Genomic DNA, 54,219 nt, shown 5'->3' with positions numbered 1-54,219 from the left:
CACCGTCCACGTCGCGAGCATCGACCACTGGCTCAGACGACTTTCGTAACAGGTCCTAGGCGGCCGGTGCAGCAGCAAACAGCTGCACCGGCCGCCCCCGAGCCTGCCCCATCGCGACTTGGGCACAGCCGAGGTGCGCTCCCCGGCCCCGTCGCGATGCGCACCGTTATGCTCGAACGATCGAAGAGGGTTTCGATGGAACGGGGGTGTCAGCAATGAAGATTGAACGCGGCCGAGAGGTGTACGTCCTATTCGAGGGGGTATTCGCACTCGACGAGTCCGTGGACACGGGCACCTCCGGCTGGGTCACCGTTCGCACCCCCTCGGGGATACGCGTTGATCTGCCCGTCGAAGCAGTCGCCGAATGGGACGTGGAGGCCGCAGGCAGCCCCCGCACAGCCCAGGACCAGCACTGATCCGCTCGTACCACCTCACGAGTTCGCGTACGCCACTGCGTGCAGTGGCGGCGCTGAGACGCAACACGGAGGCGCGAGAGGCAAGCGCAGACGGCTGATGTTTCTTGCGGATGTCCTTACGCGGTGCCCTGGGCGGGTTCTTCCCGGGCGTCGGTGACCGTCTCACGGTCACTGTATGAGGGGTATCCGCCGGGCCAACTCATGCGGTAGTCGTCGGCGGCCGCGCGGGTGGTGAACTCCAGGACGGAGACTTTGTGCTCGGTGAGCGCATCGAGGACCTGTTGCGGGTGGGCGCGAAAGAACTCCCGGCGCGGGTTCACCTTGTTAAGCCGTTGTTCGGCAAATTCGCGGTGCAGCATCGCTTCGATCGAGACGGCGTCGTCGCTGAAAAAGAGCGCGTGGACGTCGAAGTTGAACGGGACGGATGCGTCGCTGAGTTCTCGGATCCGGTCCTCGGGCTCGAGACGCCGTGTCATACCGATCTTGACGACGCCCTCGCCGAAGGCGCCGATGTTGGAGATCACATAGACGTACCCAGCCCGGATGTTGGCGGCGCGGTAGTCAGCCTGAGCGATCTCGGCGTCGATGCGATCGAGCTCGCCCTGAAGCGCCTCGGCTCCGTCGATGTCACCGGACTCGCGCAGCCTCTGGATCGAGTTCAGATAGTGGGCGCGTTCCTTCTCCAGTCGTTCCTTTTCGCGCTTGATCTCCGCCTCGAGGGCTCGCTGTTCACGCAGCTCGGCCCGCCGCTCACGCTCCATCTCCCGCTCCGCGGCCTTGGCCTGCTCATGACGAGCAGCTAGTTCCAGTTCCTTTAGTCGTAGCCAGTGATAGCGGTCCGTGACCGACAGCTCGATCATCCGGCCCTGCTTGGCGATCTGCTCGCGCGCCGTCGACAGACGCTTCTGCGCCGAGGCGAGGTTGCCCGCCTTGACAGTCTTGACGGCATTCTCGGCCTCCGCGTTGTACGCGCGGAGCATGATCCTGCTCATCTGGTTCACGAATGTCTGACCCTTGGACAGCGAGTTGTTGAACGTGAAGTTCGAGGCCGCCGTGATCGCCGATCCCAGTTTGTTCGCCTGGCGAATTTCCGACCGGAGCGCCTCAAGCTCGGTTGCGAGAGTGGCCGACGACTCGGCCGGGTGCTCGAAGTCGAAGAGCCCAACCTCCTCAAGAACGAGACGGTCACGGTTGACGATGACCTGCCGGTCGAGCTCACTCACCTGCCTTTGCAGCTCAGCAACCCGATGGCGCAGTTCCTCCTCAGCTTGGCGCTGGGTCTCGATGCGCAGTTCGCGGGCAGCCATATCGAGCGCACCCACTTCGGCCAGCAGACGCTCGCAGCGAGCCACCTTCGCACCGAGCCGCTGGTTCTCCGCTTGAAGCTCGGTCGCGATCCGCTTGGCATTGAACGTCGTGATCTTCTCCGTGGAAACGTTCGGCGTGGGCGCAGCAACTCCGGCAGCTGACGCTGCCTGGCCGTCGGTCAGCTGTGCTTGGTCCGGCGAACTGGCGCCGAGCAGAGGTGCCGGCCCAGGCTGCTCGCGCGCATCCTCGGCTAAGACCGTGGGCGCCACGGAAAGCGGGTCGATGGACCGCGACCCACCCGTGCTCACGTGCTCGGTCCATTGGCTGCCGTCCCAGTACCGATGCTGGAAGCGACGCATCGGATCTGGGTGCCACCCGGGTGCAGGATTGTTGGTCATTCCTCCCCTTTCGACTGGTCAGGCTACCCGGGTGGGACCACGCCTCTGCGACGCGCGCGACTTCGAAGATACCGCGGAAGATTCCGCGCGCCGAGGTGCGGACATCGAACCCTGCCCTCCTGTCGTTCGGCGGGCGGCGAAGTGGGGCGGACCTTGACGAACTTCCTCCGGGCTGAGACCTGAGCCGTCCTGCACCACGACGCACGCGACTGAACTCGCGCTGCTGACGCGGTGGCATCAAAGCGACTACATGCCGAGAGCGGAGGGTGGTGTCCGAGGTATGGGCTTGACTGTTGGTCGTGTACCCGCCCCCAGGACCCGAGCTCAGTCAAGCGACCGTCGCGCAACTGGACGACCAGTTCTTCACAAGCGACCCGTTCGCGTACATCCGAGTGCGCATTCTGCGGCTACTCAGCGATGATCCTCCCATTACAGCCGGACCGCGTGCGAGGGAGTTCGCCCGGCTACTCGGTCCATCTTCGGCTATCTACGAGCAGTGCGATCCGCGGACGTCGACGCTCCAGATCGCTGTCGACGCATTTGCCCTGCGTCATCAGGTAGCCGAGTCCCTACTGCGCTTCCTCCATGTGGTGCTTCACCACCAAGCGGGACAGAGCCATTGGGTCAACCTCGTCGATACGCCGACAAAGATGCAGGACGTCCTGAGCGAAAACCGGGCTGCTCTCGATGATCAGGACGACGACGGGGTTGGGCTACTTCGCGAGGCGCTTGTGCCTTCCCGCTCTGCTGTCTCACCACCCGCCGCGGCTCCGCCCTTGACCATTGGGGCGCAGCCCACGAGGGCGTCGGAAGCGTCCGTAACATCCGACGAGGTCGCTCGAGCGTTCAGCGTCTTCGTCCGCTGGATCAACTACGCCATCCAACTGTCCACGCAGCGCGCCCCGGACCTCACCGCGGCTCACAACAAGTTCAAGCACGGGATGGGCCTTCGGCCTCAGGACGATGTCTTGTCGGTCCTCATGGTCACCCCTCCCAATCCGGATGGAACTGTGCCCCTGAGTGCGGTCAAGGGCGATCGGGCCCTCAGACTCTTCGACGGAGTGACCACGGAATTCCTCTCCCGAGCTTCTAGGAGGCATGGACTCGAGGCGACACAACTAGCCATGAGCCCCATACCAACCTTGGTGGAAGCAGCGGCTATTGCGCATACGTTGGCCCTGCTCTTCCACAACGCGGCCGTGAAGCACTTCGAGGACCATGCACCGCCGGACGGGCGGTCTGCCCCGGGACATCCAGGAGTCCTCGTCGATGGGCCCCTTCCCGAAAAGCTGCGCCCCCTGCGGCCTGTGGCCCTCCGATTTCCCCTGACGACACCGGTGCGGCCTGACGCGGGCCAGGACGCATGGATGTTCTGGTCAAACGGGGACATCCAAACCTTTGCGTTCGGAGAGCGCACCACGACGATAGTGGTCGACGACGCGCATAACGATGGCCCGAAGGGCGGCTAGACCCGACGAGCACCAAGCCTCTTCCGAGGACGCACAGACGTGTCCGTGTCTTGGGCGAAACGCGGCGATGAGACGCATCTCGATCCGTCAGGAACTGCCGAGGACCGGATCATCAAGGGGGTAGCCTCCCTGTCGTGTTCAGTGTCAGTGCGCCCACGCGAGAGGGCCCTGGGGCGGATACTTCTGGCCCACGATGACAGCGCTGATGGTGATTGCCCCGCTCTACTATTTTCGGGATGAAGATTCGACGCTGCACATCGCCTTGAGAGTGGCTTGGTTGGTTTTGCTAGTCCTCAGTCTTGTCCAAATCGGCCGCAACCTGTACGGAGACCTTCGCGGCCGACGTGGTGCTCAGCCTGACTAGGGCGTAGTGGCCCGGCTTAGGCTCCCGGACGGCCCGCGTCCTTCACGCTCATGCTGCGTTGTGGGCATCACCGACCGGGGCCTGACGCCGCCAGCACCATAGGCGTCAGGCTAAGCCCACAGGGTCGCGCTGGAAGAGCCATGTGAGCTCGGCCGAGTCGTCCTCCACCCAGTAGTCGACGACGGCGTAGCGGGCTTCGTCGCCCGGCACCTGGAAGGGCTCCTCCAGTGTGGCCCCGGTGTCAGACTCCGCGGTGAGGGTGTGCCGCCCTGACGAGAGACCCAGGGGGAGGCGGATCCAGTTGTGCTGCCCTTCGACGCGGAACTCACCGTCGACGACCGTGACGCCGTCCACGGCGAGCTTCAGGCGGACGGTCTCGTCCTCGAACGACTGGTTGCTCACATACAGCACCAGGTCTGCGTCGTCCGGAGCTACCAGGCGTACCTCGGAATCCGATGCCGTGACCTGCGGGTGTGGGGTCGGATCTTCGTCACCGCTGCAAGCAGTTAGAACGCATGCGGTGAGAGCGAGAGCAACTACGGAGGCAGAGCGCCTGGCCATGACTATCGGACGACCGCGGCACCACGGCCGTTCCTTGCCACGTCCATCGATACGCCGGGACACGCCGCTGATGTCAAGCGTGTTCAGGCGACGCTGAGACGCACGCCTTTCCCATGAGACATGGACTCGGCTCCTCAAGGGGTTGGGTGGCTGTCCCTTCCGCTGTCCGGGTCATGCGTCCCGATGGTGGTTGTGGCTTGCCGGCTTGTCGTGTCGACCTGCAGTCGGAAGATGTCAGGTCGGTTGTAATGGCCGGTTGGGTCCATGAACCGGCGTGAAGCCGCGACCTCGGCGAGGTCGAGCTCGGCCATGAGGGTCTCTTCTGCTTCGCGCACCGGCCCGGCGATCACCGCACCGCTGGGCCCGACGATGACGGTGTTCCCCGGTTCGATCCACGGGCCATTCTCCTCGACGAAGGTCGCAGGAACGAGCCGCTCACGGTCGGGGAAGTCTTCAGGGATGCGATCGACGTGCAGGACGGGGTTCACCCCGACGACGAACATCCGGTTCTCCCGCGCCAAGTGCTGCATCGTCGCGATCCAGCCATCGCCCTGGGCGAGCGTGGGCGCCAACCAGACGTCCACCCCTTGCGCGTAAAGGTGGAACCGGGCAAGCGGCATGTAGTTCTCCCAGCAGATCAAGCCACCGATGCGGCCCTGCGCAGTGTCCACCACACGTAACGTTGATCCGTCGCCCATGCCCCACACCGTGCGTTCCGAACCGGTCGGCACCAGCTTGCGGTGGCGGTCGACCAGCCGCCCCTCGGGAGAGAAGTACAACACCGTGTTGTAGATCGTTGACCCGGTCAGCTCGCGCTCCTGGACCCCCACGACCAACCACACGCCGTACTTCTCGGCGATCGCCGCCAACCGGTCGGCTGCCGGACTCGGGATGACCACTGCGTTGTCCGACAGCATGCCGAACCACTCGTCATCGCCATCCCAGATCGGCCTGGTGTCTATCCAGATCGGTGTTCCAGGAACGAACGCCTCGGGAAACACCACCAGCTGCGCACCCTCTTGGGCGGCCTCCGATGTCAACTCCTCGACCCGGTCGATCGTGGCGTCGCGGTTCATCAGGACATAGGTCGCTTGCACCGCGGCAATCTTCAGTCGGCCCATGGCGCCTCCCATCAGTGGCGAATACCCTGCCGCACCCAAGAGCGCATGTCACGACCCCCAACCTCTTGGGCTCTTCCTCAGGCACGCGGGTGGCGCGCTCGCCCTGTGGGGGGGAGTGTCAGACAAAGGGTGTTTCTGGTCCGACACGCCGACGGAGTCGGCGAGGAAGGCTGGTCACCGATGACCGAGACACTCAAGGGCGTGAGCTCGATGCCCAAGGAAGCGAAGAAGACCGTTGAGCCTGGTGAGCTGGAGCGGGTCGCGGTGCGGCAGCTGGTCAAGGCCGCTCGCGCCCGCGGGGAGGAGTTGACGGGCCCTGAGGGGCTGTTGAAGTCGATCACCAAGACGGTGCTCGAGGCGGCGCTGGAGGAGGAGATGACCGAGCACTTGGGTCACGCCAAGCATGGGTCCACGCTGCAGGGTGGCGGCAACGTCCGCAACGGCACCCGGCCCAAGACGGTCCTGACTGACGCCGCCGGGCAGGTCACGCTCGAGGTGCCGCGGGACCGGGCCGGCACGTTCACCCCGGTGATCGTCAAGAAGCGTCAGCGCCGGCTGAACGACGTTGACGCGGTGGCGATCTCGCTGTACGCCAAGGGGTTGACCACCGGTGAGATCAGCGCGCACTTCGCCGAGGTGTACGGCGCGAGCATCTCCAAGGACACGGTCTCGCGGATCACCGACACGGTCGTCGACGAGATGCAGGGCTGGTCCTCGCGGCCCTTGCAGGGCGTGTACGCGGCAATCTTCATCGACGCGATCTATGTCAAGGTCCGCGACGGCCAGGTCGGCAACCAGCCGTTCTACGCCGCGATCGGGGTCGACCTGGGTGGGCGCCGGGACGTGCTCGGGCTGTGGGCCGGCAAGGGCGGTGGCGAGTCAGCGAAGTTCTGGATGAACGTGCTCACCGACCTGAAGAATCGCGGCGTGGTGGACGTGTTCTTCGTCGTCTGCGACGGCCTCAAGGGGCTCCCGGACGCGGTGACCACCGTGTTCCCGCAGGCCATCGTGCAGGCCTGCGTGATCCACCTGATCCGGGCCACCCTGCGCTACGCCTCACGCCGGTACTGGGACCAGCTCGCCAGGGACCTGCGGGTCATCTACACCGCGCCCAGCGCCCAGGCGGCGTGGGCGGCGTTTGAGGAGCTCGAAGAGAAGTGGGGCAAGCCCTACCCGGCAATCCCCAAGCTGTGGCGCGCGGCCTGGGAAGAGTTCACCCCGTTCCTCGCGTACGACGTGGAGATCCGCCGGGTCCTGTTCTCCACGAACGCGATCGAGTCGCTCAACGCCAGGTACCGTAGGGCGGTCGGTGCTCGTGGGCACTTCCCCACCGAGCAGGCCGCGCTCAAGACGCTCTACCTGGTCACCCGAGGGCTGGACCCCAAAGGCACCGGGCAGGCACGATGGACGATGCGGTGGAAGCCCGCACTCAACGCGTTCGCCGTCACCTTCGCCGACCGCATGCCGGCCGCCGAGAACCTGTAACCCATGAACGCCAGAAACACCGTTACTCCGACAGTCCCCTGTGGGGACCCCCATCCCATCAGAAGCGAATCCGAGCACGATGGAGCGTCCACTTCCGCCGCACGGGTTCGCCTTGGCGGCTATGACGCACCGGTCGGATCCGATGCGGGCGTGAGTCGCTGGAACAGGTACGCGAAGGCGGTCTTCGTGTAGGCGATGCCGCGGCCGTGGGTGCGGATCTGCTCGACGTTCGCGTTCTCCGGGCGCTTTGGCTCGAGGTAGTGGTCGAGTCGATCCGTTGCCAGTGAATAGTGTCCGTCACGGTGGTGCACGGCCGCGACGAGCTGCAGCGTAGGGTCGAGGGCCGCCAGGCTTGCGTCGCCGTGGCTGGTGTTGGCCAGGAGCCATCCCTTCGGCCGCAGGTAGCGGCGGCAGTGCTCCCACACCGGTCCGGCGAACAGCGAGATGAGCAGGTCCACGCTGGCATCGGGGAGTTCGAGACGCTGGGTGTAGTCCGCACCGAGGAACCGCACCTGGCTCCCCGCGCCCGGGAGTGTGCGCCCAGCCCGTTCGGAACTCACCACCTCCCGGTCGGCGAAGAACCTGCGGGCGCGGGGGTCGGAGTCGACGTAGACCACAGACCGAAATGCGGTCGACGGGGACAGGTCAACGTAGCTGCCGGGGTACAACGCCCGCTCGATCGGCCACGCGTCGGTCAGCGCGGAGAACAGGCCCGAACGATCCCCGATCGACTCCCGGTATCGCGACCACGTCGCCACGTTAGTCACCCTCACATCTCAGCACGCGCGGCTCTCGCCCTGCCAGCGCGCGCCCGGCACGCGGCGTCGGGACGCTGGACTGGGTCCGGCCCGGCTTGTCTCGCCTGGTGCACGGCAGGCGAACCGCTGTCGCCGTAGAGGAACGCTGCGGTCTCGCACCTCGGCGCGCGAAGCTAGCCTGTTTCAGTGGCCGCATCGCTCAACCGAGTCGGCGCCCGCCTTCTCCGGACCCCTCGCCTGGCGCGAGCGCCGATCTGGCTCTACCGGCACCGGTTGGGCTGGCTGATGGGTCCGCGTGTTCTGATGCTGGAGCACCGTGGACGTTCATCGGGAGCGGCGCGCTTCGTCTGCCTCGAGGTCGTCGACCGGCCCAGTGCCGACATGATCGTCGTGGCGAGCGGGTTCGGCACCCGCGCTCAGTGGTACCGCAACCTGCAGGCGAACCCCACCTGCCGCGTCAGTGTCGGATGGGACAGCGGCGCACCTGCACTGGCTCGGCCGATGTCTGAAGACGAGTCAGCCGCCACGCTGATGCGGTACGAACAAGCCCACCCCCGGGCGTGGCGCACGCTGCGGGGCGTCATCGAAGAGGCGACATCCCGGCCCGTGATCGGTCTGCCGATGGTCGAACTGCGGCTGCGCCCGCATGAGGAGAGCAGTGCCACGCGGTCCGGCTGACCGCAGTGAGCGGAGCCGGACCAGCTCGACCACGAGAAGCCGGCGGCGCCCATCCAGCCCCATCTCGCGACGATAAGACGCAGGTTGCTTGGCATGCGAGCCGGGTCTCCACGCGGGGGGCCAACGTTGCGGGAGAGCGTGAGCCGGCGGCGTCCTATTGCGCGGATCGGGCCTCGGCGCGGCGCAGGGCGTCCGCTCCTTCGCCGGTGAGCTGTTGCAGCACGACGGTCCGGCCGGTGATGAGAAGCAGGATGGCGCCGATCTCGCCAACGACGTCGGGACCTTGGCCGCGGCTCCAGTCGGCGTCGGTGGCCGTGAGCTGGTAGCTGTTCAGGGGGAGCCGGCGGTTGACGGTGGCGAGCCAGGTGTTTCGGGTGTCCCACCGTCGGGTCGCGGCAAGGGCGCTGAGTGAGGGCCGCATGGGCAGGTCGACGCCGAGGGGGATGGCGATGTCTTGGCTGTGCACGAGGATGTCGGTCAGCGTCTCCAGCGGGGTGAGCCCTGGGTTGTGTCGACGTGAGCCGATGCCGTCCCGGATCCGCGTGACGATCTGCTCGGTGGACAGCTCCTGCGCCTGCAGGACGACGGCGTCGTGGATGAAGGTGTTCAGCGGCATGCTGCGCAGGATCCGGGGATGACGGATGATGAAGCCCAACGCGTCACGTACCCGTTGTTGCTGCCCGGTAAGGTGCGCGGCGACGTGTCGCACGGTCCAGCCGTCGCACAAGGAGGGATGGTCCCACTGGTCGGGGGTGAGGCCGTCGAGCAGCGCGGCGGTCCTGGCTCGTTGGTCGTCGATCCCGGCCCACAGGGCGTCCGTCTCTATGGCCGTCAAACGTGTCATTGTTCGTCCTTCAGGTGAAGACCGGAGGTCGCGTGCGGGTCCGCTTGAGTTCGTAGAACTGTGGAAAGCCAGCGAGCAGTCGGGCACCCTCGAACACATCGACCGCTTGGTCTCCACGCGGAATCTCGTTCAGCACCGGGCCGAAGAAGGCCACCCCGCCGATGGAGGTGATCGGCGTCCCGACCTCCCCACCCACCAAGGCCACCCCGGCGTCGTGGCTCAGGCGCATGGGGGTGTCGTAGTCCTGTAACTCCATGGCGTCCTCCAGGCCAGCGGGAAGCTGCAGCTGGGCCAGCACGGCGCGGATCACGTCGTGGTATTCCGCGGCGGTGGGTCGACGCCAGAGGTCGAACACCCGCTCCCCAAAGCGGTGTAGAAGTCCGCCAGCGTCTGCTGTCCGAATGTGACCGCCACGCCCGTTGCCACCTTGGCCGGCCCGCGGCTGCCCTCGACGCTGCGGCGGTAGTCCGCCGCGACGTCCGTGCGGTTCTGGTTGAGCAGGTACAGACTCATGACGTGGTGGCGCACCGTCAGGTGGCGTCGCGCACCCACTTCGTGCAGCCAGCGCGAGGCGGTCCAGGAGTAGGGGCACACCGGGTCGAACCAGAAGTCGACCACCTCCTGATGTGTCGCGTTCACCGTCCGCCTCCCACGTTAAACTGGTCCCACTGACGGACTAGTGTAGTTCGATCGTAGGACTTTGTGAAGGGATCCGATGGATCGCGAACTGCCGGCCAGTCTGCTGATGTTCATCGCGTCACGCTCGGCCGCCAACCGCATTTTCGAGGCGCTCCAGCAACGTGGCTTCGACGACGTGACGATCGCGCAGGCCCGTCTGATGATGGGCGTCGACCCCGAAGGCACCCGGCTCAGTGTGCTGGCCGCGCGTGCCCAGATCGCCAAGCAGACGGCGACAGCTCTGGTCGACAAGCTCGAGCGCGCCGGCTACGTCGAACGCGTCACCGACCCCACCGACGGCCGCGCACGCCTGGTGCGGATGACCTCACGCGCGAAGGAGGCGATCCCACACGCCCGCGCAGAGGAGGACCGCATCGAACAGGAGTGGCGCGCCCACCTCGGCCCAAAACGCATGCAGCAACTCCGCCAAGCCCTCACCGACCTACGAGCGATCACCGACCCTTACCAGTGACCACCTGCGGCTGACATGTCGAGAACAGCAACTGGTCCTCGAAGCCGGACGCCGTTCAACGGGGCTGCGCCGATGCGGCGTTGAGACGCAGATTGAACGCGTGGCAGGGTCCCGGGCGCTGCGCGGCCTCAGCTGGGACGGTAGACGTCAGTTCGGTGGTCGATCCGCAGGATGACCACTTCCCGATCTTTCGCGTTGATGCGGTACAACACCCGGTAGGTGCCGCGTCGAGCGGAGTGAATGCCAGCCAGGTCTCCACGCAGTGGTTTGCCTACCCGTTGCGGGTTCTCGACCAGGGCGCCGGTGAGGAACTCGATCACTGCGGCCGCGACCGACTCGGGAAGCCCCGACCGGAGTGCCCGGACCGCCGGCGGGGTAAGGACCAGCTCGTAGGTGGAGCTTTGCGTCATGAACGCAGGGCGCGGACCGCATCGGCCCCTCGAACCACGTCACCAGCGGCGTACGCAGCGTCGGCCTCACGGATGTCGGCCAGAGCCAGTGGGTCACTGAGGACGGCGAGGGTCTCCTCGAGCTCGGCCAGGTCCTCCGGGCTGATGATCACCGCGGCTGCGCGACCGTTACGGGTGACCGTCACCCTCTCGTGCTCGCGCTCGACACGGTCCACGACGTCGCTGAAGTGGTCTCGGACCTCACGAAGCGGCTCAATGCTCATGACCACAATTGTGGCGCTTTGCCTCCATTCGTGCAACTGGGTGCATCAGACGCCGGCGACGTAGGCGGTGAGGAAGTGCACTGCGTGGCGGTCCAGGTTGCCGCGGGCGCGGTCGTAGTGCTCGGTGGTTCTGGGGTCGGCGTGGCGGGCGAGGATCTGCGCGTCGCGAAGCGGCACCCCGGCATCCAGGGCGTTGGTGATCGCGGCGTGCCGCAGCGAGTGGGGGCTGATGTGCCGTGGGATGCCGGCTGCCTTCGCGATCCGGGTGACCATCCGGTAGGCGTCGCGCCGGTCGATCGGTTTGCCGGATGTTGGTCGCAGGACCAGCGGACCCTCGATGCGTTCGCCGCGGCAGGCCTCCAGGACGCGTAGCACCGGCACGGTGATCGGCATCGTCGCGGGCTTGTTTCCCTTGCCGACCAGCCGCAGGACGCGATGCCCCCGCAGCGACTCCGCGTAGTCCTCGATCCGAACCGCAGCGGCCTCGGATGCCCGCAGGGCGTTGATGCCGAGCAGGTATGCCAGGGCGCCGTGGTGGACGGTGATGGTCTGGGCAACCTGCAGGAAGCGGATCAGCTCGAGCCGGTCCAGGCCCTGGGTGCGGGACTCGTCGCGCTGCACCTTGGGCAGGCGGGCGTAGACGGCCGGGTCCGCCGGGATGAGCCCGTCGATGTGCGCGAACCGGAAGAAGCCACGCACCCCGTTCATCATCGACACCACGCTGGAGTCCATCAGGCCGCGCTCGCCCAGGCTGCGGATGTAGAGCTCGACGTGCGCGCGTTGGACCCCGACCAGCGGGTCCAAGCTGTTGCGTTCGCACCAGGCGAACCACTCCCGCAGCTGGAACTGATACAGGCGGTGAGTTCGGCCGGAGTAGCGAGCCAGGAACGAGACCGCCGCGACCTGGGCGGTGGACATGGTGGCCGGCTGGAACGGCAACAGCATGGTCGGAGTGGACATTGGGATCACCTCGCGCGGCGACCCATACAGAGGCCTCAACCACGCCCGCCGCCACCGCGGCCAGGCACTCGAACCATCCGACGGTAGACCCGGGCCCGCCGTGGTGGCAGCCCCCTGCAGGCGTTGAGACGGTCCGTGTTCTTGGGGGGGTGTGGAGGCGTCCGTCGACCCCTGTCGGGTGACCCGGCCCGGCTTCGTGCTGCCCGTTACGCGCACGGACGCCGGGGGGTTGGGCGAGCATGTGCTGCTCCCATCCCGGGGTCTCCATCGGCTTCTGGAGCCTGATTGACTGCAAGTGTGGCCAGTGTGCTGTTCTGCCCCGTTACCTTCAACCTCGCGGAGACCACCCGCATGATCGAGGTCGCCCGGGCACTTGACCCCGCCCATCGGGCGGTGTTCATGGGCTACGAGGACGACTTCGTGCACTTGATCAGCGAGGCCGGCTTCGAGTACCACCCGTGCTCACCCTCGTGGTCGGCGCAGGAGCGCCAGCGGGCGATCGACTTCGACCAGGGCAAGGCGATCCGCAGTCCCTTCACGCGCGAGCTGGTCGCCGCGCGCGTCGCGGTCGAGAGGCGGATGATCCGCCAGCACCGGGCTGCGGCGGTCGTGATCGGCAGCAACGTCACCTCGATGATCTCGGCTCGTGCCGAGGGTGTGCCGCTGTACTACCCCGTGCCGTTCGCGCTGACCGGCCCGCAGGTTCGCCAGGTGCGCCGATTCCGGTTCGTCGCTGGCCAGGGACCGATCGCCGGCACTGCTGACCGCATCGCGACCGCCGCGTTCCGGTGGGTCTACACCCGGGCCCCACTCGCGCCGCGCGCGCTGTCGGCGGTGGCTCACGCCAACGGTGTCGCACCGTTGCGGACGGTCGCCTCGCTGTTGGAGGCCGACGTCAACCTCGTCACGGTCATGCCGTGGGAGCTCGACGACTTCGCGCTGCCCGAGAACTACCAGCGCGTCGGGCCGATCTTCGCCCGCCTCGGCGGCGAGGTGCCCGCACTCGTGCGCACGCTGGCAGCCGCCCCGGAGCCGCTGATCTACCTGGGTCTGGGCTCGTCGGCCCGGCGTGAGCTGGCGCTGGCCGCCGCCACCCAGTTGGGCACTCTGCCGATCAATGTCCTCGCGCCCATCCGGCACTATCTAGAGCCCGGCGACGTGGTGCCTCCCAACATCCACGTGACCGACCTGCTGCCCGCGCACCTGCTTGGCGGACTGGTCGACGCGGCCGTGCTTCACGGTGGGCAGGGAACCGTGCAGACCGCCTGCGCGACGGGCATCCCGTTCGTCGGGATGGGCCTGCAACCTGAACAGACATGGAACGTGCGCGTTTGCCAGCGACAGGGCAACGCGATCGCATTCTCACCCCAGCACGTGTCGAAGCCGGCATTCCTGACCGCCGTGCGGCGGGTCCTCGACGACCCCGCCTACCGCAACGCGGCCACGAGAGTGCGCGATCAGTACGAGCGCGAAGACGGCGCGGCCGCCGCAGCTCGCATCATCGAGGCCGCGCTGCCGGGTCGCAACTAGAGCGTGTCTGCTAAAGATCTGAGGCCGGGCACGGCATCGTGGCCGTCATGCTTCGTGATGGCGTGATCAGTGACGAGTTGTGGGATGTCCTCGAGTCGGTGATGCCGCAGGACGCGGGTCGACGGGGGCGCCCGTGGAATGACCACCGCACGACGTTGGAGGGGATCATCTGGCGGTTCCGCACCGGGTCGCCATGGCGTGACCTGCCGGAGACGTTCGGGCCGCATCAGTCTGTGTGGCAGCGGCATCGGCTGTGGTCAACCGACGGCACGTACGTGCAGATGCTCGCGGCGGTGCGCGGCCAAGCCACGCTGGACAGCGAGGAGGTGGAGGCGATCCTGTCGATCGACTCCACGATCGTGCGGGCCCACCAGCACGCCGCCGGAGCACGCCGGGACTCCGTCGTCGGCGACCCTGCGGACGACACAGGGGGCAGGATCGAACTACACGAATTCTCGGGTGGTGCCCGGGGAGCCGCCTGACCACGCGCTGGGTCGCTCCCGCGGCGGGCTGAGCACCAAGATCCACGCCCTGGCGGACCGCACCTGCACGCCGGTGCTCGCGTTGGTGACCGGCGGCCAAGCCGGGGACAACCCGATGCTGGCCACCTTGGTGAAGGCTCTGGCTGAGGGCGGATACGACGAGGACTTCCGGCTCCTGGCGGACAAGGCGTACTCGCACCCGAGCACCCGAACGTTCCTGCGGGGCAGGAAGATCAAGCACACCATCCCCGAGAAGAGCGACCAGATCGCCCGCCGTAAAGCCAAGGGCTCCAAAGGCGGCCGACCACCCGGGTTCGACAGCGACATCTACAAGCAGCGCAATACCATCGAACGCTCATTCAGCCGGGCCAAGCAGTGGCGCGGACTGGCCACCCGCTACGACAAGTACGCCGTCACCTACCTCGGCGGCTTCATCCTCGGAATGGTGATCCTGACCCACCGAGCCAGCCATTAACAGACACGCTCTAACCAATGGTCTACCTGGACCTCCCCCCCACGACGCCCAACTCGCGGCTGAGACGCAACCGCCTTCGCCGGTCCGGGCGCCTTTGGCCAACTGACGCTCTCAGGTGAGACTCGCGCGCACGGCGTCCATGAAGGCAATGAATCGCTCGGGCTCTTCGTAGAGGTTGAGGTGCCCGGCGTCGTCGAGGACCTTCAGGTGTTTGGCCGGGCTCTGCAGGCTGCGAACCACTCCTGGATCTGCGCCAGGTCGGTGATCCGGTCCTGCTGGCCGGCAAAGAGGTAGACGGGCACCGGCAGGGCCACCACCTCACGCCTGAGGTCGACCTCCGCGCACAGGTGGGGCCACAGGAGATCCATCGAGCGATCCATCGCCTTCAGGTAGCGCAGCTTCGCGGACAGCGGGTACCCCCGGCTGGTGAAGACGCTGAGCGCCCACCGCGGCACGAACCGCGGGTCGGCGGCCACCCCACCCAGCGTGCCGACCCAGCGGCGCTGAGTCTTGACCCCGCTCGTCCCCGACGCGTACTGGCCCGCGACGGGCCGCCCGATCTGCTCCAAGGCTGTTTGCGCCTTGCGGTTCCCGGACCGGCGGGCCTCGTCCACCGCCCAGTCGTAGGAGCGCTCCTCCTGCAGTGCCCAGTTCGCGACCTGCGCGGCACCCACGTAGGCCGACACCTGCTCAGCGGCCCGCTCGGCGATGCGGACGCCGAGCACCGTTCCGAACGAGTGACCAACGAGCACCAAGGGCCGGTCGCCGTATTTAGTAGGGGGCGTCTTCCCGCGGGCGAACGTCCAGCGCCATACTCAATCGTGCAGAGCACGCCAGACCTTGAGGCCGTATCCCGCCTTGTGGCGGACTACCGCGGCGCTGGGCGTGTCATCGGCGCAATGCCCAGGAGCAGCACGGCTTCAGATGTCTTTCTCACGACGATCCGGCGATCGAGCGACGGATTCGCCGTGCGGCACCTCGTCATCGACCTCGACCGGCTCATCACGAGCCGGGAGGGGCTCTTCGATGGCGAACCGTCCGCCGACTCGCCGTACCGGTACACGGAGGAGGCGATGCTGGACCTCGAGGAAGCGGTCCAAGCGGCCGCCCGCCTGTCCGCACAGTCGTGGTCGACTCCCATTCCTGCACTGGCGGCGTGGAAGGCGTTGGGCGGACCCTTCGAGGAGCAGTTCGAGTGGTCCAAGCTGCGCCCCCATGTTGAGGGTTTTCCGAGGCGTCCAATATGGCGGCGTGCCGTGAGGTCGACATTCGGCTGGGCTTGGGCCGCCTTCGTTCTCGTTCTCACCGTTTTGGGCGTTGGGTATCAGGTTTCGGGCTATGACGAAGATGCCTCGCTGACAGACCAATTGTTCCTCGGCATGGTGGCCTTCGCCGCACTTGGTGCCTTCGTCCTCGCCATGTTGACGATTGGGTGGGGACTTCAGTGGTACCAACGACGCAGACCGCCTTCAGCGGGGAAGCCAGGGGGTCGTCACGCCGCCCGGTGACCTACCGGCTAAGCAGCCGATTCACTCGCCAGTCGGGGGCGGCGGATGGCCTCGCCGCGCACCTGTTCGACAGGCGGCGATGAGACTGCACCTCGATCCGTCCGGAACTGATGGTCGGACGTTCCACCGAGCGTCACTCCGCTTCTGGCGTCGGCGGGCGCCGGGTCGGTCCCGGAGGAGGTGAGCGGGTGTTGGTGGGGTTCAGGGTGAGGTGTGGTCGAGCAGCCAGGTGTAGATGTCGACGGGGGAGCCTTGCGCGTAGGTGATGTTCCAGGAGTCGTGGTCGCGGTGGGGGTAGACCGTCAGCCCGGCCTCTTCGTCCGCTACCCCGCACTGGTTCCGCAGACCGGTGATGGGGACGATGCTGCCCTGGGGGTCTATGACGTCGTCGAGCGCGCCGTGGAAGGCCCAGGTCGGCACGGAGGCCAGATCGCAGCCGACGGCCTCCCAGGCGGGGCGGCCCTCGCCGGCGATGGGAACGGCTGCGGCCACCTGCGCGTCGCCCTGAATCTCGAGGTACTCCCACGCGCCGAACCCGCCACAGCTGAGCCCGGTCAGGTACACCCTGGCCGGGTCGACGTCGTAGGCGCCCACGGCGTAGGTGATGAAGTCGCGCACCTCGTCGGGTGTGAAGCAGGGCGCTTCGGTGCTGAGGTGACCGCGGTCGTGCCACGTCGTCAGGAAGCAGGAGCCGCCGAAGGCGACGTCGTCGCAGTGCTCGTAGCCGGGTCCGCCACCGGTGTCGTCGTGCTGGGGAGCCAGGACGACGAAGGGGCGCTCGTCCGGCCACCCGTCATAGGCGATGTGGCGCGGGATGGCCTGTTCGGCCTGGACGGCGAGCGCGTCGGCGGACCCGTCGCCGCTCTCTCCGGAGCCGTGCAGGAAGACCAGCAGGGGGCTCGTGGCTTGACCGTACGACGGGGGGAGGTACTCGACGTAACCCAGCGGGGACCCGGTCGTGCCGGCCGGACGCAGGGTGTACCGCTGCGATGACGTGCTGTTGGTCAGCCCGATGAGGTCGGCGGCGTACCTGCAGGTATTCAGGCTGGAGTGGGGGCCGCGGACGTCCACGCCGAGGAAGTCGACGAAGTTCCCGTCCGTGTCCCACAGGATCTGGTAGCGGAGCACGCCCCGCTCGCGGGCGATGACCCGCCCCGTGGAGTCCTCGACGACGAACGGCTGGCCGGCCTGGATGACGGTGTACTCGTAGACGTTGTCCTCGACCAGGGTGGCGGTCACATCGGCCTCCAGCCAGGTGCCGCGGATGACGAACCTGGCACCGGTGCCGGGGTTGGTCCACACCTCCCGGAACGAGAAGCGCCCATGGAAGTACAAGACATCCGGTTCCTTCGGCGAACGCGGGCGGCTCACGACGGCGGAGGTGAACTCACCGGCGACCTCGATCGGGTAGCCGCACTCGAAGGACCGGTAGTCGTAGGGCTCGGACACCACCTCAGGGCGGGCGGCCGTCGCCGTAGCCGCGCTCGCCACCACCGTCGACAATCCGAGAACGACCGTCCCGACGACCGCACCCAACGTCCGCATCACTCGCATGTCGCCACCGGTCCTTCACCGCCGCCAGGCTGCGGCCGACTGCCGCTGCCCCTGCCCCATGTGCACGACTCGCATCGGCGGTGCCTTCCGCCAACTCGCGCGCCTTTCATACTTCGCCCGGGCTCACAGCACGTCCATGACCCGATCGAGCCATCTTCAAGCCCATCCGCGCGAAGACCGCCGTACGAGATGTGACAGAGCGCGCTGCAAGAAGGACGCAGTAATCGGCGGCCGCGGCCGGGCTCCCGGTATCGGTGCTCGTCGAGATAGCCTCAGGCTACGAGCAGGTGCGTTCACCGCCGTCCCGCTCTTCGGCAGGCGCGCATGGTCTTCGGCGTCCGCATTTGCCGCTGATGGGAAGGGTGTTCAGGCGGCGCAATGACGCAGCTTCCCGATGCGGCCTACCGTTTGGAGGTGATGTTCAGTCGAGACCTTCGCGACGTGGTCGCACGCGGCGACGTGACGGTCTCGATCAGGCTGTGGAGCCGAGCCCAGGTCAAGGTTGGTGGGCGCTACGCTGCCGCGGGCACGATCATCGAGGTCGACTCGCTCGAGGTGCTGCCCTTCTCGGCCGTGACCGAGGACGACGTGGTCGCAGCAGGGGAGACCGATCGTGAGGCACTGCGGGTTCGGGCGGCTCACTCCGGGCCGATCGACGACGACACTCTGGTGTACCGAGTCGAGTTCCACGTGGTGTGAAACGACCGCCGGCGCATTGACCCATGCGGCGATCCGGCGGGGACGTGAGCGTGACGGATGCCGGTGAAGGAGACGGACGACCGACGCCCTCGCGGGCGACGGCACGAGACGATGACCGGATGGACGACACGACAGGGCCGGTGGGCGCGGATGACGGTGACCTGGAACCTGCCGCACCCCAGGTGCAGGCCCGGATCCGGGACAGCTTCGACCGGCAGGGCCTGATGCGGCTGCTCGGCGCGAGACTGCAGCACGTCGGCCCCGGCCGGGTCCACATCGTCCTGCCCAGCCGGCCCGAGATCGGCCAGCAGCACGGGTACGTCCACGCCGGAGCAACAAGCGCCATCGCCGACAGCGCCGGAGGCTACGCCGCGCTGACCCTGTTCCCCGAGGGTTCGGAGGTGCTGACCGTTGAGTACAAGATCAACCTGCTCGCTCCCGCTGCCGGTGACCACCTCGAGGCGGTCGGCACGGTTCGCCGGTCCGGTCGCACCCTGACCGTCTGCCAGCTCGACGTCTACGGGGTCACTGTCGGCAGCAGGGCCCTGGTCGCCACCGGGCAGCAGACCCTCATCCGCATCGACGCCGAACCCGAACCGGACGCATCCGAGCTCCGATCCGCGTGACCCTTCGCGCAGCTGGATGACCGTTGTCGACTCGCTGAGACGCAGGCGCTGCGTTGGTGACGATGTGGTGGGTGTTCGATGATGGCGTCATGCCCGAACGACCGCGTGCTGATCCGCGTGATCAGGTCGACGTGGTTGCAGCGCTCGGCCGGCTGGGCACGCTCGGCGGATGGGACCGTGTGCGCGCCGGGGAAGCACTCGAGGGCTTGGACCGCGTCGACGCAGACCTGTTGCTCGCGGCTGGGATCCTGGGACGCGACGGCGCTGGCCGATACACCGTCATCGACGACGACTTGGTCGACGTTGACGGGGCCAGCGTCAGCCATGCGATCGTTGCCCAGCTACGCCGTGCACTGGAGCACACCGAGCGCAGGTCCGCCGGGTGGGATGGCGCGCACCCGGCAACGGTCCTGAGCCAGGGCCGCGCCAGCCGCCCCGTTGCGGACTACCTCGCGCGTGAGCTGCTGCCGCGGATGCCCGGTTCGCAGGCTGCGCTTCAGAGCGGGATGTCCCGGTTCCTGGACGTCGGGGTCGGGGTGGCCGCGATCGCTGCACGCCTATGCCAGATCTACCCCGGCCTGGGTTGTGTGGGTATCGATGTCCTCCCCGAAGTCCTGGGGCTGGCGGCCAATGAGCTTACGGCGTTGGGTCTGGCCGATCGGGTGGAGCTGCGGGTGCAGTCGGTCAGCGAACTCGAGGACGAAGAGGTCTTTGACCTGGCCTGGTTGCCGCAGCCGTTCATTCCTCGAGCGGCGCTTGAGGCAGGCGTCCCACTGGTCCACCGCGCGCTCCGCCCCAACCGATGGGTAGTGGTTCCCCTGGCCGTCGGCAGTGCGTCAGACCCTTTCGAGATGGCTGTCTTCGCGCACACGGCCCAGATGCTCGGGGGTGGACCGATTCGCGTTGCGGATGCTGAGGACCTGCTGGCCACCGCGGGGTTCGACCAGATCATCAGCACCTCGTGGCGCGGCCAGATGTTGGTTCTAGCTCGCCGCCCCTAACCGGGCAGGTCCCCTTGGTGTCACGCTCAGGAGTGGACCTCAGCGCTTCGGATCGAGGCCGAAGTCGCCTACCCATGGTCATTGAGGTGCTCCCGGGCGGCGGTAGGTCGCAGGTTCGAGGCAGGGGCGTTTGCGCGGACCACGGTCACGCCGGGCTGGCGCATACCGAAGGGCTCAGTCGGCATCGCAGCGGGCATGACCAAGGTCATCCAGAGGCTCGATCTTCGCGGACGCGCTATCCGATGCGGAACCGCTGCGGTCCCCACCCGCAGCGGGAGCTAGACACCACGAAGGTCGACGTCAGTCGGTCTGGTACTTAAACGAAATGCTCAACTTCGTTCTGAAGACGACATCGTCACCAGCCAGGTCAAGGTCTTGCTCGACCACTTCTGCGACACGCAGATCGCGAAGAGTCTCTTTCGCGGTGTTCACGGCCTGCACCGCGGCGTCCTCCCACGAAGAGGTGCTGGTCCCGACGATCTCAACGACCTTGTAGACGCTCATTGTGCCTCCCCATGGTTTGACTGGTCCGAGCCTTGCACCATCGTGGTCCGATGGCCAGACCTGAGTCCCATCGATCGTGGGAGAAGCGTTGGTCCGCTTGGGGGCGATGAGACGCAGTTCGGAGGTCGCCCCGGGCCGACGGCCCGCGGAAGCGGTTGGGCGGGACAGCCGAAGTCGGGTACCGCCAGTCTGCCTGGGCGACACCGGTCGGGCACCTCGGCAGCAGTGATCCCTTGGGGTGCTGCGCTCAGGTGTGCGAGGCGTGGAAGCCGGTCATGCGGATGAGTTTGGCCGGGACACCGGCGACGATCGCGTTGGCGGGGACGTCGCGCGTGACGACGGCACCGGCGCCCACGATCGCACCGTCACCGATGCTCACGCCTGGGACGACCGTGACTGCGGCGCCGAGCCACACCTTGCGACCGATCACGATGGGCGCCGGGATCATGTCGGCGCGCCGGTCGGGATCAACGCCATGGTTGAGAGTTGTCAGCGTGCTGCCGTGGCCGATGAGCGTGCCGTCCCCGATCGTGATGCCCCCGGTGTCCTGGAAGCGGCACCCGATGTTGATGAAGACGTCCTTGCCCAGGGTCAGGTTCTTGCCGAACTCGCTGTAGAACGGCGGGAAGACGGTGACCGACTCGTCCACTGCCCTTCCGGTGAGCTGGGACAGCAGGTCACGCACTTCCTTGGCTGTTCGGTATCCGGAGTTGAGTTCGGCGAGGATGCGCAGGGCGTCCTGCCCGGCGTCATGCATGAACCGGTGCTGGTCCGAGCCGCCTTCGATGACCGCTCCGCGGTTGACGTGGTCCAGGAAGTCCGACAGGTTCACCTTGCTCATGCTGCCACGGGGTTCACTGGCGTTGCCCGAGCGGATCCCTGGGCGCCTTGGGAGGATGTAAGGCAGGCCGACCCGATGTCGGGCCAGGGCAGGGCCGCGTCTACAGGTCTTTGACCGCCCGGATTGCTGCGACCGCGCGAGGGAACCCGATGTAGGGGAAGCAGTGGACCAAGGCGGCCACCACGGTGGTCTTGGAGTTTCCCGTTTGGATGCAGGCACGGCCGTGCGGGCCGAGCTGGGCGGCAGTGTCGCCGATGGTGGCCAGCGCGCACAGCACCAGCAGCTCGCGCTGGGCCAGGGTGAGTCCGCCCCGGGTGTAGAAGTCGCCGAAGCAGAACTCGGTGAGGAACCGGGGCAGTGCGGTGTTGAACGGTTCGGGCAGGTCGGCCAGGTTGTCCTTGATCTCGTTGCCGTACAGGGGCGCTTGGACGGCGAGGCCGCTGGCGTACCGCTCGGTGTCGGTGACGCTGCCCTGCTCCGGCAGGGGCAGCGGGATGCCTCTGGCCTGGAAGACCTGGTTGATCGTCGCGACCGCGTTCAGGGTGCGGGGGAATCCAATGAAGGGTGCGAGCTGGTAGACGGCTTCACGGATGGCGACGGGCTCGACGCCGACATTGAGCGCGGCTCCCGTGTGTGCTGTCAGCTGCGGCAGGGTCTGCAGGCATGCCAGGACCGTGACGGTGACGAGTTCACGGGTCTGGTCGGCCAGGACGCCGGTGTCGAAGACGTCTCCGAAGATGAACCCGCGCAGGATGCGCATCAGCTCCGGGTCGTTCTCGGGCCCACCCTTGTCACGTGGCCCGAACAGGCGCTCGTACGTCGCCTCGGCATGCGTCTGTCGTTCGGAGACAGCAGGGCCCTGGAGGTCGTCAGCCATGGGGGCACTGTTGCTTTCGCCCTCAGCGCCGTCAAGTGCGCAATGACCGCAGGGGCCACCGTGGAGCCCCTTGTGGCATGAGCACTCGAGGTGGCACCTCGCGCGACCGGTCCGTCTGAGGCAGGGAGCCCCGGGTGGCGGCTGAGACGCAGGTCGGCCTACACGGTGACGCGCAGAGATTGGGCACATGTTGAGAGCAGCTGCGAAGGACATCGAGACACGGGGAGCAATCCCGCTGGGCTCTCTGCTGCCACGGGTGCCGCTTGGTGGCGAGCAGCATGGCAAGGCACTTGGAGCGGGAGCTCGAGATGCTCACCCACGCGGCACTGGTTCCTGACGGGCCGGTGGAGCGAGCCGCGTGGGCGCAGTGCGAAGCACTGGTCCGCTGGCAGCTGGAGCCGCTACCGCGCCACGAACTGACCCGGCGAGGGAGGTCAGGGTGCAAGGTGGGATGGTGGTCGCACTACCCGAGGGCCTTGACGGTCCCGTCGAGGTTGCCCTTGCCCGGTCGGAGGAAGCGATCCCGCCGTCGTCCTCGCTGAAGGGCGGTGCGCTCTACGAGCTGAAGTGGGACGGGTATCGGGTCGCCGTCGTCCGCGATGGAGCAGGAGCAAGACTCTGGTCTCGCCAGGGCAAAGAGCTGACCAGCCGGTTCCCGGATCTGGTGGCGGCAGCCGTCGCCCAGGTCGAGCCCGGCACTGTTCTGGATGGGGAGGCAGTGATCTGGAACGGCAGCCGTCTGGACTTCGACCTCCTCCAGCGGCGGCTGGTCAACACACCGCGCAAGGTGGCGGTCCTCGCCGCACGGAACCCTGCATCACTGATCGTGTTTGACGTGCTCGCCCATCGAGCCAAGGACATCCGTCGGCGGGCGCTACGCGAGCGTCGACAGCTGCTCGAGGAGCTATCGGCGGGCTGGGACCCACCGCTGCAGCTCTCTCCAACCACCGACGACGAGGTCACAGCCCGCGACTGGATGACCCAATACCGGCCGGCTGGCATCGAGGGGCTTGTCATCAAGGCCGCTGACTCGGTGTACACCCCTGGCCGCCGCACGTGGATCAAGGTCAAGAGCCGCGAGAGCACCGACGTCCTCATCGGCGGTATCACCGGCAGCCTCGAGCGACCCGAGACCATCGTGGCGGGACTGGTTCGCGGCGGCGAGCTGCAGGTCGTCGGACGATCCACACCGCTGACGAGGGACCAAGCACAATCCCTTGCCACGGTGCTGACGCCGGCCGGCCCGAACCACCCTTGGCCGGACATCATCTCCTCCAGCCGCTTCGGTACCGGTCGGGACAAGGTGCCCCTTGTCAAGGTGGAGCCTTCAGTCGTGGCCGAGGTGCTAGCCGACGCGGCGCTTCAGGCTGGTGGGTACCGGCATCCCCTCCGGTTCGTGCGCGCCCGGCTCGACCTGGGGCCCGAGGACCTGAGCTAGCTGACGCACCCAGTGAGTGGGTGCGGATGGCACCGTGGCGGACCACGCTGGTCGGTTCGGCCTCCGGCCCGCCTTGTCTTCGGTGGCTGCCTGTCAGATCCGGCTGAGGGTGGCTTCGTCCTGCGAGCCGTGGAAGTACTTGTCGAGCACCGCCTGGTATGGCCCAGCGGCGGATTCGTCTGCGGCGTGGAGGAACAGGGTCATGGACGAACGCAGCTTTTGGGCATCCATGCCGCCCATCACGACGACTGGGTCCGAGCCGGGTAGGGATAGCAGCGCCGCCACGCACTCGTTGAGCCGGGGTCCGAGAACAGGATGCTGCAGGTACTCGCGGGCCTCCGTTACACCGGAGAGGGCGAAGAAGCGGGCGGTGTCGCTCCGCCCCAGTCCAGCAACCTGAGGGAACACGAACCACATCCAATGGCTGCGCTTGCGCCCTGACCTGAGCTCAGCCAGGGCGGCCTGGGAGGTGCCGTCACCGTCCTAGGCCTCGACGAATCGGTTCAACTCTGGCGTCATAGGCCCAACCTTCCGGAACTTGTCGGCTACAGCGGCGCTCCCGACGCAGTGAAACGCGCCCAGCGACGCCGCGTGAGGCGGAGGCTCCAATCTCCCACGCCGGTAGGAAGCTGTGGTTGACTTCGCGCCGAATGTCCTCGTGGAAGGAACGAACATGGCTCAGCGAACGGTCACAATTCTCTCCGACGATCTGGACGGGAAGGAGGGCAAAGACATCACCACGGTGACCTTCGGATTCGACGGCTCTACCTACGATATCGACCTTTCAAAGAAGAATCGCGTCGCTCTCGAGAAGGCGCTCTCGCCGTACATCGACGCTGCGCGAAAGGTGCCCTCGGCGCCCCGGCGGTCGGCCAAGAAGAGCACCCCGCGGGTGACTTCCGATGATCGTGCCTGGTTGCGCTCCAACGGCTTCCCAGACGTCAAGGATCGAGGCCGCCTGCCCAGCGCGGCCATCGAGGCGCTCCGGAATCGTTGACCCACGCCGTTTCACGAGAGCGTGGTACCTCCGCGAGGAGAGTACTGCCGGGATGGCCGACCGCCTGAGCTTCCGAAGCCAGACACGCCGTTAGGGCAAGCGCGGCGTAGAGACGCTCTTTCCACGGTGGTCTCCCCGCGTCCCCGGTCCCTGCGCAATACTCGCGGCGCCGCACGGGAGCAGCACTAGGCCAGGAGGGTCAGCCATGTCAGGGACAAGTGCAGCCACGCAATCGAATCCTTCGGAGGCCTCCCGCACGCCCCCTGATACGTGTCCTCCTCGGATCCGGTAATCGCCCCGTGCCTGGCCACCTCGCGGGGGTCTCAGACATCTGAGGCAACGAGGCAGGCAATGGTGAGGCGGTGGGGTTTGCTTATCGAGGCGTGGCCTACGTCATCGACGTCACCGAGCGAGGGGCGAAGAAGTTCGACAAGGCGATGGACTTCTACACCGCTCACGCGCAGCGTCAAGGTGGTCGCCGGTCCATCGGGCCGGCCAAGACCAAGGCCGACCGGGGACAGCTGCAGGCGGTGCATGAATGGGCCGGCTCCCAGGGGCACACGGTGAGTGACCGTGGGCGCATCGGCAAGGAGATCTAGGACGCATACGACGCCGCCGACTGAGGTGGCGGCTTGACGTCCTGCTCTGCAGGCCCGCGTTGCAGCAACTGATTGGACGGTTCGGGCCGGTCCGGACGCTGGACTGGTTCACCTCGGCGTCACGGTGATTGCTAGGACCGCGTTCGCTCCGAGGAGTCGGTGTGACACCGCGGGCATTGGCACCTCACCTCGCCATCGACCGATCTCTGGCTCGCTGTCGGGAATCGGTGCCCCCTTGGTGGCGTCGTAGTCGCGAATCGCTCCCGCGAGCTGCGAGTTCCATGTGGCCCATGCCTTTGGGCTGGTTGTGCCTTCCCCTGGCGCGATGTCGACGACGAGGGTGTCCTCGAAGTCGGCGGTCTGCTCGAGATGGTCGAAGAACCCGAAGATCCCGCCCTTCTCGCGCACGGAGAGCAGCCTGAGCCGCAGGGCCTGCCGCAAGGTGGGGAGCGGGTCCCCGTAGACGTCCACTGGTCGCTCCCGGCTGGACAGGAACGTGATCAGCAACGGTACGGGACTCTCGGCCGAGTCCCCAGGTGCCGGCCGCTCGATCTGGATCGGGCAATAGTGGGCGGTCGACTGCTCGTGCACGATCACGGACACCCCGCGCACGGACAGCTGGGTCTCCAATTGCCAGACGATGCCGTCATCGGGGGTGCCGGGCAGCTGCACATGGCACAGCTCGACCTCCACCTTGAAGTCGCCGGTCAGGAATCGGCGCAGGTTCTGGTAGCCCTCCTCAGAGTTCACGACACCGTAACGGCCGCTGTGGCTGCGGTGGACGAAGGCTCGGGGAGTGTCGGGGACGTAGGCGTTGTCGATCTGAACCAGGCCGTCGCTCTGCGGGCCCACGACTCTCGCAGACAGTCCGAGCGCGGCGTCGTAGTCCGCTGCGTTGGTCCCGACGAGGCAGAAGACGTGGTGGAGCGGGAACTCCTCATCCGTCATGGTGTGGGGCTCCCAGCCCTCCGGCGGTCCGCCGTCCCGCTTGTCACGCGGGGTGAGGTACTGCCACATCCGGTCCCGGCCGAAGATGGCCGCTCCTTCGATGTCGAGGGTGTCGCGCAGCGCCGCGAGTCCACGGAAGCCCTCCGTGAATTCGATGCCGTTGTGCGGGGTGGCGTAGGTGAACAGGCTCTCGATGTAGTCAGCGGCGCGGTTTGATCGACCGGTCAGTTCGGGGATGACTCGCTGGATCAACGAACGGCAGATCAGCCCACCCATGGAGTGCGCGACCAGATGCACCTTCTCCGCGCCGGTCTTCAGCCGGATCAGGTCAGTGAGGCGCAGCAGGTCGGCGGCGGCGTCCTCGATCTGGTACTTGCGGGGGTCCCTCCCGAATGTCGACGCTGAGTCGTCATAGAACCGGTGGATCCAGATGGTCTTCGGGTCAATCGTGCCCCGACCCCGGCTGTCGAGGTACGCCTCCTGGCCGCCGTGGACGAAGATCCGGTACGGCCCACCATCGTCGGTGCTGTCAATCAGCAGCCGCAGGAGGGGGCTTTCGAACTGGTAGAAGTGCGGCTCCCCGTCGCCCCCCACCCTCACATGCGTTGCGCCGATGTTGAACCCATAGAAGGGGTCGTCGACCGCTGAATTGATGCTCCCCGTCGATCCGGCATACCCGCGCACGTACACAATCGGAAAGTTCATCCTGGGCGTCCTTCCTTATGGGTAGATGCTGCCCATCAACCCAGCAGGAGACCCTCGTGTCAATCGCAGGAGCCTGCCGCTGACCTAGCATGCGTCCAGATCAGGGGAGGTGTCGTCGACACCTCGGCCGCTTGCCGTGCCGGGCGAGGTAGGCAGCCGCTCTGAACAAGCCTTAGCTTCCTGGCCGCGTAGTCGTGCCGCCCCGGCCGCCAGGGGCCGCCAATCGTGGCCCGCCTGCGGCGGAGGGACGCAGTGTACAACCGATATGGCGCCCCATCGCGATGGACATCGCTGACCCTTGTCGACCACTGATGCTGCGCCCTAACTGATAGGGAGGACCCGCCGAGGGTCGCTCCCAGATGGGATTCTCCGAACGGCGCGTTGACGTCAGCAATCGGCTGCCGGGCCTCAGATCAAAGGAGAATCCCATGCGCTCAATGCTTCACACCCAGCCAGTCGTCGTCTGCACATCCTCGTTGCCAGGCTGGGATCCGCGTCACTGGGCCGCGTGAGCTTGTTCGGTGAGCATTGCGTTGAACCTCTGACCGGCCCCCTCTCGGCGCCACCGGCCTTCCCTCTGTAAGCGGCTGAGTTCCACCTGTGTCGCAGCTTCCTCACTTGTCTGACCAAGTGCCTGGAAGACTAAGCACAGCAACCGAAATGACTCAGTCAAATAGTCTGCGTCTTCGGCCTCCTCCAAGAAGGCCAGCGAAGCCAGCAACGCTCTGGCAGCTTCACTGAACTGCTTGGTCTCCAGGTACACCTGCCCAAGCATCGTCAGACACCGCCCCTGATCAGCTGCGTTTCTCATTTCCAGTCCTGCGGCTTGGCCCTGCAGGAAGGGCCTGATGGCCTCTTGGGGCCGACCGATGGCCTGCGCCAGCACGCCGATATTGAACCAGGTTACTGCCCGCTCAGCCCACCCGGGTATGTCCTGTGCCAGGACTAGAGCGACTTGAAGGTACTTCGCCCCTTCAACGGCGTCGCCCGACTCAACTAATGCGGTGCCCTTCTGGGCTAATCGCACAGCACTGCGGACATATGGTGCGCTCTTGAACAGGTCTGCAAAGACGCCAGATGCGGATAGATCGGTCCCACGTAGATCCTCGATGTAGGCGACTCTCCTGAAAGGCGCAAGGAGCGGGTGGTCCCTTCTCATCCACTCTCGCGTCGGATCTGACGAGAGCGTGCCACCCGTGATGTCTGCAAGCGCTATCGCCAAGGACTCCGCCTCATCAAGCTTAGAGCGGTCCTTGTGAAGAACGATCACAGTGTTGTCGCACTTGCCGCATTGCTCGATTGCCTCGAGTTCGCTGCGTAGGCCGGGATTCAGGCCGAGACAATCGACCACGATCAGGTGTGCTAGCCGAATCACGGCTCGTATTTCATCGAGCCACGTTTCGTTGGGCAGGATAAGCCGTGGCAGAAGCGCGTCTTGACTCGATTGATCTGCATCGAGGCTTGACGGGCTGGCGGCCGTCAAAGCCGACAAACGGCCGTCAAGCGTCTGATGTAACGCAAGCTCGACCTCGCCGGGCTCACCCCACACGCTGAAGAGTGTCTTCCGCTCAGGGTCATCGGTCATATATTTGGGGTTGTCAACAAAATAGTCGTACGCCTCACCCTCGAAGCCGCGCAAGAGGAGTACGAAGGGCTCCCCACGCTCTCGTCGAGCTTGGATGATAACTAAGGCCAATGAGTGAGTGGACCATTCGCTGAACATCTTCCCGGCAGCATCGAGGTTCTTCTCAGCGAACGCTCGGAGTTCCGACGGCATCTCGTCGAGTTCGCTGCGCATCGCACGAACCTGCAGCGTCTGCTCGTAATGGGCTTCGCCGACATCGCTCGACGGCCGAGACTGATGCCGCTCCGCGGCCTCCGCAGTCTCTCGCTTTGACATGACGCCATGAAGTATCACAAGTTCTCGCTCCAGAAGCCTGCACTGGCTCGATTTCTGGTCAGCCTTCGCATGAATCATAAGTGCCGACACGAAATGGCGTTCTGCCTCCTCGTATCTGCCCAGAGCTACAAGAAGCCTTCCTAGGCCGCGCAATGTGCGGCCGAAGTAGTCGTGCTGCTCACCAACCGCGACCCTCATCGCTTCCAACGCTCGCCGGTATGTTTCCTGAGCGGCGGCTTGATCCCCGGCAAGTACTTGGATGCTTGCTAGGTTGTACAAGGCCTTGCCACGCTCCACGTCTTCCTGGGGGAGGTGGGCGACTGCCAGTTGCTCCGTCTCCTCAGCCGCGGCCAGTGCTTTCTCGATAGAGCCCTTGGCCTGGAGCCTGGCGACCTCACGATTACGCCGTGCTATCGAGGAATGTTCATTCAGATGAAAGAGCCGCATTCCATTCCGATCCAAGTTGTCGAATTGGCATCCAGACATGCTTTTGTTAGCTTGCGGCGCGCGTTGTCAATACGATCGCGATGAAGCCGAAGATGTACGCTACCGCAAACAGGAAAGGAACCCACTGCTCGACGTGCGTTAACGGCCAATACCTTGAGGGGTCCTTTCCGCTTCCGAGAGCAGACCACTCTGCAGTCCACCATGGTGATGCGGGAAGACGCCTCTCCAGGGCACCCACCACAGCCCATTTGCCGGCATTTAACTGCCTGTACGAGCGTATTATCCAGAACCATACGAGGCATTGAAGTACCAGTACGAGCAAGGGCATAAGTCCAAGCCAGGGCGATGCTCTGGGCGGGTCTTTCCAAAATACTCCGATGGCGACAAATATCGCAGTGTTCAATGTAAGGAAGAATGTGTTCGCGAGTGAACGTCGGGCACTCACCCGATCAGCCATTTCGACATACAGCTTGTACTGGTCGACGACGACCGCCAAGTTCGAGTGAGTCGACTCGGCATCTCCGTTCCACAAAGTGTCGGCGAGATCCGCAGCATCTGGGGCAGTAGTCTCGATGAAGTAGCGTTTCATACATGAATAATAGGCGGGCGGGCCTCTCGGCGCACCGTGTGGGAGATCGCCCGTCGATGTCAGTTGCACCGAGCCTGGAGCCCGGCCGCAGGACCTGCGTCGTATCGACTCCTTTCTGTTGTCAACCCGGCGGTGTCCATGGCGGTAGCCGATGCCGGAGCACGGAGGCTCCTTGGAGTGTGCCCGTTGACAGCCGGCTGCCTTGTCGTTCTTCCCCCACCATGCTGGTCGGCCATGTTCTGGGTGCTGAGGGAAGGTCCCGAGGTGGGCCGTCGTCGTCGGTGCGAGTGGATGACTTCATCGCCAGGAAGCGGGGACTTTTCCATGGCCACGGACAGTGCATCTTCCGGGCGTCTATCTGCCTGCCCGATGCCGGACAGGGTCAGCCCAGGCCGCCCGCCGGTGTATGCACCCGTGCCAGTCTTTGAGCCGGAATGATCTACGATGCTGACAATCCGTCGCATTGGCGTCACGACTTGCCAGCGTCGCCGAACGGCGATGGGCGAGCCCAGTGCACACTCATCGGCACGAGAGCGAACTCGTCTCCCACCCGGCCCTCCTCGTGGGCCCTTGGAGCGTCGGGCTAAGTGGGCGTAGTGACGCAGCCCCGCCGTGGCCAGGAAGCGCAGATCCGGTGGACGCAGCGCAGCGCACATCGAGAGCGTCACGCAACCCGAGCACTCACCGTCCGCCCGGACGCACCAGCTCATCGGGAACCCCGATCGTCTCCTCCTCGTCGATGTCCCTCGCCGCACCCGCGAACTGCGCCGCGTACAGGGCGGCGAACGCACCCCCGGCGGCGAGGAGGTCGGCGTGCGAGCCGCGCTCGACGATCCGCCCCTCCTCCATGACGAGGATGAGGTCGGCGTCCCGGATCGTCGAGAGCCGGTGCGCGATGACGAAGCTCGTGCGGTCCGAGCGCAGGGCCGACATCGCGTGCTGCACGAGCAGCTCGGTGCGGGTGTCGACCGACGACGTCGCCTCGTCGAGGATGAGCAGCGAGGGGGCCGCGAGGAAGGCCCGGGCGATCGTGATGAGCTGCCGCTCACCCGCACTGATGTTGTCGGCCTCCGCGTTGAGCACGGTGTCGTAGCCGTCGGGCAACGCGTGGACGAACCGGTCGACGTACGTCGCACGCGCCGCAGCGAGCACCTCGTCGTCGCTCGCACCCGGCCGCCCGTAGGCGATGTTCTCGCGGATCGTGCCGGCGAACAGCCAGGTGTCCTGCAGCACCATGCCGACCCGCGACCGCAGGTCGTGCCGGGTGAGCCCGGTGATGTCGACGCCGTCGAGGGTGATCCTGCCCCCGTCGAGCTCGTAGAAGCGCAGCACGAGGTTGACGAGCGTCGTCTTGCCCGCGCCCGTCGGCCCGACGATGGCCACCGTCTGGCCGGGCTTGACGACGAGGTCGAGGTGCTCGATGAGCGGGGTGTCGGCACGGTACGAGAACGAGACGTCCTCGAACGCCACCCGGCCGCGGGGGTCGGCGATCCGACCCGGTGAGGCGGTGTCGGGCTCCTGCTCCTCGGCATCCAGCACGGCGAACACCCGTTCCGCCGAGGCGACGCCGCTCTGCATGAGGTTCGCCATCGACGCCACCTGGGTCAGCGGCTGGGTGAACTGCCGGGAGTACTGGATGAAGGCCTGGACGTCGCCGAGGCTCATCGCCCCGGACGCCACCCGCAGCCCGCCCACGACGGCGATCGCGACGTAGTTGAGGTTCCCGATGAACATCATCGTCGGCATGATGATGCCGCTGATGAACTGTGCCCGGAAGCTCGCGTGGTGCAGGGCGTCGTTGCGTACGGCAAAGTCGCGGTCGGCCTCGGCCTGCCGCCCGAACACCTTGACGAGCTCGTGCCCGGTGAAGGTCTCCTCGACGACGGAGTTGACCTCACCCGTGCTCTTCCACTGCTGCACGAAGTGCCCCTGGCTGCGCTTGCCGATCATCCCCGTCACGACCATCGTCACCGGGATGGTCACGAGGGCGATGAGGGCGAGCAGCGGCGAGATCCACACCATCATGGCGACCATCGCGACGACGGTGAGCAGCGAGGTGAGGAGCTGGCTCAGCGTCTGCTGCAGGCTCTGGGCGACGTTGTCGATGTCGTTGGTCACCCGGCTGAGCAGCTCGCCGCGCGGCTGGCCGTCGACGTAGGGCAGCGGGAGCCGGTTGAGCTTGTCCTCCACGTCGCGGCGCAGCCGGAAGATCGTGCGGTTGACGGCCCCGGTGAGCAGCCGGCCCTGGAGCCACTGCAGCAGCGCCGCGACGAGGTAGATCGCGAGCGCGACGAGCAGGATCCGACCGAGCGCCTCGAAGTCGATCCCCTGGCCGGGCACGACGTGCTCCATCGCCGCGAGCATGTCGGCGACCTGCTCGTCCCCGCGTGCCCGCAGCGCGTCGGCGGCCTGCTCCTGGGTCACCCCCGCCGGGATCTGGGCTCCGAAGACCCCCGCGAAGACGATGTCGGTGGCGGTGCCGAGGATCTTCGGGCCGACCGCGCTGAGCAGCACGCTGCCGACGGCCAGCGCCACGACCATCCACACGATGACCCGCTCGGGGTGGAGCAGGCGCAGCACGCGCTTCGCGGACGGGACGAAGTCCTGGGACTTCTCGGCCGGCATCCCGATGGCCGCGTGCGGCGGACCACCCCGGTGCGCAGCCCCCGGCCCGCGGCGGGCGGCGGCGGCCTTCTCCTCCTCGGTGCGGACCTCGCTCATGCCGCCTCCTCCATCGCCTGCTGGGACTGCACGATCTCGACGTACGTCGGGCAGCTCTCGAGCAGCTCCTCGTGCGTCCCGCTGCCGACGACCCGTCCCTCGTCGAGCACGACGATGCGGTCGGCCTGGATGATCGTCGACACGCGCTGCGCGACGACGACGACCGCCGCGTCGCGGGTCACCGGACGCAGCGCCGCCCGCAGCCGGGCGTCCGTGGCCACGTCGAGGGCGGAGAACGCGTCGTCGAAGAGGTAGACGTCGGCCTTGCTGACGAGCGCTCGGGCGATGGCGAGCCGCTGACGCTGCCCTCCGCTCACGTTCGTGCCACCCTGCGAGATCGGGGAGTGGATGCCGTCCGGCATCGCCCGCACGAAGTCCTCGGCCTGGGCGACCCGCAGCGCCTCCCACAGCTCGTCCTCCGTCGCGTCGGGGTCGCCGTAGCGCAGGTTGGACGCCACGGTGCCGCTGAACAGGTACGGCCGCTGCGGCACGAGCCCGATGTGCGACCACAGTCGCTCGGGGTCGGCGTCGCGCACGTCGACGCCACCGACGAGCACCTGGCCGCCCGTGACGTCGTGCAGGCGTGGGACGACCCCGAGCAAAGTCGTCTTGCCCGAGCCGGTGGAACCGACGACGGCCGTGGTCGTGCCGGGCTCGGCGACGAGCGAGACGTCCCTCAGCACGGGCGACTCCGCACCCGGGTAGGAGAAGGTGACACCGCGCAGCTCGACCGCCACCGGTCCCGCCGGGATCTCGACCGGGTCGAGGGGGGCGTGGACCGAGGACTCGGTGTCGAGCACCTCCTGGATGCGCCCGGCGGACACCGCGGCCCGCGGGATCATCATCGCCATGAACGTCGCCATCATGACCGACATGAGGATCTGGATGAGGTAGGCCATGAAGGCCGTGAGCGACCCGATCTGCATCTCCCCGTTGTCGATCCGCTGCGCCCCGAACCACAGCACGGCCACCGTCGAGGCGTTGAAGATGACCATGACGACCGGGAACGCCAGCGCCATGAGCTTGCCGACCGCAAGCGCGGTGCCGGTGTAGGTGCGGTTGGCCTCGGCGAACCGCTCGCGCTCGACGTCCTCACGGACGAACGCCCGCACGACCCGGATGCCGGTGATCTGCTCGCGCAGGATGCGGTTGACCGAGTCGACCGCGGCCTGCATCGCGCGGAAGTGCGGGATCATCCGCCGGATGATGAGGCCGATCGCGATGGCGAGTGCCGGCACGGCGACGGCGACGAGCCAGGACAGGCCGACGTCCTCACGCAGCGCCATGAAGATGCCGCCGACCATCATGATCGGTGCCGACACCATCATCGCGAGGAACATGTAGACGACCTGCTGCACCTGGGTGACGTCGTTCGTGCTGCGGCTGATGAGGGTGGGGGCGCCGAAGCGCGAGAGCTCCTGGGCGGAGAAGGCCCCGACGGTGCGGAACACCGCGGACCGCACGTCACGGCCGAGGGATGCCGACGTGAAGGCGCCGATCCGCGTCGCGGCGATCGTCGCGGCGACCTGGATGAGCGAGACGGCGAGCATGGCCACCCCGGCCCGCAGGATGAACGCGGTGTCCCCCACCGCGACGCCCTCGTCGATGATCCGGCCGTTCAGGCTCGGCAGGTACAGGGACGCGAGCGTGGCGACGAGCTGGAGGACGAGGAGCACGGCGAGCGGCACGGCATACGGGGTGAGGTGCGTGCGGACGAGGCGGTAGAGCATCAGCGTGACCTCCGGGTGCCGTCGAGGACGACCGAGACGATCTCGACCGGCGTCAACGGTCGCGCCGGGAACATGGGGTGGACGCTGGAGAGGGTCAGGTGGGCGAGGAGGTTGACGACGTCCTCGGGGGGCAGCCGCAGGGTGCTCGCGTCGTCGCCGATGAGCTCGACCATCGTCGCGTCGACCTCCGGGTCGGAGCCCCGCCGTCCCGGCCGGGCGTGCTTCGGTGGCGCCATCCCCGAGGCGTGGAGGACGGCCATCAGCCCGACGATCCGCTCGACGTGGGCCCGCAGCACCGTGACGGCGACGACGAGCCGCTCGTCGAGCGGCAGCGCCCGGTCGACGGCCCGCAGCTCGTCGAGCACCTGCCCCGTGTCGAACGCGGCTGCCGTGCAGGCGTGCACGAGCTCATCCTTGCTGCCGAAGGCCCGGAAGACGGTGCCCTCGGCGACCCCGGCCGCCTCGGCGACCTGGCGGGTCGTGAGGGCCGCCCCGTGCTCGCGGAGCAGGGGGATGGTCACCTCGACGAGCGAGGCGCGACGCTCGTCGGGTCGCAGGGCGGGCGCTCGGGGGGTCACCCGGTCCACGATAAGTGAGTGAGCACTCACTCACAAGTGGTTTCCACCCTCGTCAGCGCTCGAGGCGCTCCTCGGCCGCGTCGAGCAGCGCGCGGGTCGGCATCGCGACGTCGCGCTCGTGCGCCGCCCCCGCCGCGAGCGAGAGCAGCACCCCCGCGGTGCGGACGTCGAGGGCCTCGGGATCGACGACGGCTCGGGCCTCCCCCTCCCAGCGACGCACGACCTCGGCCCCGGCCGGGCCGAGCGCGACGGCGTGCGCGACGAGGCAGGCGAGGTCGTCGACCCGGTGGCCCGGGCCGAGGGTGTCGACGTCGAGCAGGGCGCCGGGTCGCCACTCCTCCCCCTCGCGCCGCGCGGTCAGCTGGCCCTCGTGGAAGTCGCCGTGGGTGGGCACGACCGGCCCCAGGTCGACGGCGGCGGAGCGCTCGCGGACCGCCCGGCCGAGGGCGAGCGCGCCCGGTGCATCAGTGCCGCTCGCGGCCACGGCGTTCGCGTAGTCCCGGGCGCGGTCCGACCAGGCGGCCCGGCGGGCCAGGTCGAGCACCTGCGCGGGCAGGGCGTCGAGGATGCCGGTGAGGTCACCGAGCGTGACCCCCCGGGCCCCGTCGGCGCCGATCGCCTCGACGAGCGGACGACCGCGGGCCTCCTCGAGGACGACGAGGCCGTGCGACGTCGCGGAGAGCACCCGGGGCACCGGAACCCCTGCGGCGGTGAGCAGCCGGTGGCGATGCACGACGTCCGGAGCTCCGCCGCGCCCGGAGGTCGGGCGCAGGACCTTGACGTACGACGTGACGTCGTCGCGGACCGCACGCACGACCGCCCGGCGCAGCGGCCGGTAGCCGACGAGGGCCAGGCTGGTCACCGGGCCGCTCCCGGGGAGCACCTGCTCGAGGGCCACCGGGTCGCACGCCACGCCCAGGCCGGGCAGGGCGGGGTCGTGCGGGTGGAGCCAGCCGAGCAGGCGACCGGACGGACCCTCCATCCGCACGACGTTCGGGGCGTCCGACGGCACGTCGCGCCCGGCGGTCGAGCTGAGCAGCACGTAGTCCTCGACGACCGCACCGCAGTCGTGGCGCACCCACACCCGGTAGCCGACGGTGACCCCGTCCCCGGGCCGGTGCTGCACCGAGTGCACCCGGTGGTCGGTCACCTCGGCGCCGATCGTCGTCACGGCGAGCGAGAGCGGCTCGCGGGCCTGCGGGCCGGTGAGCAGGGCGAGCACGTCGGCCTCCCCGGACCCGCGGACCGAGGGGTCAGCGACCGGGGCCAGCGCGGTGGCGGAGCTGGTCATGGGTCGACGTCAGTTCGCGCTCGGCGCCGACGCGGGGCTGTTCGGGGAGTTCGGGGAGTTGGGGGAGTTGGGCGAGTTCGGGGTGTTCGCGGACACCGGGCTGGCGGGGCTCACCGGCGACGCCGGGCTCTCCGGTGAGTTCGGGGAGTTCGGGGAGTTCGGCGAGTTCGGGGAGTTCGGGGAGTTCGGCGAGTTCGGAGAGTTCGGGCTGGCCGGCGAGACCTGGCTGCGGTCCGTCGTGCCCGACACCTTCGCCGAGGGGGTCGACGTGGATGCCGGGTCGGCCGTCGGCGTGCCGGTCGAGGTGGCCGTGGCCGTCCCGGTCGACACGCTGCGGCTCGTGGTGGCCGGCGTGCCCGTGTCGGCCGAGGCGGCCGAGGCGGCCGCGGCACCGGCGACGGCCGACCCGGTGACGGCGAGCGCGCCGAGCGCGCCGGTGACGATCCAGGCCTTGCGGGGAAGGGCGTTCATGGCGTTCTCCTCGAGTCTGGCGCGGCACCTCGCCGCTGCTGTCCCCCCAGCCTCGGGGGTCAACATGAGCCGCTCGTGATCCGCCCATGAAGCCTCCTTCATGAAACGCCGCGCTCACGCGTCGGCCCGGCCGGACCTCAGTGCAGCAGCCCGTCCTTCGCGGCGTCCCGCACGAACGCGACGACCTCCGCGCGCACGGCATCCGCCTCGAGGCCGAGCAGCCCTGAGATGGCCGCGGCCGCGGCGCGTGCCGTCAGGTCACCGTCGCAGACGGAAGTGAGAGCGGCGGTGACCGTCGTGAGGGTGAGGTGGCGCCGCAGCCCGCCGCCCTGGCGCAGCACGATGACGCTGGGGTGCTCGGCCCCCGGCAGCGCGTGACGCTCCTCGTGGACGTCGGCGGCACAGGTCCACGCCGTGTCGAGGACCGCGTCGTCGTCGTGCTCGGCCAGCCAGGAGCGCGCCGCCAGCCCGGCGAGGACCGTAGGGCCCATCGGGGCCTCGACCGGCCAGGGAACGTCCATGAGGTCGGCGAACGGCGCCCGCTCGACGCGGGGTCGGTGCAGCGTCACGACGCCGAACCCGATCGACTCGACGTCGCGCGCCTCGAAGTCGTCGAGCCAGGCGGCGTACATCGCGTTGAAGTCGGCCGTGCCGACGTGGTGCCCGCCGTCGCGCGCCCAGGTCTCGGCGTACTCCGCGGGGTCCTGGACCTCGCGCTGGACGACCCAGGCGTCGAGCCCGGTGCCGTCGAGCCAGGCGCCGACCCGCTCGGTCCACGTCGTGCCGCGCGGCACCTCCCAGTTGCCGAGGAACTGGGCGACCCCGCCGGGCTCGAGGTGCGCGCCGACCGCACGGACGAGGTCGCGGACGACGGCGTCGCCGGCCACGCCACCGTCGCGGTACTCGAAGAGGGGCACCGCCCCCGAGCGGGGGGTGATGACGAACGGCGGGTTGCTCACGACGAGGCCGAACCGCTCCCCCGCGACCGGGTCGAGCATCGACCCGCTGCGCACGTCCCAGTCGGCCTCGTCGAGCGCGGCGTTGAAGCGGGCGTAGGCGAGCGCGCGCTGCGACAGGTCGGTGACGACGACCTCGTCGACGTGCGCACCCAGGTGCAGGGCCTGCACGCCGCACCCGGTGCCCAGGTCGAGCGCCCGCGAGACGTGCGGGCGCGGGGTCCACGAGGCGAGCGTCGCGGACGCCCCGCCGATGCCGAGCACGTGGTCCTCGCGCACCGGCCGCCCCGTCGCGACCTCCCCGAGGTCCGAGGCGACCCACCAGTCGACGTCGTCGGCGGCGTAGGGGCGCAGGTCGCACAGGGCGACGACGCCGTCGCCCTCGAGGGCCAGCAGCCCGAGGGAGACCGCCCCCCCGACCCCGAGGGTCGGCAGCGCCGCCTCCGCCTCCGCGGCGTCGACGGGGTCCCCCAGCGTGAAGAGGCGCACGAGGGTGGCGCACGGGTCGGCGGAGCGCGCCGTGACCCGCTGGGCCGGTAGCGCCTGCTCGCGGTCGAGGGCGGCCGAGGCCATCGGGCCGAGCAGGTCGGTCACCCCGGACACGGTGAAGCGTGAGGAGACGAGGTCGGCACGCAGCGAGCGCACGAGGGCCGCGTCGACGCGGGGCGGGTTCGGGGTCATCGAGGACGAGCGTAGGGCGTCCACACGGGTCGGTCACGGCGCGTTCGGCGGGACACCCTCGACGGATGCCGTCCACCTCCTTGCTGTGCCGGGGGGCTCGGTCTACGGTCGAGGCGGATGGCGCGGGGCGTCGTCCGGCACGGATCACCGCACCTCGCAGGGGTGCCGGCGCCCGATCCCCTCCCCGCGCCGAGCCGGCCGGCGGGCGCCGGACCCGCCCCCATCGGACGAGGAGGTGCGGGTGTGGCGGCCGGACGGCACGAGGTGACGGTCAACGGCACCGCACGCTCCCTCGCGGGCACCGACCCGGCGACGAGCGCCCTGGACTTCCTGCGCGCCCAGGGTCTCACCGGGGCCAAGGAGGGGTGCGCCGAGGGCGAGTGCGGGGCTTGCGCCGTGCTCGTCCTGCGCCCGGACGGGGTCGGGCGGGGTGGGGCCGGCGCGGACGGCGGCACCGACGGGTCCGACGGCACGGCCGGCGCCGACCTCGGGCGCAGCCGGTGGACCGGCGTCAACGCCTGCCTCGTCCCCGCGGCCGCGCTCGACGGCCAGGAGGTCCTCACCGCCGAGGGCCTCGGCACCCCCGACGCCCTGCACCCCGTGCAGCACGAGCTCGCCGTGCGCGGCGGGTCGCAGTGCGGCTACTGCACCCCGGGGTTCGTCTGCGCGATGGCGGCCGAGTACTACCGCGGCGACCGGCATCCGCACGCCGTCCCCGACCGCGAGCACGGTCCGAACGGGTTCGACCTCCACGCCCTGAGCGGGAACCTGTGCCGGTGCACCGGCTACCGGCCGATCCGCGACGCCGCCTTCGCCCTCGGTGCCCCCGAGGCCGGCGACCCGCTGGCGTCCCGGGCCACCCACCCCCCTCCGGCCGCCCCACCGAGCCGGCTCGAGGGAGCGAGCGGCGCGTTCGAGCGCGCCACCGACCTGAGCCGTCTCCTCACCCTGCTGCGGGAGCATCCGGATGCCGTGCTCGTCGCCGGTGCCACGGACTGGGGCGTCGAGGTCAACCTGCGGGGCGCCCGGGCCCGACTGGCCGTCGGCATCGACCGGGTGCACGAGCTGCGTGCACTGCACGTCGGGCACGACGCCGTCGAAATCGGCGCGAGCCTCACGCTGAGCGAGGTGGGACGCGCACTCGCGGGACGCGTCCCACTGCTCGACCAGCTGCTGCCGCAGTTCGCCTCGCCCCTCATCCGCAACGGCGCGACCCTCGGCGGAAACCTCGCGACCGCCTCGCCCGTCGGGGATGCCGCGCCGGCCCTGCTCGCCCTCGAGGCGGACGTCGTCCTCGCGTGCGCCGGGGGTGAGCGCACGGTGCCGCTCTCCGGCTACTTCACCGGCTACCGGCGCACCGTGCGACGGCCCGACGAGGTCATCCGGGCCGTGCGGATCCCCCTGCCGCTCAGCGGGGTCACCGCGTTCCACAAGGTCGCCAAGCGACGCTTCGACGACATCTCGAGCGTCGCCGCCGGCATCGCCCTCGACGTGCGGGACGGGGTCGTCGCGAAGGCCCGCATCGGCCTCGGCGGGGTCGCCGCCACCCCGGTCCGGGCGCTCGCGACCGAGGCCGCCCTCGAGGGCCGACCGTGGACGGCCGAGGTCGTGCGGGCCGCCGCGCAGGTCATGGGCCGCGAGGGGACGCCGATCGACGACCACCGCGCCAGCGCGGCCTACCGGTCCGCGATGCTCGGCACGGCCCTGCTCCGGCTGCACGCCGAGGCCGACCCCTCGCTCGCGCCGGCGGTGGCACCGTGAGCGGGCTCTCCGAGCGCCCGCCGGGTGCCGTCGTCGGGCGGCCCCTCCCCCACGAGTCGGCGGCCCTGCACGTCACCGGAGCGGCCCTGTACACCGACGACCTCGTCGGCCGCACGCACGGCATCCTCCACGCCCACCCCGTGCAGGCGCCGCACGCCCACGCGCGGGTGAGCACGCTGCGCACGGCGCCGGCCCTCGACGTGCCCGGGGTCGTGCGGGTGCTCACCGCCGACGACGTGCCCGGTCTCGACGACGCCGGCACCCACCACGACGAGCCACTCTTCCCCGACGAGGTGATGTTCCACGGGCACGCGGTGTGCTGGGTGCTCGGAGAGACCCTCGAGGCCGCCCGGCTCGGAGCCCTCGCGGTCGAGGTCGACTACGAGCCGCTCCCGGCGCTCGTCACCCTCCGCGAGGCGATCACCGCCGCGAGCTTCCAGGGCGGGCAGCCGACCGTGGCGCGCGGCGACGTCGACGGTGCGTTCGACGAGGCGGCGCACGTCTTCAGCGGCGAGCTCGACCTCGCGGGACAGGAGCACTTCTACCTCGAGACGCACTGCTCGCTCGCCCAGGTCGACGAGTCGGGGCAGGTGTTCGTGCAGTGCAGCACCCAGCACCCGACCGAGACCCAGGACGTCGTCGCCCACGTGCTCGGCGTGCCCAGCCACGCGGTGACCGTGCAGTGCCTGCGGATGGGCGGGGGGTTCGGGGGCAAGGAGATGCAGCCCCACGGGTACGCCGCGGTCGCGGCCCTCGGCGCCCGGCTCACGGGCCGCCCGGTCCGGCTGCGGCTCAGCCGAACCCAGGACATGACGATGTCGGGCAAGCGGCACGGGTTCCACGCGCAGTGGCGGGTGGCGTTCGACGACGACGGCCTCCTGCAGGCGCTCGACGCGACGCTGACCTCGGACGGCGGCTGGAGCCTCGACCTCTCCGAGCCGGTGCTGGCCCGGGCCCTCTGCCACGTCGACAACGCCTACTTCATCCCCCACGTGCGGCTGCACGGCCGGATCGCGCGCACCCACAAGACCTCGCAGACCGCCTTCCGGGGGTTCGGGGGGCCGCAGGGGATGCTCGTCATCGAGGACGTCCTCGGCCGGTGCGCGCCGCTGCTCGGGATCGACCCGGTCGAGCTGCGTCGGCGCAACTTCTACCGCCCCGGCCAGAAGACGCCGTACGGCCAGCCGGTCCGCCATCCCGAGCGGCTCGTGGCCTGCTGGGAGCAGGTGCTCTCGTCGGGCGACGTCGCGACGCGGCAGGCCGAGATCCGGGCGTGGAACGCCACCCACGAGCACGCCCGCCGTGCCCTGGCCGTCACGCCCGTGAAGTTCGGCATCTCCTTCAACTTCACCGCCTTCAACCAGGCCGGCGCGCTCGTCCACGTCTACAAGGACGGCTCGGTGCTCGTCACCCACGGTGGCACCGAGATGGGCCAGGGCCTGCACACGAAGATGCTCCAGGTCGCCGCCACCGCGCTCGGGGTGCCGCTGTCGACGGTGCGTCTCGCACCGACGCGCACCGACAAGGTCCCCAACACCTCGGCGACGGCCGCGAGCTCGGGCGCCGACCTCAACGGAGCGGCCGTCAAGGACGCGTGCGAGCAGGTCCTCGACCGGCTGCGCCCGGTCGCGGCGGAGCGGCTCGGCGTGGCACCGGATGCCGTGCGCGTCACCGACGGTGTCGTGTCCGCGCCGGGCAGCGACGCGACACTCGCCTGGGCCGACCTCGTGCACCAGGCGTACTTCCGGCGCGTCCAGCTCTGGGCCGCGGGCTTCTACCGCACCGAGGGCCTGCACTGGGACTCCACGGCCATGCGGGGCGAGCCCTTCAAGTACTTCGCGTACGGCGCCGCCGCGACCGAGGTCGAGGTCGACGGGTTCACCGGCTCCTACCGCATCCGCCGCGTCGACATCGTGCACGACGTCGGCGAGAGCCTGTCGCCCCTCGTCGACCTCGGCCAGGTCGAGGGTGCGTTCGTCCAGGGCGCCGGCTGGCTCACCCTCGAGGACCTGCGCTGGGACGAGGGAGACGGCCCCACCCGCGGGCGGCTCGCGACGCAGTCGGCGAGCACGTACAAGCTGCCGAGCTTCTCGGAGATGCCGGAGGTGCTCCACGTCGAGCTGCTGGCACACGCCCCCGAGGACGGCGCCGTGTACGGGTCCAAGGCGGTCGGTGAACCACCGCTCATGCTCGCCTTCTCGGTGCGCGAGGCGCTGCGCCAGGCCGCGGCATCCTTCGGACCGGCCGGCACGAGCGTCGACCTTCCCTCCCCGGTGACCCCCGAGGTGCTGTGGTGGGCGATCGAGGACGCCCGCCACCGTCCCCGGGACCACGGGCTCGCCACCGGTGGCCCCGGGCGGGTTCCCGAGCAGCCGCACCCCGCCGCGCCGCCCCTCCGGCCCCACTCCGAGCGCGCGGCCCGGGCGACGTCCGAGAGGGCCTGACGTGGTCTGGGCCGCCGCCGTCGAGCGGCTGCGTCGTGAGCGCCGGGCCGGGGTGCTCGTCACGCTGCTCGCGGTGCGCGGTCACGCCCCGCGCGCGGCCGGAGCCAAGATGGTCGTCGCCGCGGACGGGACGTGGGGCAGCATTGGCGGCGGCAACCTCGAGGCCACGGCTGTCGCGCGGGCTCGTGCGATGCTCGTCGAGGGGTCGGTCGCCCCCGAGCAGCTCACCCTCGCCCTGAGCCACCGCTCGCGCACGGAGCACGGGCGCCAGTGCTGCGGGGGCGAGGTGAGCATCCTCCTCGAGCCGCTCCCCGTCGTCGCGGCCGTCGCCGTGTTCGGCGTCGGTCACGTCGGGCTCGAGCTGGCCCGGGTGCTGGCCCGGCACGACCTCGAGCTGCACCTCGTCGACTCGCGGGCGGAGCAGCTCACGGCCGAGCGGCTCTCCTGCCTCGACGACGCCGTCGCCCGGGTCCAGGTGCACCACGCCGTGCTGCCCGAGCTCGTGCTCGCCGAGCTGCCCACCGGCACCCACGTCGTCGTCATGACCCACGACCACGCCGAGGACGCCGCCCTGTGCGACGCCGCGCTGCGCTGCGACCACCTCGGCACGATCGGGGTCATCGGCTCGTCGGCCAAGGCGGGCCGGTTCCGCCGGGTGCTCACCGACGACGGGCACCCGCCGGATGCCGTGGCGCGGCTGCGCAGCCCGATCGGCCTCCCGGGGTTCACCGGCAAGGAGCCGGCCGTCATCGCGGTCGCGGTGGCCGCCGAGCTGCTCGGCCGCATCTCGGCCGAGCGGGCCGAACGGTCGCCGCCGGACCAGGGGCCGCGCGATCGGGAGTCCACGACGCGCTGACCGGCAGCGGGGCAGCTCAGCGCCTCGCGGACCGCCGACCGCCGGTCCCGGACGTCGGCGGACGCGCGTGGGGCCGGGTTCCCGCTGGAACCCGGCCCCACGGCATCCGGTCGCGTCAGACCTGGACGGGGTGCTGCTCCTGGGCCGGCGCCGCGTCGGGGTCGCTGTCCCCACCGATCGCGAGGTCCTTGCTCTTGGCGTAGGCCACGGCCGCGCCGACGACGACGAGGGCGACCGCCGCGATGCCGTAGCGGATCGGCTCGGAGGCGCTCGGGCCGATCGACAGGGCCACGATGGCCGGGGCGATGAGCACCGACACGAGGTTCATGACCTTGAGGAGCGGGTTGATGGCCGGGCCCGCGGTGTCCTTGAACGGGTCGCCGACGGTGTCGCCGATGACGGCTGCCGCGTGGGCCTCGGAGCCCTTGCCGCCGTGCGCGCCGTCCTCGACGATCTTCTTCGCGTTGTCCCACGACCCGCCGGAGTTGGCGAGGAAGACGGCCATGAGGGCGCCCGAGCCGATGGCCCCGGCGAGGAACCCGGCGAGGGCGCCGATGCCCAGCCCGAAGCCGACGGCGACCGGCATGAGTGCGGCGAGCAGACCCGGCGTCGCGAGCTCGCGCAGCGAGTCGCGGGTGCAGATGTCGACGACGCGGCCGTACTCGGGCTTCTCGGTGTAGGTCATGATGCCGGGGTGCTCGCGGAACTGGCGGCGCACCTCGAAGACGATGGCACCGGCCGCCCGGGTGACCGCGTTGATCGCCAGGCCCGAGAAGAGGAAGACGACGGCCGAGCCGATGAGGACGCCGACGAGCGTGCTCGGGTCGGTGACGAGGCCGTACGCGCTGTTGAGGAAGTCGGTGCCCTGCTGCTCGGTGACGCCGGAGACGTCGAGCGCCCGCACCGCGCTCTGCCACGCCTCGGTGTAGGAGCCGAAGAGCGCGGTCGCGGCGAGCACGGCGGTCGCGATCGCGATGCCCTTCGTGATGGCCTTCGTCGTGTTGCCGACCGCGTCGAGCTCGGTGAGGATCTGGGTCCCCTCGCCGTGGACGTCGCCGGACATCTCGGCGATGCCCTGGGCGTTGTCGGACACCGGACCGAAGGTGTCCATGGCCACGATGACGCCGACGGTGGTGAGCAGGCCGCACCCGGCGAGGGCGATGAGGAAGAGGGCGAGCGCCGTCGAGCCGCCGCCGAGGAGGAAGGCGAGGTAGACGGCGGTCGCGATGATGCCCGCCGTGAAGACGGCCGACTCGAGGCCGACGCCGATCCCCGACAGCACGACCGTCGCGGGCCCGGTGAGGGTGGTGCGGGCGACGTCGAGGGTCGGTCGCTTGTCGGTGCCCGTGTAGTGGCCGGTGAGCCACAGGATGATGCCGGCCAGGACGATGCCGATGACGACCGCGAGCACGGCGGCCAGGCGGGGGTCGCCGGTGAGGGCGGCGATCTCCTCGTTCGAGGATCCGAGCTCGGCGTAGGTCGAGGGCAGGTACAGGTAGGCGGTGATCGCGGACAGGACCGCGGAGACGATGGCGGCGATGTAGAAGCCACGGTTGATCGCGTTGAGCGCGCTCTCGCCCGGCCGTGCCTTGGTGACGTAGACGCCGAGGAGGGCGGTGACCGCGCCGATGGCGGGGACGAGGAGCGGGAAGACGAGGCCGTACTCGCCGAACGCGACGGAGCCGAGGATGAGGGCGGCGACGAGGGTGACGGCGTAGGACTCGAAGAGGTCGGCGGCCATGCCGGCGCAGTCGCCGACGTTGTCACCGACGTTGTCGGCGATCGTCGCGGCGTTGCGCGGGTCGTCCTCGGGGATGCCGGCCTCGATCTTGCCGACGAGGTCGGCGCCCACGTCGGCGGCCTTGGTGAAGATGCCGCCGCCGACTCGCATGAACATGGCGAGCAGGGCGGCGCCGAAGCCGAAGCCCTCGAGGACCTTCGGGGCGTCGCCCTCGTAGGCGAGCACGACGATCGCGGCGCCGAGCAGGCCCAGGCCCACGGTCGCCATGCCGACGACGCCACCGGTGCGGAAGGCGATCCGCATGCCGACGTCACGACCGTCGTCGTGGCGGGCGGCGGAGGCGACCCGGACGTTGGCCTTGACGGCCAGGCTCATGCCGAGGTAGCCGATCGACGCCGAGAAGAGCGCGCCGAGCACGAAGAAGCCGGACCGGCCCCACCGCACGCCGGCGGTGTCGGCCGGCAGGAGGAGCAGGAGGCCGAACACGAGCACGACGAAGATCGCGAGCGTCTTGAACTGGCGGGCGAGGTAGGCCTGCGCACCCTCCTCCACGGCCGCGCCGATCTCCTGCATCTTCTCGGTGCCCGGGTCGGCGGCCAGCACCTGGCGCCGGAAGACGAACCCCATGACGAGCGCCACGACCGCGATGACCGCGACGACGATGACGTACGTGAGGTTGTCTCCGGTGAGCTCCAGGGCAGAGCCTGACTCGGCCGAAGCGAGCGCGACGGGTGCCATTGCATCCTCCTTGACGGGTGTGTTCGCGCCCCGGGCGAAAAGTCGCCGACGGCTGGGACGCCCGGGCGCACCTTACCCGCCGTCCCACCCCCGTGTGTCCCCCTCCCCCGGCGTGAGTCACGTCACGCGTGAGGAGTGGCGGGCCCCGCGCAGCCGCGGGAGGATGCCCCAGCGGCCCCCGGTTCAGGCGGCGAGCGCGTCGGCGACGCTGGCGTGGATGCCGAAGACCTTGTCGAGCCCGGTGATCCGGAAGACCCGGAGGATGCGGTCGTTGGAGCAGACGATCTTGAGCCACCCGCTCTGGTTGCGGACGAGCTTGAGGCGACCGACGAGCACGCCCAGGCCGGTCGAGTCGAGGAACGTGACCTGCTCGAGGTCGACGACGAGGCACGGGCGGCCCGCCGCGATCTCCTCGTCGAGGGCGGCGCGCAGCTGCGCCGCCGTGTAGACGTCGACCTCGCCGGCGACCGTGACGACGCTGACGTCGTCGTGGTGGGAGGTGGTGACGGTCAGCTCCACGGGCGTGGCTCCTTGTGAACGCGCAGGTCGTCTGCCCCGCCAGCGTGTCGGGACCGAGGATTACCGTAGTCGGAGTGTCCACTCCCGACCAGCACCTCGCCGTCCTCACGGCGAGATCGAGCGCCGATCGCCTGCTCCACGTCGAGCACGTGCCGGCCCGCTCGGCCCGGCTCGGCCAGTGGCCGGACGACCTCTCCCCCGTCGTGCTCTCCGCCCTGCTCGCCGCCGGGATCGAGCGTCCGTGGTCGCACCAGCGGGCGGCCATCGAGCTCGCGAGCGCCGGGCGGCACGTGGTGCTCGCCACCGGCACGGCATCCGGCAAGAGCCTGGGCTACCTCGTGCCGGTGCTGTCGGCCGTCGTCGAGGGGGCGGCGACGCCGGGCGGGCGCGGCGCCACGGCGCTCTACCTCGCGCCGACGAAGGCCCTGGCGGCCGACCAGCTCGCCCGGGTCGAGGCGATGGCCGTGCCCGGGGTGCGTGCCGCGACCTACGACGGCGACACCCCGCCCGACGAGCGCCGGTGGGTGCGCGACCACGCGAACGTCGTGCTCACGAACCCTGACCTGCTGCACCACTCCCTGCTGCCCGGGCACGACCGCTGGTCGCGGTTCCTGCGCTCGCTGAGGTACGTCGTCGTCGACGAGTGCCACGTCTACCGCGGGGTGTTCGGATCGCACGTCGCGTCGGTGCTGCGCCGGTTGCGGAGGGTGGCGGCCCGCTACGGGGCGTCGCCGACGTTCGTGCTCGCCTCGGCGACGGTCAGCGAGCCCGCCGGTCACGCGTCGCGCCTCGTCGGGATGCCGGTCGCGGCCGTCACCGACGACGGCTCGCCTCGCGGGGCCATGACGTTCGCGCTGTGGGAACCGTCGACCGAGGACGGCCACCGTCGGTCGGCGACGACCGAGGCAGCCGAGATCCTCGCGCGGCTCGTGCTCGACGGCGTGCAGGCGGTGGCCTTCGCCCGCAGCCGGGCCGGGGCCGAGGCGCTCGCGACGAATGCCCGCCGACGCGTCGAGCAGGACGACCCCGGGCGCGCCGAGGGGGTGTCGGCGTACCGCGGCGGCTACCTCCCCCAGGACCGCAGGGCGATCGAGCGCGGGCTGCGGGACGGCACGGTCCGTGGCCTCGCGGCGACGAACGCGCTCGAGCTGGGCATCGACGTCAGCGGGCTCGACGCCGTCGTCCTGGCCGGGTGGCCCGGGCGCCGCGCGAGCCTGTGGCAGCAGGCCGGCCGGGCCGGGCGGTCGGGGGAGGAGTCGCTCGCCGTGCTCGTGGCCGCCGACGACCCGCTCGACACCTACCTCGTGCGCCACCCCGAGGCGGTGTTCGGGGCGCCGGTCGAGGAGACGGTCATGGACCCCCTCAACCCGCACGTGCTCGCCCCGCACCTCGCGGCCGCCGCGGCCGAGCTGCCGCTGTCGGAGGCGGACCTGCCGATGTTCGGGCCCGACGCACGGCGGCTGCTCGACACGCTCGTGACGAACGGCATCCTGCGGCGGCGGCCGTCGGGGTGGTTCTGGGCCCGGGAGGACCGGCCCACCGAGCACATCTCGCTGCGGGGGACCAGCGACGTCGTCGCGGTCGTCGAGGCCCGGACCGGGCGGGTGCTCGGCACGGTCGACGAGGCGTCGTCGCACAGCCAGGTGCACACCGGAGCCGTGCACGTGCACCAGGGCGAGACGTGGGTCGTCACCGAGCTCGACCTCCAGGCGCGCGCGGCCCACGTCGTGCGCGGCGACCCCGGGTGGTCGACGCATGCGCAGTCGGTGAGCCGCTTCGACATCCTCGCCACCGAGCGCACCGACCGCCGCGCCAGGGCCCAGGCCTCGTTCGGCACGGTGCGGGTGACGACGCAGGTCACGGGTTTCCTGCGCCGGCTGCCGTCGGGCGAGGTGCTCGGCACCCACCCTCTCGACCTGCCCGAGCGCGCCCTGACGACGAAGGCGGTGTGGTGGACGGTACCCGCCGACGTCCTCGACGCGGCCGGGGTGGCCGAGGACCGCGTGCCCGGTGCCCTCCACGCGGCCGAGCACGCCGCGATCGGCATGCTCCCCCTCGTCGCCACCTCGGACCGGTGGGACGTCGGTGGCGTGTCGACCGCCCTGCACCCCGACACCGCGCAGCCGACGATCATGGTCTTCGACGGCTACCCGGGGGGCGCGGGCTTCGCCGAGCGCGGGTTCGCCGCCTTCGAGACCTGGGTGCGGGCCACCCGCGACGCGGTGCTGGGGTGTACGTGCCAAGCCGGCTGCCCGGCCTGCGTGCAGTCGCCCAAGTGCGGGAACGGCAACGAGCCGCTCGACAAGGCCGGCGCGGTGACCGTGCTCGAGCTCGCGCTCGCGGCCGCCGGCTGACGGGTCGAGCGGGCCGGTGACACATGTCCCGGTCGTAGGACGGTCTGGGCCGAAGGGCGCCGGTAGGGTCGCCCCATGGTGCTTCTCGGAGTCCTCCTCGTCCTGCTCGCTGCCGCGGCGGGTGTGCTGCTGTTCGCGGGGACCGCCCAGCTCACCGACACCGTCGACGTCGAGATCCTGGGCGGCACGCTCAGCCTGCCCCCGCTGACCCTCCTCGTCACCGGCATGGTCGTCATCTCGCTCTTCTGGCTCGGCTGGGCGATCCTGCGCAGCGGCCTGCGACGCGGCAAGCGTCGCCGGGTGCAGGCGAAGGAGGCCGCCGCCGCGGCCGAGGCCCAGCGGGTCGAGGACGAGCGCCGCCTCAAGGAGGAGGTCGCGGCGCGCGACCGGCAGCTCATGGAGGAGCGCCGGCTGCGCGAGGAGGAGACGGCCCAACTTCGGCAGGAGGCCGACGCCCGTGGCACCGAACCGGTCGCTCCGGGCACGCGCGACCTCGCCGACGACCACCGGGCCGAGGCACCCGCCTCCCGCCCCCCGGCAGGCGAGACGCCACGGAGCCGCGCCGAGGGCACCGACCCCACGGTCTGACCAGGCTCACCCACCGTCCGTCACGCCCTCCGTCACGGTGCCGGCCCGGGTCACCCACCATCCGTCACACCCTCCGTCACGGTGCCGGCCCGGGTCACCCACCATCCGTCACGCCCTCCGTCACGGTGCCGGCCCGGGCCCGGGCCACGACGGCGTCCGGGAGCCACCCCCATCCCGCTGGAGGGCTGAGGACGACTCGCACCTGCACCAGGACCGACCCGTCGTGAGCGGGCCGGCACCCCGTGAGCTCAGCCCCGTTCGCCTGCGCCACGGCCGCCGCTGAACCGCAGTCCGTCCCCGCCCCGGTGAGGCTCGGTGCCGCCGCTGCGAGCGCCGCGAGGTCGGCGGCGGCCCCGGCCCGGTGGGCGTCGCGCACGACCCCCACGACGACGAGCACGCCTGCAAGGACCACGGTGACAGCGGCCGCCGCCCCGACGACGAGCACGGTGGCGCTCCCCTCCTCCGCACCGGGCCCGACCGTCCGGCCGCCTCCCAGGGCCGGCACCACGACGGCTCCTCCGGTCACGGTCCCCGCCCCGGCCCCGGCCCCGGCTCGGACCGTGCCACGGCCGTGGACCTCGGGGGGTCGAGGATGCCGAGCGGCGCCAGCACCCCGGGGACCCGACCGGTGACCGAGACGCTCACCTGCCCGTCGTCGGACGCGAGCACGACCTGGGCACCCGGTGGGGCCGCTCGACCGGCCGCGCGCAGGACGACGTCTCGCGGCTCGCCGCGCGCCAACAGCCGGGCCCCCACCCGAGCGGCGTCGACGCACCGCACCTGCGCGAGGCCCAGGTCGACCGCCGCGAGGGCGACGGCGAGGACGAGGACGAGGCTGGGGAGCGCCACCGCCAGCTCGGCGGTGGCGGCCCCCCGGTCGGGGCGACCTCGCCTCGTCACGACCCCGAGCCGAGCGCGGCGACGATCACCTGGGACAGCGCGTTCTTCACCGGCCCGGAGCGGACGACGGCGAGGAGCAACCCGGCGAAGGCGACCGCGGCCATCGTGCCCACGGCGTACTCCGCGGTCGTCATCCCCTGCTCCCCGACCGCCCTCGCCCGGGCCAGCACCCGGCGCGCGCCGGTCACGGACCGCCACCCCCGGCCCCACGCCCCCGTCGCGCCGGTCACGGACCGCCACCCCCGGACCCGCGCCCCCGTCGCGCCGATCCCCGGCCCCCACGTGGAGACCCTCGGCACGGCTCGCGCCCCCCTGGCCCACGTTCCGGACATGATTCGAACCACCCTCGTCGTCATGATGCCTCCTGCTCCCTCGGCGCGGCTCTCGCGCCCTGCGTCAACTGTCGACGGGACCGGTCCGCAGGGCGAGGACCGGCTCGAACCTGTGGACGGGAGCGGTGTCGGGCGACGGGTGTGGACGGCGAGCGCGACGGTGTCGGGCGACGGGTGTGGACGGCGAGCGCGACGATCTTGCTCACGGGAGCAGCCCGTCGAGCAGGAGCAGGACGAAGGGCGCCACCGTCGTCGCGACGAAGCCGGGCAGGAAGCAGGCGCCGAGCGGCAGGACGATCAGGACCCCGGCCCGCTGGACCGCCGCCTCGACGCGCCGGGCCTCCTCCTCTCGCATCCGGTCCGCGGCCGCGGCGAGGAGCCCGGCCGGGGCCGCCCCCGCCGTGTGCGCCGCATGCCAGGCGACCGCCGCAGCGGCCCACCCGGGGCCGACGCGCGACCAGGCCCGGTCCGGGTCCTCACCCCATCGGTGCGCAGCCGCGACGACGGCCAGCTCGGCGCCGGCCGGCCCCCCGACGAGCCTCGCGACGGCCTCGAGGGCCTCGACCGACCCGGCACCGCTGCGCAGGGCTGCCGCTACGAGCCCCAGCGCGGCACACGCCTCGTCGACGGTGGGGTGAGCGGGTGCGCCGTCGCCGCCCGGGGACCCCGTGGCCCCGCCCTGCCCACCCCACCGCGGCGGCCACCCCACGACCGCGAGCGCGACGAGGATGCCGACGACGAGGTCGACGCGCGTGATCATCCCGTCGCCCTGCCGGTGCGCCCCGGTCGCTGCGCCCGGTGCAGCAGCGACCTCGCCCAGCACCACCCGGCTGCCGTGAGCAACAGCCCCGTGACCGCGAGCACCCGCGCCGGCTGGGTGCCGTAGAGCCTGCCGGGGCCGATGCCGACGAGGGCCGCGGCGACCGGGCCCGCGACCGGCAGGACCGACAGCAGCCACATCGACGCGCGCGGGCCGGCGACGACGACCGCGGTGCGGGCCCGTGCCGCCTGGCGCCCGCGGATCGACGCCGCGGCCTCGGCCGTGACCGCCGCCGTCCCGGCTCCCACGTCGTCGGCCAGTCGCCAGGCGGAGGCAAGGAGCCCGAGGTCCTGCCGTTCCTGCACGCTGAGGCCCGGGAGCTCACGGAGCAGGGCGGCGACACCGCGTCCGTCGGAGAGGGACTGCGCCAGGGTCGCGTCGAGCCACGGTGCGCCCCTGGACACCGCCGGGGACCGCGCCGCGACGCGCGCAGCCGAGCCGAGGTCGAGGCCGGCCTCGAGCCCGACGGCGACGACCTCCGCGAAGTCAGCCACCCACGAACCGTCCACCCGCCGGGTACGCGTGCCCCCGTGGTGACGACCCGCGCCAGGGGGCCGCACCCACGCGCGCGGTCCGGCGCGAGGGAGCGGATCGGGACCCGCCGGTGCACCGGCACGGGGGTGCGATGACGGGTGAGGGCGTGGTCGCGGCCTCCACGGCCACACGAGCACGGCCAGGACGACGAGGACGCCCGCCGTCAGCACGGCCCGACCCGGCGGGACAGCGACCCCAACGACGGAACGAGCTCGAGCAGCCGGTCGTACCCCGGCCCGGCGACGAGACCGTCGGCACCACAGGTCGCTGCCACGGCGACGCGCACGCAGGCGGAGTCACGGGCGTCGGGCACGACGACCCCGATTCGCTCGACGCGCCGGGCGCCTGCGGTGCGTGTGACGTGGACGACGGCGCGCAACGCCTCGCGGAGCTGGGCGTGGACGGCCGTGCGGGGCATCCCGGCGAGGGCCCCGAGCGCCTCGATCCTCGCGGGCAGCTCGTCCGGACCGTTCGCGTGGACGGTGCTCATCCCACCCTCGTGCCCGGTGTTGAGCGCCGCGAGCAGCTCGCGCACCTCGGCGCCCCTGACCTCTCCGACGACGAGCCGGTCGGGACGCATCCGCAGGGCCTGGCGGACGAGGTCGACGAGGGTGACCCCGCCGGCGCCCTCGACGTTGGGTGTGCGCCCCTGGAGCCGCACGACGTGCGGGTGGAGCGGGTCGAGCTCTCGCACGTCCTCGACGACGACGATGCGCTCGGTGGGTGCGCACTCGGCAAGGAGAGCCGCGAGCACCGTCGTCTTCCCCGCACCGGTGCCACCGGTGACGACGAGCGACACCCGGGCCCGGACGAGCCCGCGCAGGACGACCGCCAGCTCGGGTGTGACGGCGCCGAGGCGAAGGAGCGCCCCGACCCCATCGGGCCGGTGCCGCGCGAACCGCAGGCTGACGTGCGGGCCGCCGTCGGCGAGTGGCGGGAGCACGGCGTGCAGCCGCACCCCCGTCGGCAGCACGCCGTCGACCCACGGCTGGGCGTCGTCGAGCCGCCGCCCGGCCAGGCCCGCCAGCCGGACCGCGAGGGGGCGCAGGTCGTCGGCAGCCACCCTCGTGGCGCTGCGCTCGACACCCTGCCCGCGGTCGACCCACACCACGCCGTCGCCGTTGACCATGACATCGGTGACCTCGGGGTCGCTCGAGAGCGCCTCGAGCGGACCGAGGCCCACGAGCCGTTCGAGCAGCCGTCGCTCCGCCGACGCCCGGCCGTCGACGCCCAGGGTGGCGGTGTGCTGCGCAGCGATCCGCGCCACACCCGCCGGCGTCGGCGGGTCACCCGCCCGGATGGACCGCTCGACGGCATCCCCGAACGGCCCGGCCCGCGCGCTCACGACGCGTCCGCGACGTCGTCGACGACCGAGACGACCCGGTCGGCACACCGGCGTACGGCGTCGCGCGCGACCCCCGGGAAGAGGCCGCGCTCGGCGTCCCGGGGGACGTGCGGATCGTCGGGCAGGTGGTGCAGGTGAGCCACCCCGAGGTGGGCGACGACGTCGTCGAGCACCTCGGCCGAGGTGCGGGCCCCGCGGGTGACGAGGCGCACGTCGCACGGCGGGTACCCGTGGACCCCGCCGTCGACCCCGCCGTCGAGCAGCCGCGCGACGACGGCGTCGGCGTCGGCGAGCGCGCGGGTGCGCAGGCCCGTGAGCACGACGACGAGAGACCCGGCGGAGAGCACCTGGGGCAGGGCGGGGCTCCAGGCCGGCAGGTCGAGGACGAGCCGGGCCGGGCCGGAGGCGAGCGAGGCGAGGACGTCGCGGACGGCGACATCGGGCAGGTCGGGCGAGATGCCCCCGCGAGCCGAGAGGACGTGGCACCCGTCCTCGCCGGGGAGCACGGGCAGCAGGGCGTCAGGGGGCAGCCGGCCCCGCACCTGCCGCAGGTCGTCCCAGCGTCGGCCGGGCAGGTGCTCGACCCCGGCGGTGACCTCGAGGCCACCGCGGGCGAGGTCGAGGTCGGCGACGACCGCGGGCGGCCCGGTCGCGGCCAGCCGGCGCCCGACCGCGAGCGCGAGGGTGCTCGCGCCGAGGCCCCCGGACGCCCCGACGACGGCGATGACGGGCGATGTGAGCGACATGGGTGGAGCCTGCGCCACACCCGGCACCCGCCGCCACGACCGGCGGGCACCCTGTGGACGAGGACCCGGAGGTGCCGGGCCTGTGGACGAGCGGACTGCGCGGGGCGGGCCACCTGGCTGCCGAGCGGACTGCTCGGGGCGGGCCACCTAGGGCCTGTTACGAAAGTGACTGGTGGGGTTACGGCGTGTCCGCGGGATGAGGCGGGCC

Annotated in this window: 48 protein-coding genes and 3 pseudogenes; 19 read left to right on the top strand and 32 right to left on the bottom strand. The window is 69.9% G+C overall.

Features of this window, described 5'->3' with window-relative positions:
* Positions 1–532: 532 nt before the first annotated feature.
* Positions 533–2,122 carry an SNIPE associated domain-containing protein gene (locus ABD899_RS14840; RefSeq protein ID WP_345207385.1) on the bottom strand — a complete coding sequence of 530 codons (1,590 nt, stop codon included), beginning with the start codon at positions 2,120–2,122 and terminating at the stop codon, positions 533–535.
* 299 nt (positions 2,123–2,421) lie between these two features.
* On the opposite strand from ABD899_RS14840, the gene ABD899_RS14835 reads away from it, so the two are divergent.
* Positions 2,422–3,591, top strand: a complete 1,170-nt coding sequence (locus tag ABD899_RS14835; RefSeq protein ID WP_345207384.1) for a hypothetical protein — start codon at positions 2,422–2,424, stop codon at positions 3,589–3,591.
* Positions 3,592–4,060: 469 nt separating this feature from the next.
* On the opposite strand, the gene ABD899_RS14830 is transcribed toward ABD899_RS14835, so the two are convergent.
* Together ABD899_RS14830 and ABD899_RS14825 are read right to left on the bottom strand one after the other, a co-directional pair.
* Positions 4,061–4,357 carry a hypothetical protein gene (locus tag ABD899_RS14830; RefSeq protein ID WP_345207382.1) on the bottom strand — a complete coding sequence of 99 codons (297 nt, stop codon included), beginning with the start codon at positions 4,355–4,357 and terminating at the stop codon, positions 4,061–4,063.
* Positions 4,358–4,650: 293 nt separating this feature from the next.
* On the bottom strand, positions 4,651–5,637 hold the full coding sequence (locus tag ABD899_RS14825; protein WP_345207380.1) for a carbon-nitrogen hydrolase family protein: 987 nt from the start codon (positions 5,635–5,637) through the stop codon (positions 4,651–4,653).
* 180 nt (positions 5,638–5,817) lie between these two features.
* Here ABD899_RS14825 and ABD899_RS14820 point away from each other — a divergent pair, with 180 nt between their 5' ends.
* A complete protein-coding gene (locus tag ABD899_RS14820) occupies positions 5,818–7,122 on the top strand; it encodes an IS256 family transposase (protein WP_345207378.1) in 1,305 nt (434 codons plus the stop codon).
* 119 nt (positions 7,123–7,241) lie between these two features.
* On the opposite strand, the gene ABD899_RS14815 is transcribed toward ABD899_RS14820, so the two are convergent.
* Positions 7,242–7,880 carry a class I SAM-dependent methyltransferase gene (locus tag ABD899_RS14815; protein ID WP_345207376.1) on the bottom strand — a complete coding sequence of 213 codons (639 nt, stop codon included), beginning with the start codon at positions 7,878–7,880 and terminating at the stop codon, positions 7,242–7,244.
* A 186-nt stretch (positions 7,881–8,066) separates the two neighbouring features.
* On the opposite strand from ABD899_RS14815, the gene ABD899_RS14810 reads away from it, so the two are divergent.
* Entirely contained in the window at positions 8,067–8,558 is a 492-nt protein-coding gene (locus ABD899_RS14810; RefSeq protein ID WP_345207374.1) for a nitroreductase family deazaflavin-dependent oxidoreductase, read from the top strand.
* 154 nt (positions 8,559–8,712) lie between these two features.
* On the opposite strand, the gene ABD899_RS14805 is transcribed toward ABD899_RS14810, so the two are convergent.
* Positions 8,713–9,402, bottom strand: a complete 690-nt coding sequence (locus ABD899_RS14805) for a maleylpyruvate isomerase family mycothiol-dependent enzyme (RefSeq protein ID WP_345207372.1) — start codon at positions 9,400–9,402, stop codon at positions 8,713–8,715.
* A 10-nt stretch (positions 9,403–9,412) separates the two neighbouring features.
* A pseudogene (locus ABD899_RS18985) lies at positions 9,413–9,954 on the bottom strand (mycothiol-dependent nitroreductase Rv2466c family protein).
* A 163-nt stretch (positions 9,955–10,117) separates the two neighbouring features.
* On the opposite strand from ABD899_RS18985, the gene ABD899_RS14790 reads away from it, so the two are divergent.
* Positions 10,118–10,552 (top strand): MarR family winged helix-turn-helix transcriptional regulator, encoded by a 435-nt coding sequence (locus tag ABD899_RS14790; RefSeq protein WP_345207366.1) that lies wholly within the window; start codon positions 10,118–10,120, stop codon positions 10,550–10,552.
* Positions 10,553–10,680: 128 nt separating this feature from the next.
* Here ABD899_RS14790 and ABD899_RS14785 read toward each other — a convergent pair whose 3' ends face one another.
* The 3 genes from ABD899_RS14785 to ABD899_RS14775 are packed head-to-tail and all read right to left on the bottom strand — an operon-like array spanning position 10,681 to position 12,185.
* The gene (locus ABD899_RS14785) at positions 10,681–10,962 is read right to left on the bottom strand and encodes a type II toxin-antitoxin system RelE family toxin (protein ID WP_345207364.1); all 282 of its coding nucleotides are present in this window, start codon (positions 10,960–10,962) and stop codon (positions 10,681–10,683) included.
* On the bottom strand, positions 10,959–11,225 hold the full coding sequence (locus ABD899_RS14780; protein WP_345207362.1) for a type II toxin-antitoxin system Phd/YefM family antitoxin: 267 nt from the start codon (positions 11,223–11,225) through the stop codon (positions 10,959–10,961). The genes ABD899_RS14785 and ABD899_RS14780 overlap by 4 nt, the downstream gene beginning before the upstream one ends.
* 45 nt (positions 11,226–11,270) lie before the next feature.
* Positions 11,271–12,185 (bottom strand): tyrosine-type recombinase/integrase, encoded by a 915-nt coding sequence (locus ABD899_RS14775; protein ID WP_345207360.1) that lies wholly within the window; start codon positions 12,183–12,185, stop codon positions 11,271–11,273.
* A 297-nt stretch (positions 12,186–12,482) separates the two neighbouring features.
* On the opposite strand from ABD899_RS14775, the gene ABD899_RS14770 reads away from it, so the two are divergent.
* Together ABD899_RS14770 and ABD899_RS14765 are read left to right on the top strand one after the other, a co-directional pair.
* Positions 12,483–13,715: a glycosyltransferase gene (locus ABD899_RS14770; RefSeq protein WP_345207358.1), complete on the top strand. Its 1,233-nt coding sequence runs from the start codon at positions 12,483–12,485 to the stop codon at positions 13,713–13,715.
* A gap of 47 nt (positions 13,716–13,762) precedes the next feature.
* Positions 13,763–14,672 (top strand): annotated as a pseudogene (locus tag ABD899_RS14765) (IS5 family transposase).
* 203 nt (positions 14,673–14,875) lie between these two features.
* Here the strand turns inward: ABD899_RS14765 and ABD899_RS14760 are convergent.
* Positions 14,876–15,433, bottom strand: a pseudogene (locus ABD899_RS14760) (alpha/beta fold hydrolase); the annotation flags it as partial.
* A gap of 60 nt (positions 15,434–15,493) precedes the next feature.
* Here ABD899_RS14760 and ABD899_RS14755 point away from each other — a divergent pair.
* A complete protein-coding gene (locus tag ABD899_RS14755) occupies positions 15,494–16,180 on the top strand; it encodes a hypothetical protein (RefSeq protein WP_345207356.1) in 687 nt (228 codons plus the stop codon).
* Positions 16,181–16,381: 201 nt separating this feature from the next.
* Here the strand turns inward: ABD899_RS14755 and ABD899_RS14750 are convergent, their stop codons facing one another.
* Positions 16,382–17,629 (bottom strand): carboxylesterase family protein, encoded by a 1,248-nt coding sequence (locus tag ABD899_RS14750; RefSeq protein WP_345207355.1) that lies wholly within the window; start codon positions 17,627–17,629, stop codon positions 16,382–16,384.
* A 483-nt stretch (positions 17,630–18,112) separates the two neighbouring features.
* On the opposite strand from ABD899_RS14750, the gene ABD899_RS14745 reads away from it, so the two are divergent.
* From ABD899_RS14745 to ABD899_RS14735, 3 genes are all read left to right on the top strand, one after another.
* Complete coding sequence (locus tag ABD899_RS14745) at positions 18,113–18,433, top strand: ASCH domain-containing protein (RefSeq protein WP_345207353.1); 321 nt, start codon at positions 18,113–18,115, stop codon at positions 18,431–18,433.
* 119 nt (positions 18,434–18,552) lie between these two features.
* The gene (locus ABD899_RS14740; RefSeq protein ID WP_345207351.1) at positions 18,553–19,059 is read left to right on the top strand and encodes a PaaI family thioesterase; all 507 of its coding nucleotides are present in this window, start codon (positions 18,553–18,555) and stop codon (positions 19,057–19,059) included.
* 71 nt (positions 19,060–19,130) lie between these two features.
* A complete protein-coding gene (locus ABD899_RS14735) occupies positions 19,131–20,060 on the top strand; it encodes an SAM-dependent methyltransferase (protein ID WP_345207349.1) in 930 nt (309 codons plus the stop codon).
* A 300-nt stretch (positions 20,061–20,360) separates the two neighbouring features.
* On the opposite strand, the gene ABD899_RS14730 is transcribed toward ABD899_RS14735, so the two are convergent.
* The 3 genes from ABD899_RS14730 to ABD899_RS14720 all read right to left on the bottom strand — a co-directional run bounded on the left by ABD899_RS14730 (position 20,361) and on the right by ABD899_RS14720 (position 22,282).
* Positions 20,361–20,564: a dodecin family protein gene (locus tag ABD899_RS14730; RefSeq protein WP_345207347.1), complete on the bottom strand. Its 204-nt coding sequence runs from the start codon at positions 20,562–20,564 to the stop codon at positions 20,361–20,363.
* 247 nt (positions 20,565–20,811) lie between these two features.
* On the bottom strand, positions 20,812–21,396 hold the full coding sequence (locus ABD899_RS14725) for a DapH/DapD/GlmU-related protein (RefSeq protein ID WP_425474980.1): 585 nt from the start codon (positions 21,394–21,396) through the stop codon (positions 20,812–20,814).
* A gap of 109 nt (positions 21,397–21,505) precedes the next feature.
* Positions 21,506–22,282, bottom strand: a complete 777-nt coding sequence (locus ABD899_RS14720; protein ID WP_345207343.1) for a carboxymuconolactone decarboxylase family protein — start codon at positions 22,280–22,282, stop codon at positions 21,506–21,508.
* A 451-nt stretch (positions 22,283–22,733) separates the two neighbouring features.
* On the opposite strand from ABD899_RS14720, the gene ABD899_RS14715 reads away from it, so the two are divergent.
* Positions 22,734–23,720, top strand: coding sequence for an ATP-dependent DNA ligase (locus ABD899_RS14715; protein WP_345207342.1), 987 nt, complete (start codon positions 22,734–22,736; stop codon positions 23,718–23,720).
* 93 nt (positions 23,721–23,813) lie between these two features.
* On the opposite strand, the gene ABD899_RS14710 is transcribed toward ABD899_RS14715, so the two are convergent.
* Entirely contained in the window at positions 23,814–24,176 is a 363-nt protein-coding gene (locus ABD899_RS14710) for a DUF1810 domain-containing protein (protein ID WP_345207386.1), read from the bottom strand.
* Between the two features lie 217 nt (positions 24,177–24,393).
* On the opposite strand from ABD899_RS14710, the gene ABD899_RS14705 reads away from it, so the two are divergent.
* Positions 24,394–24,717: a histone-like nucleoid-structuring protein Lsr2 gene (locus ABD899_RS14705; protein WP_345207340.1), complete on the top strand. Its 324-nt coding sequence runs from the start codon at positions 24,394–24,396 to the stop codon at positions 24,715–24,717.
* A 362-nt stretch (positions 24,718–25,079) separates the two neighbouring features.
* Positions 25,080–25,316 (top strand): Lsr2 dimerization domain-containing protein, encoded by a 237-nt coding sequence (locus ABD899_RS14700; protein WP_345207338.1) that lies wholly within the window; start codon positions 25,080–25,082, stop codon positions 25,314–25,316.
* Between the two features lie 108 nt (positions 25,317–25,424).
* Here the strand turns inward: ABD899_RS14700 and ABD899_RS14695 are convergent, their stop codons facing one another.
* The 7 genes from ABD899_RS14695 to ABD899_RS14665 form a co-directional block, all read right to left on the bottom strand.
* Complete coding sequence (locus ABD899_RS14695; protein WP_345207336.1) at positions 25,425–26,969, bottom strand: esterase/lipase family protein; 1,545 nt, start codon at positions 26,967–26,969, stop codon at positions 25,425–25,427.
* 496 nt (positions 26,970–27,465) lie between these two features.
* Positions 27,466–29,316 carry a tetratricopeptide repeat protein gene (locus ABD899_RS14690; RefSeq protein WP_345207334.1) on the bottom strand — a complete coding sequence of 617 codons (1,851 nt, stop codon included), beginning with the start codon at positions 29,314–29,316 and terminating at the stop codon, positions 27,466–27,468.
* Positions 29,317–29,362: 46 nt separating this feature from the next.
* Positions 29,363–29,905, bottom strand: a complete 543-nt coding sequence (locus tag ABD899_RS14685) for a RipA family octameric membrane protein (RefSeq protein ID WP_345207332.1) — start codon at positions 29,903–29,905, stop codon at positions 29,363–29,365.
* Between the two features lie 681 nt (positions 29,906–30,586).
* Positions 30,587–32,626, bottom strand: coding sequence for an ABC transporter ATP-binding protein (locus ABD899_RS14680; protein ID WP_345207330.1), 2,040 nt, complete (start codon positions 32,624–32,626; stop codon positions 30,587–30,589).
* Positions 32,623–34,356 carry an ABC transporter ATP-binding protein gene (locus tag ABD899_RS14675; protein WP_345207328.1) on the bottom strand — a complete coding sequence of 578 codons (1,734 nt, stop codon included), beginning with the start codon at positions 34,354–34,356 and terminating at the stop codon, positions 32,623–32,625. The genes ABD899_RS14680 and ABD899_RS14675 overlap by 4 nt, the downstream gene beginning before the upstream one ends.
* Positions 34,356–34,934, bottom strand: coding sequence for a TetR/AcrR family transcriptional regulator (locus ABD899_RS14670; protein ID WP_345207327.1), 579 nt, complete (start codon positions 34,932–34,934; stop codon positions 34,356–34,358). Before ABD899_RS14670 ends, ABD899_RS14675 begins: the two co-directional genes overlap by 1 nt.
* A gap of 52 nt (positions 34,935–34,986) precedes the next feature.
* Positions 34,987–36,225, bottom strand: a complete 1,239-nt coding sequence (locus ABD899_RS14665; RefSeq protein ID WP_345207325.1) for a phosphotransferase — start codon at positions 36,223–36,225, stop codon at positions 34,987–34,989.
* Between ABD899_RS14665 and ABD899_RS14660 the strand changes: the two genes are divergently transcribed.
* On the top strand, positions 36,224–36,775 hold the full coding sequence (locus tag ABD899_RS14660; protein ID WP_345207323.1) for a hypothetical protein: 552 nt from the start codon (positions 36,224–36,226) through the stop codon (positions 36,773–36,775). The genes ABD899_RS14665 and ABD899_RS14660 overlap by 2 nt on opposite strands.
* A 58-nt stretch (positions 36,776–36,833) precedes the next feature.
* On the opposite strand, the gene ABD899_RS14655 is transcribed toward ABD899_RS14660, so the two are convergent.
* Complete coding sequence (locus ABD899_RS14655) at positions 36,834–38,333, bottom strand: DUF7059 domain-containing protein (protein ID WP_345207321.1); 1,500 nt, start codon at positions 38,331–38,333, stop codon at positions 36,834–36,836.
* 243 nt (positions 38,334–38,576) lie between these two features.
* Between ABD899_RS14655 and ABD899_RS14650 the strand changes: the two genes are divergently transcribed.
* The 3 genes from ABD899_RS14650 to xdhC are packed head-to-tail and all read left to right on the top strand — an operon-like array spanning position 38,577 to position 43,394.
* Complete coding sequence (locus tag ABD899_RS14650; RefSeq protein WP_345207319.1) at positions 38,577–40,094, top strand: xanthine dehydrogenase small subunit; 1,518 nt, start codon at positions 38,577–38,579, stop codon at positions 40,092–40,094.
* Positions 40,091–42,538 (top strand): xanthine dehydrogenase molybdopterin binding subunit, encoded by a 2,448-nt coding sequence (xdhB, locus tag ABD899_RS14645; protein ID WP_345207317.1) that lies wholly within the window; start codon positions 40,091–40,093, stop codon positions 42,536–42,538. Before ABD899_RS14650 ends, xdhB begins: the two co-directional genes overlap by 4 nt.
* A 1-nt stretch (position 42,539) precedes the next feature.
* Positions 42,540–43,394, top strand: a complete 855-nt coding sequence (gene xdhC, locus ABD899_RS14640; protein ID WP_345207315.1) for a xanthine dehydrogenase accessory protein XdhC — start codon at positions 42,540–42,542, stop codon at positions 43,392–43,394.
* Positions 43,395–43,509: 115 nt separating this feature from the next.
* Here the strand turns inward: xdhC and ABD899_RS14635 are convergent, their stop codons facing one another.
* The gene (locus tag ABD899_RS14635; protein ID WP_345207313.1) at positions 43,510–45,873 is read right to left on the bottom strand and encodes a sodium-translocating pyrophosphatase; all 2,364 of its coding nucleotides are present in this window, start codon (positions 45,871–45,873) and stop codon (positions 43,510–43,512) included.
* A gap of 183 nt (positions 45,874–46,056) precedes the next feature.
* The gene (locus ABD899_RS14630) at positions 46,057–46,392 is read right to left on the bottom strand and encodes an STAS domain-containing protein (protein WP_345207310.1); all 336 of its coding nucleotides are present in this window, start codon (positions 46,390–46,392) and stop codon (positions 46,057–46,059) included.
* 74 nt (positions 46,393–46,466) lie between these two features.
* On the opposite strand from ABD899_RS14630, the gene ABD899_RS14625 reads away from it, so the two are divergent.
* Complete coding sequence (locus ABD899_RS14625) at positions 46,467–48,746, top strand: DEAD/DEAH box helicase (protein WP_345207307.1); 2,280 nt, start codon at positions 46,467–46,469, stop codon at positions 48,744–48,746.
* A 75-nt stretch (positions 48,747–48,821) separates the two neighbouring features.
* Positions 48,822–49,334 (top strand): hypothetical protein, encoded by a 513-nt coding sequence (locus ABD899_RS14620; protein WP_345207305.1) that lies wholly within the window; start codon positions 48,822–48,824, stop codon positions 49,332–49,334.
* 94 nt (positions 49,335–49,428) lie between these two features.
* Here ABD899_RS14620 and ABD899_RS14615 read toward each other — a convergent pair whose 3' ends face one another.
* The 7 genes from ABD899_RS14615 to ABD899_RS14585 all read right to left on the bottom strand — a co-directional run bounded on the left by ABD899_RS14615 (position 49,429) and on the right by ABD899_RS14585 (position 54,011).
* The gene (locus tag ABD899_RS14615) at positions 49,429–49,839 is read right to left on the bottom strand and encodes an Rv3654c family TadE-like protein (protein ID WP_345207303.1); all 411 of its coding nucleotides are present in this window, start codon (positions 49,837–49,839) and stop codon (positions 49,429–49,431) included.
* 17 nt (positions 49,840–49,856) lie between these two features.
* A complete protein-coding gene (locus tag ABD899_RS14610) occupies positions 49,857–50,234 on the bottom strand; it encodes a TadE family type IV pilus minor pilin (protein ID WP_345207301.1) in 378 nt (125 codons plus the stop codon).
* Positions 50,231–50,566 carry a DUF4244 domain-containing protein gene (locus ABD899_RS14605; protein ID WP_345207299.1) on the bottom strand — a complete coding sequence of 112 codons (336 nt, stop codon included), beginning with the start codon at positions 50,564–50,566 and terminating at the stop codon, positions 50,231–50,233. The genes ABD899_RS14610 and ABD899_RS14605 overlap by 4 nt, the downstream gene beginning before the upstream one ends.
* Positions 50,567–50,768: 202 nt before the next feature.
* Complete coding sequence (locus ABD899_RS14600) at positions 50,769–51,326, bottom strand: type II secretion system F family protein (RefSeq protein WP_345207297.1); 558 nt, start codon at positions 51,324–51,326, stop codon at positions 50,769–50,771.
* Positions 51,323–51,880: a type II secretion system F family protein gene (locus ABD899_RS14595; protein ID WP_345207295.1), complete on the bottom strand. Its 558-nt coding sequence runs from the start codon at positions 51,878–51,880 to the stop codon at positions 51,323–51,325. Before ABD899_RS14595 ends, ABD899_RS14600 begins: the two co-directional genes overlap by 4 nt.
* Positions 51,881–52,083: 203 nt before the next feature.
* Positions 52,084–53,265, bottom strand: coding sequence for a TadA family conjugal transfer-associated ATPase (locus ABD899_RS14590; protein ID WP_345207293.1), 1,182 nt, complete (start codon positions 53,263–53,265; stop codon positions 52,084–52,086).
* Entirely contained in the window at positions 53,262–54,011 is a 750-nt protein-coding gene (locus tag ABD899_RS14585) for a CpaE-like family protein (protein ID WP_345207291.1), read from the bottom strand. Before ABD899_RS14585 ends, ABD899_RS14590 begins: the two co-directional genes overlap by 4 nt.
* Between the last annotated feature and the right edge of the window lie 208 nt (positions 54,012–54,219).

It is taken from the genome of Fodinibacter luteus, assembly GCF_039541575.1.
Lineage (GTDB): Bacteria > Actinomycetota > Actinomycetes > Actinomycetales > Dermatophilaceae > Fodinibacter > Fodinibacter luteus.
This window is presented reverse-complemented; position numbering and strand designations above follow the sequence as displayed.

What these genes read in the sequence shown, in the direction of transcription:
- ABD899_RS14780 (WP_345207362.1), bottom strand. Translation starts at nt 11,225, where the DNA reads ATGAGCATTGAGCCGCTTCGTGAGGTCCGAGACCACTTCAGCGACGTC.
- ABD899_RS14585 (WP_345207291.1), bottom strand. Translation starts at nt 54,011, where the DNA reads ATGTCGCTCACATCGCCCGTCATCGCCGTCGTCGGGGCGTCCGGGGGC.
- ABD899_RS14600 (WP_345207297.1), bottom strand. Translation starts at nt 51,326, where the DNA reads ATGATCACGCGCGTCGACCTCGTCGTCGGCATCCTCGTCGCGCTCGCG.
- ABD899_RS14620 (WP_345207305.1), top strand. Translation starts at nt 48,822, where the DNA reads ATGGTGCTTCTCGGAGTCCTCCTCGTCCTGCTCGCTGCCGCGGCGGGT.
- ABD899_RS14605 (WP_345207299.1), bottom strand. Translation starts at nt 50,566, where the DNA reads ATGTCCGGAACGTGGGCCAGGGGGGCGCGAGCCGTGCCGAGGGTCTCC.
- ABD899_RS14730 (WP_345207347.1), bottom strand. Translation starts at nt 20,564, where the DNA reads ATGAGCGTCTACAAGGTCGTTGAGATCGTCGGGACCAGCACCTCTTCG.
- ABD899_RS14675 (WP_345207328.1), bottom strand. Translation starts at nt 34,356, where the DNA reads ATGCTCTACCGCCTCGTCCGCACGCACCTCACCCCGTATGCCGTGCCG.
- ABD899_RS14665 (WP_345207325.1), bottom strand. Translation starts at nt 36,225, where the DNA reads ATGACCAGCTCCGCCACCGCGCTGGCCCCGGTCGCTGACCCCTCGGTC.
- ABD899_RS14820 (WP_345207378.1), top strand. Translation starts at nt 5,818, where the DNA reads ATGACCGAGACACTCAAGGGCGTGAGCTCGATGCCCAAGGAAGCGAAG.
- ABD899_RS14745 (WP_345207353.1), top strand. Translation starts at nt 18,113, where the DNA reads ATGACGCAGCTTCCCGATGCGGCCTACCGTTTGGAGGTGATGTTCAGT.
- ABD899_RS14715 (WP_345207342.1), top strand. Translation starts at nt 22,734, where the DNA reads ATGGTGGTCGCACTACCCGAGGGCCTTGACGGTCCCGTCGAGGTTGCC.
- ABD899_RS14785 (WP_345207364.1), bottom strand. Translation starts at nt 10,962, where the DNA reads ATGACGCAAAGCTCCACCTACGAGCTGGTCCTTACCCCGCCGGCGGTC.
- ABD899_RS14720 (WP_345207343.1), bottom strand. Translation starts at nt 22,282, where the DNA reads ATGGCTGACGACCTCCAGGGCCCTGCTGTCTCCGAACGACAGACGCAT.
- ABD899_RS14690 (WP_345207334.1), bottom strand. Translation starts at nt 29,316, where the DNA reads ATGCGGCTCTTTCATCTGAATGAACATTCCTCGATAGCACGGCGTAAT.
- ABD899_RS14775 (WP_345207360.1), bottom strand. Translation starts at nt 12,185, where the DNA reads ATGTCCACTCCGACCATGCTGTTGCCGTTCCAGCCGGCCACCATGTCC.
- ABD899_RS14655 (WP_345207321.1), bottom strand. Translation starts at nt 38,333, where the DNA reads ATGACCCCGAACCCGCCCCGCGTCGACGCGGCCCTCGTGCGCTCGCTG.
- ABD899_RS14635 (WP_345207313.1), bottom strand. Translation starts at nt 45,873, where the DNA reads ATGGCACCCGTCGCGCTCGCTTCGGCCGAGTCAGGCTCTGCCCTGGAG.
- ABD899_RS14805 (WP_345207372.1), bottom strand. Translation starts at nt 9,402, where the DNA reads ATGACACGTTTGACGGCCATAGAGACGGACGCCCTGTGGGCCGGGATC.
- ABD899_RS14680 (WP_345207330.1), bottom strand. Translation starts at nt 32,626, where the DNA reads ATGAGCGAGGTCCGCACCGAGGAGGAGAAGGCCGCCGCCGCCCGCCGC.
- ABD899_RS14740 (WP_345207351.1), top strand. Translation starts at nt 18,553, where the DNA reads ATGGACGACACGACAGGGCCGGTGGGCGCGGATGACGGTGACCTGGAA.
- ABD899_RS14685 (WP_345207332.1), bottom strand. Translation starts at nt 29,905, where the DNA reads ATGAAACGCTACTTCATCGAGACTACTGCCCCAGATGCTGCGGATCTC.
- ABD899_RS14705 (WP_345207340.1), top strand. Translation starts at nt 24,394, where the DNA reads ATGGCTCAGCGAACGGTCACAATTCTCTCCGACGATCTGGACGGGAAG.
- ABD899_RS14825 (WP_345207380.1), bottom strand. Translation starts at nt 5,637, where the DNA reads ATGGGCCGACTGAAGATTGCCGCGGTGCAAGCGACCTATGTCCTGATG.
- ABD899_RS14695 (WP_345207336.1), bottom strand. Translation starts at nt 26,969, where the DNA reads ATGAACTTTCCGATTGTGTACGTGCGCGGGTATGCCGGATCGACGGGG.
- ABD899_RS14840 (WP_345207385.1), bottom strand. Translation starts at nt 2,122, where the DNA reads ATGACCAACAATCCTGCACCCGGGTGGCACCCAGATCCGATGCGTCGC.
- ABD899_RS14660 (WP_345207323.1), top strand. Translation starts at nt 36,224, where the DNA reads ATGGGTCGACGTCAGTTCGCGCTCGGCGCCGACGCGGGGCTGTTCGGG.
- ABD899_RS14790 (WP_345207366.1), top strand. Translation starts at nt 10,118, where the DNA reads ATGGATCGCGAACTGCCGGCCAGTCTGCTGATGTTCATCGCGTCACGC.